The organism is uncultured Campylobacter sp., assembly GCF_938002845.1.
Taxonomy (GTDB): Bacteria; Campylobacterota; Campylobacteria; order Campylobacterales; family Campylobacteraceae; genus Campylobacter_B.
Window position 1 is genome coordinate 1 of the sequence record NZ_CALKZP010000048.1, and the last position, 53,307, is coordinate 53,307.

Annotated in this window: 73 protein-coding genes, 1 tRNA gene and 1 pseudogene (1 of these 75 only partly in view); 43 read left to right on the forward strand and 32 right to left on the reverse strand. The window is 47.5% G+C overall.

Features of this window, described 5'->3' with window-relative positions:
- The coding region (locus Q0224_RS07125; protein WP_297950157.1) for an NTF2 fold immunity protein at positions 1-805 on the forward strand (805 nt) is incomplete at its 5' end.
- A gap of 123 nt (positions 806-928) precedes the next feature.
- Complete coding sequence (locus tag Q0224_RS07130; RefSeq protein WP_297950158.1) at positions 929-1,189, forward strand: hypothetical protein; 261 nt, start codon at positions 929-931, stop codon at positions 1,187-1,189.
- 187 nt (positions 1,190-1,376) lie between these two features.
- Here the strand turns inward: Q0224_RS07130 and Q0224_RS07135 are convergent, their stop codons facing one another.
- On the reverse strand, positions 1,377-2,075 hold the full coding sequence (locus tag Q0224_RS07135; RefSeq protein ID WP_297950159.1) for an AraC family transcriptional regulator: 699 nt from the start codon (positions 2,073-2,075) through the stop codon (positions 1,377-1,379).
- A gap of 34 nt (positions 2,076-2,109) precedes the next feature.
- Positions 2,110-2,253, reverse strand: a complete 144-nt coding sequence (locus Q0224_RS07140) for a hypothetical protein (protein ID WP_297950161.1) — start codon at positions 2,251-2,253, stop codon at positions 2,110-2,112.
- 128 nt (positions 2,254-2,381) lie between these two features.
- On the opposite strand from Q0224_RS07140, the gene Q0224_RS07145 reads away from it, so the two are divergent.
- The 10 genes from Q0224_RS07145 to Q0224_RS07185 all read left to right on the forward strand — a co-directional run bounded on the left by Q0224_RS07145 (position 2,382) and on the right by Q0224_RS07185 (position 8,869).
- Positions 2,382-3,527: an iron-containing alcohol dehydrogenase gene (locus Q0224_RS07145; protein ID WP_297950163.1), complete on the forward strand. Its 1,146-nt coding sequence runs from the start codon at positions 2,382-2,384 to the stop codon at positions 3,525-3,527.
- A gap of 227 nt (positions 3,528-3,754) precedes the next feature.
- Positions 3,755-4,729: an AraC family transcriptional regulator gene (locus Q0224_RS07150; protein WP_297950165.1), complete on the forward strand. Its 975-nt coding sequence runs from the start codon at positions 3,755-3,757 to the stop codon at positions 4,727-4,729.
- A 120-nt stretch (positions 4,730-4,849) separates the two neighbouring features.
- Positions 4,850-5,719, forward strand: a complete 870-nt coding sequence (locus Q0224_RS07155; protein ID WP_297950167.1) for an aldo/keto reductase — start codon at positions 4,850-4,852, stop codon at positions 5,717-5,719.
- Positions 5,720-5,853: 134 nt separating this feature from the next.
- The gene (locus tag Q0224_RS07160; RefSeq protein WP_297950169.1) at positions 5,854-6,156 is read left to right on the forward strand and encodes an SDR family NAD(P)-dependent oxidoreductase; all 303 of its coding nucleotides are present in this window, start codon (positions 5,854-5,856) and stop codon (positions 6,154-6,156) included.
- Complete coding sequence (locus Q0224_RS07165; RefSeq protein ID WP_297950171.1) at positions 6,119-6,766, forward strand: SDR family NAD(P)-dependent oxidoreductase; 648 nt, start codon at positions 6,119-6,121, stop codon at positions 6,764-6,766. The genes Q0224_RS07160 and Q0224_RS07165 overlap by 38 nt, the downstream gene beginning before the upstream one ends.
- Before the next feature lie 175 nt (positions 6,767-6,941).
- The gene (locus tag Q0224_RS07170; protein ID WP_297950173.1) at positions 6,942-7,094 is read left to right on the forward strand and encodes a hypothetical protein; all 153 of its coding nucleotides are present in this window, start codon (positions 6,942-6,944) and stop codon (positions 7,092-7,094) included.
- A 1-nt stretch (position 7,095) separates the two neighbouring features.
- Positions 7,096-7,446 carry a hypothetical protein gene (locus Q0224_RS07175; protein WP_297950175.1) on the forward strand — a complete coding sequence of 117 codons (351 nt, stop codon included), beginning with the start codon at positions 7,096-7,098 and terminating at the stop codon, positions 7,444-7,446.
- Between the two features lie 11 nt (positions 7,447-7,457).
- Positions 7,458-7,598, forward strand: coding sequence for a carboxymuconolactone decarboxylase family protein (locus Q0224_RS10995; protein WP_366939507.1), 141 nt, complete (start codon positions 7,458-7,460; stop codon positions 7,596-7,598).
- 102 nt (positions 7,599-7,700) lie between these two features.
- Positions 7,701-8,270 carry a flavodoxin gene (locus Q0224_RS07180; RefSeq protein ID WP_297950177.1) on the forward strand — a complete coding sequence of 190 codons (570 nt, stop codon included), beginning with the start codon at positions 7,701-7,703 and terminating at the stop codon, positions 8,268-8,270.
- A 152-nt stretch (positions 8,271-8,422) separates the two neighbouring features.
- Positions 8,423-8,869, forward strand: a complete 447-nt coding sequence (locus tag Q0224_RS07185; protein WP_297950179.1) for a cupin domain-containing protein — start codon at positions 8,423-8,425, stop codon at positions 8,867-8,869.
- Positions 8,870-9,070: 201 nt separating this feature from the next.
- Here the strand turns inward: Q0224_RS07185 and Q0224_RS07190 are convergent, their stop codons facing one another.
- Together Q0224_RS07190 and purM are read right to left on the reverse strand one after the other, a co-directional pair.
- Positions 9,071-9,292, reverse strand: coding sequence for an Imm10 family immunity protein (locus Q0224_RS07190; protein ID WP_297902341.1), 222 nt, complete (start codon positions 9,290-9,292; stop codon positions 9,071-9,073).
- A 44-nt stretch (positions 9,293-9,336) separates the two neighbouring features.
- On the reverse strand, positions 9,337-10,320 hold the full coding sequence (gene purM / locus Q0224_RS07195; RefSeq protein WP_297950181.1) for a phosphoribosylformylglycinamidine cyclo-ligase: 984 nt from the start codon (positions 10,318-10,320) through the stop codon (positions 9,337-9,339).
- 73 nt (positions 10,321-10,393) lie between these two features.
- Here purM and coaE point away from each other — a divergent pair, with 73 nt between their 5' ends.
- The 3 genes from coaE (at position 10,394) to dapF (ending at position 13,113) form a co-directional block, all read left to right on the forward strand.
- Positions 10,394-11,068, forward strand: a complete 675-nt coding sequence (gene coaE / locus Q0224_RS07200) for a dephospho-CoA kinase (protein WP_297950183.1) — start codon at positions 10,394-10,396, stop codon at positions 11,066-11,068.
- Between the two features lie 68 nt (positions 11,069-11,136).
- Positions 11,137-12,057 (forward strand): tetratricopeptide repeat protein, encoded by a 921-nt coding sequence (locus tag Q0224_RS07205; RefSeq protein WP_297950185.1) that lies wholly within the window; start codon positions 11,137-11,139, stop codon positions 12,055-12,057.
- 177 nt (positions 12,058-12,234) lie between these two features.
- Positions 12,235-13,113 (forward strand): diaminopimelate epimerase, encoded by an 879-nt coding sequence (dapF, locus tag Q0224_RS07210; RefSeq protein ID WP_297950187.1) that lies wholly within the window; start codon positions 12,235-12,237, stop codon positions 13,111-13,113.
- Between the two features lie 1,097 nt (positions 13,114-14,210).
- Here dapF and Q0224_RS07215 read toward each other — a convergent pair.
- Complete coding sequence (locus tag Q0224_RS07215) at positions 14,211-14,546, reverse strand: hypothetical protein (protein WP_297950189.1); 336 nt, start codon at positions 14,544-14,546, stop codon at positions 14,211-14,213.
- A gap of 83 nt (positions 14,547-14,629) precedes the next feature.
- A complete protein-coding gene (locus Q0224_RS07220) occupies positions 14,630-15,961 on the reverse strand; it encodes a hypothetical protein (RefSeq protein WP_297950191.1) in 1,332 nt (443 codons plus the stop codon).
- Positions 15,962-16,241: 280 nt separating this feature from the next.
- Here Q0224_RS07220 and rpsJ point away from each other — a divergent pair, with 280 nt between their 5' ends.
- The 23 genes and pseudogenes from rpsJ (at position 16,242) to Q0224_RS07335 (ending at position 29,194) form a co-directional block, all read left to right on the forward strand.
- Complete coding sequence (rpsJ, locus tag Q0224_RS07225; RefSeq protein ID WP_005869011.1) at positions 16,242-16,553, forward strand: 30S ribosomal protein S10; 312 nt, start codon at positions 16,242-16,244, stop codon at positions 16,551-16,553.
- 11 nt (positions 16,554-16,564) lie between these two features.
- Entirely contained in the window at positions 16,565-17,155 is a 591-nt protein-coding gene (rplC, locus tag Q0224_RS07230; RefSeq protein WP_297950193.1) for a 50S ribosomal protein L3, read from the forward strand.
- Positions 17,152-17,766: a 50S ribosomal protein L4 gene (rplD, locus tag Q0224_RS07235; protein ID WP_297950195.1), complete on the forward strand. Its 615-nt coding sequence runs from the start codon at positions 17,152-17,154 to the stop codon at positions 17,764-17,766. The genes rplC and rplD overlap by 4 nt, the downstream gene beginning before the upstream one ends.
- A gap of 1 nt (position 17,767) precedes the next feature.
- The gene (locus tag Q0224_RS07240) at positions 17,768-18,049 is read left to right on the forward strand and encodes a 50S ribosomal protein L23 (RefSeq protein WP_291938598.1); all 282 of its coding nucleotides are present in this window, start codon (positions 17,768-17,770) and stop codon (positions 18,047-18,049) included.
- Position 18,050: 1 nt separating this feature from the next.
- Positions 18,051-18,881, forward strand: a complete 831-nt coding sequence (gene rplB / locus Q0224_RS07245) for a 50S ribosomal protein L2 (protein ID WP_297950197.1) — start codon at positions 18,051-18,053, stop codon at positions 18,879-18,881.
- Positions 18,882-18,883: 2 nt separating this feature from the next.
- A complete protein-coding gene (gene rpsS / locus Q0224_RS07250) occupies positions 18,884-19,165 on the forward strand; it encodes a 30S ribosomal protein S19 (protein ID WP_297923276.1) in 282 nt (93 codons plus the stop codon).
- A 9-nt stretch (positions 19,166-19,174) separates the two neighbouring features.
- Positions 19,175-19,486 (forward strand): annotated as a pseudogene (gene rplV / locus Q0224_RS07255) (50S ribosomal protein L22); the annotation flags it as partial.
- Between the two features lie 21 nt (positions 19,487-19,507).
- Positions 19,508-20,203, forward strand: coding sequence for a 30S ribosomal protein S3 (rpsC, locus tag Q0224_RS07260; RefSeq protein WP_005868997.1), 696 nt, complete (start codon positions 19,508-19,510; stop codon positions 20,201-20,203).
- 2 nt (positions 20,204-20,205) lie between these two features.
- On the forward strand, positions 20,206-20,631 hold the full coding sequence (rplP, locus tag Q0224_RS07265) for a 50S ribosomal protein L16 (RefSeq protein WP_005868996.1): 426 nt from the start codon (positions 20,206-20,208) through the stop codon (positions 20,629-20,631).
- Positions 20,618-20,800 carry a 50S ribosomal protein L29 gene (rpmC, locus tag Q0224_RS07270; RefSeq protein ID WP_005868995.1) on the forward strand — a complete coding sequence of 61 codons (183 nt, stop codon included), beginning with the start codon at positions 20,618-20,620 and terminating at the stop codon, positions 20,798-20,800. The genes rplP and rpmC overlap by 14 nt, the downstream gene beginning before the upstream one ends.
- Before the next feature lie 9 nt (positions 20,801-20,809).
- On the forward strand, positions 20,810-21,061 hold the full coding sequence (gene rpsQ / locus Q0224_RS07275; protein WP_005868994.1) for a 30S ribosomal protein S17: 252 nt from the start codon (positions 20,810-20,812) through the stop codon (positions 21,059-21,061).
- Positions 21,061-21,429, forward strand: coding sequence for a 50S ribosomal protein L14 (gene rplN / locus Q0224_RS07280; protein ID WP_005868993.1), 369 nt, complete (start codon positions 21,061-21,063; stop codon positions 21,427-21,429). The genes rpsQ and rplN overlap by 1 nt, the downstream gene beginning before the upstream one ends.
- Positions 21,429-21,662 carry a 50S ribosomal protein L24 gene (gene rplX / locus Q0224_RS07285; protein WP_005868992.1) on the forward strand — a complete coding sequence of 78 codons (234 nt, stop codon included), beginning with the start codon at positions 21,429-21,431 and terminating at the stop codon, positions 21,660-21,662. The genes rplN and rplX overlap by 1 nt, the downstream gene beginning before the upstream one ends.
- Positions 21,663-21,664: 2 nt before the next feature.
- Entirely contained in the window at positions 21,665-22,210 is a 546-nt protein-coding gene (gene rplE / locus Q0224_RS07290; RefSeq protein WP_297950199.1) for a 50S ribosomal protein L5, read from the forward strand.
- Between the two features lies 1 nt (position 22,211).
- Positions 22,212-22,397, forward strand: coding sequence for a type Z 30S ribosomal protein S14 (locus tag Q0224_RS07295; protein WP_005868990.1), 186 nt, complete (start codon positions 22,212-22,214; stop codon positions 22,395-22,397).
- A gap of 9 nt (positions 22,398-22,406) precedes the next feature.
- A complete protein-coding gene (gene rpsH, locus Q0224_RS07300) occupies positions 22,407-22,802 on the forward strand; it encodes a 30S ribosomal protein S8 (RefSeq protein WP_005868989.1) in 396 nt (131 codons plus the stop codon).
- Positions 22,803-22,879: 77 nt separating this feature from the next.
- The gene (gene rplF, locus Q0224_RS07305) at positions 22,880-23,416 is read left to right on the forward strand and encodes a 50S ribosomal protein L6 (protein ID WP_297897658.1); all 537 of its coding nucleotides are present in this window, start codon (positions 22,880-22,882) and stop codon (positions 23,414-23,416) included.
- 10 nt (positions 23,417-23,426) lie between these two features.
- Positions 23,427-23,783: a 50S ribosomal protein L18 gene (gene rplR / locus Q0224_RS07310; RefSeq protein ID WP_005868987.1), complete on the forward strand. Its 357-nt coding sequence runs from the start codon at positions 23,427-23,429 to the stop codon at positions 23,781-23,783.
- 15 nt (positions 23,784-23,798) lie between these two features.
- A complete protein-coding gene (rpsE, locus tag Q0224_RS07315) occupies positions 23,799-24,242 on the forward strand; it encodes a 30S ribosomal protein S5 (protein ID WP_005868986.1) in 444 nt (147 codons plus the stop codon).
- A 12-nt stretch (positions 24,243-24,254) separates the two neighbouring features.
- Positions 24,255-24,656, forward strand: coding sequence for a 50S ribosomal protein L15 (gene rplO / locus Q0224_RS07320; RefSeq protein WP_005868985.1), 402 nt, complete (start codon positions 24,255-24,257; stop codon positions 24,654-24,656).
- A complete protein-coding gene (secY, locus tag Q0224_RS07325; protein WP_295150643.1) occupies positions 24,656-25,921 on the forward strand; it encodes a preprotein translocase subunit SecY in 1,266 nt (421 codons plus the stop codon). Before rplO ends, secY begins: the two co-directional genes overlap by 1 nt.
- A complete protein-coding gene (gene map, locus Q0224_RS07330; RefSeq protein WP_297950201.1) occupies positions 25,922-26,680 on the forward strand; it encodes a type I methionyl aminopeptidase in 759 nt (252 codons plus the stop codon).
- Positions 26,681-27,154: 474 nt separating this feature from the next.
- Positions 27,155-29,194 carry a sulfatase-like hydrolase/transferase gene (locus Q0224_RS07335; RefSeq protein ID WP_297950204.1) on the forward strand — a complete coding sequence of 680 codons (2,040 nt, stop codon included), beginning with the start codon at positions 27,155-27,157 and terminating at the stop codon, positions 29,192-29,194.
- A gap of 170 nt (positions 29,195-29,364) precedes the next feature.
- Here Q0224_RS07335 and Q0224_RS07340 read toward each other — a convergent pair whose 3' ends face one another.
- Positions 29,365-30,081, reverse strand: coding sequence for a PAS domain-containing protein (locus Q0224_RS07340; protein WP_297950206.1), 717 nt, complete (start codon positions 30,079-30,081; stop codon positions 29,365-29,367).
- A 143-nt stretch (positions 30,082-30,224) separates the two neighbouring features.
- On the opposite strand from Q0224_RS07340, the gene Q0224_RS07345 reads away from it, so the two are divergent.
- Positions 30,225-30,611 (forward strand): RidA family protein, encoded by a 387-nt coding sequence (locus tag Q0224_RS07345; protein WP_297904251.1) that lies wholly within the window; start codon positions 30,225-30,227, stop codon positions 30,609-30,611.
- Between the two features lie 8 nt (positions 30,612-30,619).
- A complete protein-coding gene (locus tag Q0224_RS07350) occupies positions 30,620-31,705 on the forward strand; it encodes a threonine synthase (protein WP_297950207.1) in 1,086 nt (361 codons plus the stop codon).
- Positions 31,706-32,116: 411 nt separating this feature from the next.
- On the opposite strand, the gene Q0224_RS07355 is transcribed toward Q0224_RS07350, so the two are convergent.
- The 18 genes from Q0224_RS07355 to infA form a co-directional block, all read right to left on the reverse strand.
- Complete coding sequence (locus tag Q0224_RS07355; RefSeq protein WP_297950209.1) at positions 32,117-32,665, reverse strand: GrpB family protein; 549 nt, start codon at positions 32,663-32,665, stop codon at positions 32,117-32,119.
- Between the two features lie 35 nt (positions 32,666-32,700).
- Positions 32,701-32,788 (reverse strand) — tRNA-Ser (locus Q0224_RS07360).
- 295 nt (positions 32,789-33,083) lie between these two features.
- Complete coding sequence (locus tag Q0224_RS07365; RefSeq protein ID WP_297950279.1) at positions 33,084-33,494, reverse strand: GyrI-like domain-containing protein; 411 nt, start codon at positions 33,492-33,494, stop codon at positions 33,084-33,086.
- 27 nt (positions 33,495-33,521) lie between these two features.
- Positions 33,522-35,450 carry a transketolase gene (tkt, locus tag Q0224_RS07370; RefSeq protein WP_297950212.1) on the reverse strand — a complete coding sequence of 643 codons (1,929 nt, stop codon included), beginning with the start codon at positions 35,448-35,450 and terminating at the stop codon, positions 33,522-33,524.
- Positions 35,451-35,453: 3 nt separating this feature from the next.
- On the reverse strand, positions 35,454-36,305 hold the full coding sequence (locus tag Q0224_RS07375) for a polyprenyl synthetase family protein (RefSeq protein WP_297950216.1): 852 nt from the start codon (positions 36,303-36,305) through the stop codon (positions 35,454-35,456).
- Between the two features lie 594 nt (positions 36,306-36,899).
- A complete protein-coding gene (locus Q0224_RS07380; protein ID WP_297950218.1) occupies positions 36,900-37,229 on the reverse strand; it encodes a YbaB/EbfC family nucleoid-associated protein in 330 nt (109 codons plus the stop codon).
- A 2-nt stretch (positions 37,230-37,231) separates the two neighbouring features.
- Positions 37,232-37,579: an aspartate 1-decarboxylase gene (gene panD, locus Q0224_RS07385; RefSeq protein WP_297950220.1), complete on the reverse strand. Its 348-nt coding sequence runs from the start codon at positions 37,577-37,579 to the stop codon at positions 37,232-37,234.
- A 16-nt stretch (positions 37,580-37,595) separates the two neighbouring features.
- The gene (locus Q0224_RS07390; protein ID WP_297950224.1) at positions 37,596-38,906 is read right to left on the reverse strand and encodes a UDP-N-acetylmuramoyl-L-alanyl-D-glutamate--2,6-diaminopimelate ligase; all 1,311 of its coding nucleotides are present in this window, start codon (positions 38,904-38,906) and stop codon (positions 37,596-37,598) included.
- Entirely contained in the window at positions 38,884-39,432 is a 549-nt protein-coding gene (locus tag Q0224_RS07395) for a histidine kinase (protein ID WP_297950225.1), read from the reverse strand. The genes Q0224_RS07390 and Q0224_RS07395 overlap by 23 nt, the downstream gene beginning before the upstream one ends.
- A complete protein-coding gene (locus tag Q0224_RS07400; RefSeq protein WP_297904275.1) occupies positions 39,422-39,688 on the reverse strand; it encodes a NifU family protein in 267 nt (88 codons plus the stop codon). Before Q0224_RS07400 ends, Q0224_RS07395 begins: the two co-directional genes overlap by 11 nt.
- Before the next feature lie 509 nt (positions 39,689-40,197).
- On the reverse strand, positions 40,198-40,758 hold the full coding sequence (locus Q0224_RS07405; RefSeq protein WP_297950226.1) for a L,D-transpeptidase family protein: 561 nt from the start codon (positions 40,756-40,758) through the stop codon (positions 40,198-40,200).
- A gap of 30 nt (positions 40,759-40,788) precedes the next feature.
- Complete coding sequence (rplQ, locus tag Q0224_RS07410; RefSeq protein WP_297950227.1) at positions 40,789-41,145, reverse strand: 50S ribosomal protein L17; 357 nt, start codon at positions 41,143-41,145, stop codon at positions 40,789-40,791.
- Complete coding sequence (locus tag Q0224_RS07415) at positions 41,146-42,171, reverse strand: DNA-directed RNA polymerase subunit alpha (protein WP_177387178.1); 1,026 nt, start codon at positions 42,169-42,171, stop codon at positions 41,146-41,148.
- Positions 42,172-42,182: 11 nt separating this feature from the next.
- Positions 42,183-42,809, reverse strand: a complete 627-nt coding sequence (gene rpsD, locus Q0224_RS07420) for a 30S ribosomal protein S4 (RefSeq protein ID WP_005869858.1) — start codon at positions 42,807-42,809, stop codon at positions 42,183-42,185.
- An 18-nt stretch (positions 42,810-42,827) separates the two neighbouring features.
- Positions 42,828-43,220: a 30S ribosomal protein S11 gene (gene rpsK / locus Q0224_RS07425; RefSeq protein WP_177387174.1), complete on the reverse strand. Its 393-nt coding sequence runs from the start codon at positions 43,218-43,220 to the stop codon at positions 42,828-42,830.
- A gap of 10 nt (positions 43,221-43,230) precedes the next feature.
- Complete coding sequence (gene rpsM / locus Q0224_RS07430; RefSeq protein WP_005869856.1) at positions 43,231-43,599, reverse strand: 30S ribosomal protein S13; 369 nt, start codon at positions 43,597-43,599, stop codon at positions 43,231-43,233.
- 3 nt (positions 43,600-43,602) lie between these two features.
- The gene (rpmJ, locus tag Q0224_RS07435) at positions 43,603-43,716 is read right to left on the reverse strand and encodes a 50S ribosomal protein L36 (protein WP_005869855.1); all 114 of its coding nucleotides are present in this window, start codon (positions 43,714-43,716) and stop codon (positions 43,603-43,605) included.
- Positions 43,717-43,888: 172 nt separating this feature from the next.
- Positions 43,889-44,107, reverse strand: a complete 219-nt coding sequence (gene infA / locus Q0224_RS07440; RefSeq protein ID WP_005869854.1) for a translation initiation factor IF-1 — start codon at positions 44,105-44,107, stop codon at positions 43,889-43,891.
- 188 nt (positions 44,108-44,295) lie between these two features.
- Here infA and Q0224_RS07445 point away from each other — a divergent pair, with 188 nt between their 5' ends.
- Complete coding sequence (locus Q0224_RS07445; protein ID WP_297950228.1) at positions 44,296-45,168, forward strand: neutral zinc metallopeptidase; 873 nt, start codon at positions 44,296-44,298, stop codon at positions 45,166-45,168.
- 215 nt (positions 45,169-45,383) lie between these two features.
- Positions 45,384-45,812, forward strand: a complete 429-nt coding sequence (locus Q0224_RS07450) for a VOC family protein (protein ID WP_297950229.1) — start codon at positions 45,384-45,386, stop codon at positions 45,810-45,812.
- Positions 45,813-46,524: 712 nt separating this feature from the next.
- On the opposite strand, the gene bcp is transcribed toward Q0224_RS07450, so the two are convergent.
- Positions 46,525-47,052 carry a thioredoxin-dependent thiol peroxidase gene (gene bcp / locus Q0224_RS07455; protein ID WP_297950230.1) on the reverse strand — a complete coding sequence of 176 codons (528 nt, stop codon included), beginning with the start codon at positions 47,050-47,052 and terminating at the stop codon, positions 46,525-46,527.
- A gap of 365 nt (positions 47,053-47,417) precedes the next feature.
- Here bcp and Q0224_RS07460 point away from each other — a divergent pair, with 365 nt between their 5' ends.
- The gene (locus Q0224_RS07460) at positions 47,418-47,966 is read left to right on the forward strand and encodes an NAD(P)H-dependent oxidoreductase (protein WP_297950231.1); all 549 of its coding nucleotides are present in this window, start codon (positions 47,418-47,420) and stop codon (positions 47,964-47,966) included.
- 882 nt (positions 47,967-48,848) lie between these two features.
- Here Q0224_RS07460 and Q0224_RS07465 read toward each other — a convergent pair.
- The 6 genes from Q0224_RS07465 to Q0224_RS07490 all read right to left on the reverse strand — a co-directional run.
- On the reverse strand, positions 48,849-49,274 hold the full coding sequence (locus tag Q0224_RS07465; RefSeq protein WP_297950233.1) for a TOBE domain-containing protein: 426 nt from the start codon (positions 49,272-49,274) through the stop codon (positions 48,849-48,851).
- A 474-nt stretch (positions 49,275-49,748) separates the two neighbouring features.
- Positions 49,749-50,105 (reverse strand): DUF488 domain-containing protein, encoded by a 357-nt coding sequence (locus Q0224_RS07470; protein WP_297950234.1) that lies wholly within the window; start codon positions 50,103-50,105, stop codon positions 49,749-49,751.
- A gap of 20 nt (positions 50,106-50,125) precedes the next feature.
- Complete coding sequence (gene purF / locus Q0224_RS07475) at positions 50,126-51,472, reverse strand: amidophosphoribosyltransferase (protein ID WP_297950237.1); 1,347 nt, start codon at positions 51,470-51,472, stop codon at positions 50,126-50,128.
- Positions 51,473-51,545: 73 nt separating this feature from the next.
- The gene (locus Q0224_RS07480; RefSeq protein WP_297950239.1) at positions 51,546-51,716 is read right to left on the reverse strand and encodes a nucleotidyltransferase domain-containing protein; all 171 of its coding nucleotides are present in this window, start codon (positions 51,714-51,716) and stop codon (positions 51,546-51,548) included.
- A gap of 29 nt (positions 51,717-51,745) precedes the next feature.
- Positions 51,746-52,507, reverse strand: coding sequence for a 4-hydroxy-tetrahydrodipicolinate reductase (dapB, locus tag Q0224_RS07485; RefSeq protein ID WP_297950240.1), 762 nt, complete (start codon positions 52,505-52,507; stop codon positions 51,746-51,748).
- 50 nt (positions 52,508-52,557) lie between these two features.
- Positions 52,558-53,307 carry the end of a DUF748 domain-containing protein gene (locus Q0224_RS07490; RefSeq protein ID WP_297950243.1) on the reverse strand. The gene runs 2,613 nt beyond the window's last position, so 750 of the gene's 3,363 nt are visible here — the last part of the coding sequence; its start codon lies off the right edge, out of view; its stop codon occupies positions 52,558-52,560.

Here is a 53,307-nt window from a genome sequence, read left to right on the forward strand (position 1 = left end):
CGATGAGATGGTGCGCCGCATCTGCGAGGTAAAAAGCCTCGTAAATATGGGCTTTATAGCTACGGCGATTACGGACGCGGCGCTGCAGCATCTAGCCACGCTACCGAAGCTTGCGTATCTGTTTTTGCAAGATAGCGATAAGATAAGCGGCGAGGGGTTTAGATATTTTGCGGGGGACGCCAAGCTCGAACACATCGGTATCGAAAACGTTAGCATCACGGACGAGGGTCTAAAGGCGATCGTGCAAATCCCGAAGCTAAAATCGCTGCGCCTGGTCAATTCGCACGTGAGCTTTGCGGGGCTGCTAGCCGCGGCGGATACGAAAATCCAGTTTTATCTTGGCGGCGGGCGCTTCAGCAAGGAGCAGATCGCGGAATTCGAACAGGCGCAAAGAGACGCCGCAAAGAACAAAAAGAAGCTTGATCCGCGGGACGCTGCGGCAGCGCAGAGTGCGCTTTTAGAATTTTTCGCGGCGATGAGCGAGTGGGAGAAATTTGCCACATCGCGAATCGATGACGCAGACGACAGCGAGGTGCAGCGTAGGTGCGACGAGCTCTTTGCGCGCTACTGCACGCCCGTTAGACGCAGCGGCTTCCGCCCCGAGGGCATTTCGTTTTCGATGATGGAGGGCGGCACCTACGGCGGGTACGAGCTAACGGACGCCGAATGCGAGAGTAAAAATAAAATTTACATCTACGCCAAGGACGAACATGGCTTTGCGCGCCGCTTTCTGCTCGTGCGTAAGGACGGGCGCTGGCTCGTAGACAGATGCCAAGGCATGGACGGCAAAAACCGCGGGCTGTAAAATTTGAGTGCGAAACGGAGCTCAAATTTCATCTGTGGCGCGATCACAGGATGAAATTTTTCCTGCCGCGGGCACTGTGATAAAATTTCATCGGCGCTGCGAAAACAAATATAAAGGGGGCAAATGGACGGTAAAATTTCTGCGTACGACGCGCACGGCGATCAAAGAAAGGCGCGAATGAAAAGGCGAATTTTCTCCGAGCTGGGCGGCTTCGTGTTATACGAGCCTGCACTACTAGCGCGCTATCTGGATGAGCATGGACTTGTAGGCGACGACGTTCTTGCCTATTTTACGCAGACCGAGCACGGGGGCGCGGTCACAGAAGAGGGTATCGCCGTGCCGATATTGGGCGTTCGCAGCTTTAAAATTTCACAGCACTTATAATCCATAATATATAATGACGCTGGAATTTAGCGGCACTAATGTATTTTTTTAGAAGCCAATGTTTAATCAAAATTTTATAATTTTAGATGTGGAATTTGCGTTTAAATCAATTAAATTTAAGCTGCAAAGGCGGTTTAAATTTCACAAAACCCATCCAAACCGATGATCGCCTGATTTCGTCCGCTTTTTAGTCTCGAAGCGTCTGCGCGTGAGCTTTAGGCAGCATGCCGAACATCCTCGCGTACTCCCTGCTGAATTGCGACGGACTTTGGTATCCGACGTCAAAGACCGCTTGAGAAGCCGTGCCACCTTTGTTTTGCAAGATATATCTAGCTTCCTGCAGTCTAATGCGCTTTTGAAAATCAAGCGGGCTTAGCGCGGTAATTTTTTTGAAATTATGATAAAACGACGACGGACTAATGCCGAGCTCGGCCGCCAACTCGCGCATGTTGATCGGCTCTTTAAAGCGGCTTTTAATCTCTCTCATTGCGCGCGCGATGGAGTTTTCCGCCGTGCCCTGCATGACGAAGCGGCTGAGAAATCCCCCAACGCCGCTTAAGATCAGCGTATATAAAATTTCTTTTATCGCCAAACGCCCGAGGTGCTTTAGGCTCGCAGGCTCTCGCCGTAGCAAAGATATGAGCCTAGAAACGGCGTCCGCGATCTCGTAGCTCATATCGCCGAAGTATAGGCTGCTTTCAAGTCTGCCCGCGCGGCTCTGCCTCTCTATCACCTTTAGCGCTTCAAGAATGTCCTCGCTTTGAAATTTAATGCTTACCGATAGAAACGGGTAGTGCTCTACTCGCCCCAAAATCGGCAAGTCGCTTGCGCAAAGTAGGAATTTTTGCGTATCGTAGCGATGCTGTTTGCCGCTAAATTCCACCATTTTGCCGCCGCGCAGGCATAAGTACGCGCTGGGCTTATAGATCGTCGCGTGAAGTCCGAGGGTTAGTTTGGCGATAGAGGCTAAACGCTTGTATGGGCGTCTGAACGTATCTATGGGCGAGATACAGCTCGCCGGTGATCTTTGCGGCATCTTTTAAAATTTTATCTGCTTCGTTCATCTAAGCTCCTTTAAATTTACGCGGGTTATACTTAAATTTGCACGATTAGGCAATGAATTTGGAGTATCGTGCTACCGCAAAATTTTAAAAAAGGCTATAATTTAGCAACTTTATTTAAAGGAGAAAAGATGACAAATTTTAGTTTTTGCAACCCCGTGAGGATAGAATTTGGCAAGGGTAAAGAGGAGCATATCGGGCAGTATATGAAGGAAGCGGGCGCGAAAAAAGCTCTCGTACTATACGGCAGCGAGCGCGTACGAAAGAGCGGTCTGATGGGCGTCGTGGAGAGCAGCTTAAAGGCAAGCGGTATAGAATTTACGCAGCTTGGCGGCATAAAATCAAATCCCGTGTTAAGTAAAGTAAATGAAGCGATCAAGCTCGCTAAAGAATTCGGCGCCGATAGCGTGCTTGCTGTGGGCGGCGGAAGCGTGCTGGACTCGGCGAAAGCCGTAGCCGCGGGCGCTTGCTACGAGGGCGACGTGTGGGATTTTTTCACCGGCAAAAGCCCGAGCGTCGCGCTTAAAATTTTTGATATCATCACCCTTGCCGCGACGGGCTCGGAGATGAACTGCGGCGGAGTGGTGACTAAGGAGCAGACCAAGCAAAAATACCCGATCAGCGCGCCGTGTCTATACCCGAAGGTCTCGGTCATAAACCCGCAGCTGCAAGCAACCGTCAGCCGCGAGTATCTCGTATATAGCGCGAGCGACATCATCGCGCACAGCATCGAGGGGTATTTTACCGCTAGCGTCCACCCGGACATCGTTCGAGCCTATATCGAAGCTAACATCAAAACCGTCATCCGCACGACTGAAATCCTGCTCGCAGATCCGAGCGATTACGATGCGCGCGCCGAGTTTGCGTGGGCTGCGACGATGGCGCTAAACGGGTTAACCTACGTGGGCGTGGGCGGCTTCGGCTATCCGAACCATATGATAGAGCATGCGATGAGCGCGGTCGTGGACTGCGCGCACGGAGCCGGTCTTAGCGTGGTAATGCCTGCGTGGATGAAGTGGTATAAGGATAGGAATTTAAGCGCGTTTGAGCGTTTCGCGCGTGAAATTTTCGGTCTTAAAAGCGCAGATGAGGGTGCCCTGGCGCTTAAGGCGTGGTTTGATAAGATCGGCACGCCGACTAGTCTCGCGCAGCTCGGTATCGAAGGCAAGATCCTGGACGAGGTTATAGACGTAGCCGCGACAAACGCTAAAGCGTGGAATATGGCGGAGCTCTACAGCCGCGAAAATATCGCTAAAATTCTTGAGCTGGCAAGATAAATTTAAATGGAGTAAATTGGTTTATGGCTTTAGCCTCTTGCTTTGACTTTTGATTTTCGGACGGTCGTTAAACCGTCCGAATTTATCATTTTGGATTGAGTTCTTTTAAATATTTGGCTAGCCGACTTTGCCTATTTGCTTGCTAAATTTGAGAAAGCGGGCCGGTGGATATTCGCAGCTTGCTATTTTATAAATTTTGCTAAAATTCAAAAAATCAAGGAGGCACAATGAGCAAGATAGATGAAATTTGCAAGTATTTGGACGCTAAATTTAGCTCAGACGGCAAGATACAAAGCGATATAAAGGAGCTATTTGTCTACCGAGCAAGCGTGCCGACCGAGTTTTTAAGCGGCGTTTACGAGCCGGCGCTTTGTATGGTTTTTAAAGGCTCGAAGCTAGCCAAAGTAGGCAATGCTTTTTACGAGTACGACGAGCAGCGCTATCTGCTAACCGCTACGCACATCCCCGCCGTTGCAAAGATCAAGGGTTGTCCGTATCTAGCTATAAAGATCAACTTCGAGTTAGAAGATATCTTAAGCGTGATCGATGGTATAGGCGGTGCCGAGAGCAAAAAGGGCGAGTTTGCCGGGTTGGCTATCGGAGCGGTAGACGATGAACTACTTGAAGCCGTATTTAAATTCATCCGTTTGCTAGACCGTCCTAACGATGCTAAATTTTTAGCCAATCTCGCGATAAAGGAAATTTTATACATACTCTTAAAGGGCAAAAACGGCGATTTCTTGCGTCAATACGCAATGCTAGAAACCATAGAAAACCGCATCGCGCGCGCCGCTAAAGAGATAAAATTAAACTACGCCGAAGCGATAAATATCGAAAATTTAGCTAGAAAGCTCGGCATTAGCGCATCGTCGCTCTATCATAACTTTAAGCGTATCACGGCGCTTAGTCCGCTTCAATTTCAAAAAAAGATCCGTCTCGAAGAAGCAAAAAAACTATTATTAAATCAAAATTTAGATGCCGCAGAGGCTGCATTTGCCGTCGGTTATGCGAGTCCGTCGCAGTTTAATAGAAGAGTACTCCAGGATGTTTGGACTACCGCCCAAAGCGCACGTTTTAGCCATAACGGGCGCTTAAATTTAGTGCGAGCAGACCTTCTGTTTCTTTCGTTGATTTTATCTTCCAAGCCTCTTTTATCTAAAATTTACATTTTTGACCCACCACAACTACAAATTTTGATCTAAATTTTGTATTTTTATGAAATTTGCAGAAATAGGCAATGATTTTGCAGGATCGTTCTACCTCATTTTTTTAAAACCGTTATAATCATTTCAGTTTAAAAATTAAAATTATAAGGAGCAAAAATGGAATTTGTAAGCTTAAACGACGGCAATAAGATGCCGATTTTAGGATTTGGCGTATTTCAGGTAGATCCGAAAGAGACGCAAAGATGCGTTGAGGATGCGATCTCGGTCGGTTACCGCAGCATTGATACGGCAAAGGCGTATTTTAATGAAGAAAGCGTTGGCGCAGCAATTAAGACGGCTCTTGCAGGCGGGCTAAAGCGCGAGGAGCTGTTTATCACTACTAAGCTTTGGATCGGCGACGCAGGTGAGGAGCGCGCGCTAAAAGCCTTTGATGCGTCGATGAAAAAGCTAGGGCTTGACTATCTTGATCTTTATCTCATTCATCAGCCATATGGCGATATTTATGGCTCGTGGCGAGCGATGAAACGTTTGCGCGATGAGGGCCTTGTTCGCTCTATCGGCGTTAGCAACTTCTACGCTGATCGAATCGTCGATCTGTGCGAAAACAGCGGCGTCATCCCTGCGGTAAATCAGCTTGAGTGTCATCCATTTTTTCAGCGTGAAGCGCTAAAGTGCGTGCTTGATGGCTACGGCATAGCGTTTGAGTCGTGGGCTAGCTTCGCCGAGGGTAAAAACAATATATTTAAAAACGCCGTACTAAGCGGTATCGGTGAAAAATACGGCAAAAGCTCGGCTCAAGTTATTTTGCGCTGGTTAATTCAGCGCGGCATCGTCGTCATTCCAAAAAGCGTTAAAATCGAGCGAATGAGGCAAAATTTCGACATTTTTGATTTTACGCTTGCGCCTGATGATATGGCTGCTATCGCTGCACTTGATACCGATAAGACGCTATTTTTCGACCACAGAGACGACGACAGGGTAAAGTGGCTCGTAAACTGGATGAAGGATAATACCCCAAAACAATAAAAACAAGCCTATTTTTCGATTACGGCGATCCGTAATTGGCCAAAAGACGGCAATTAAGAGACGAGAATTTATAAAACGCGATATTAGCTAGCGTAAATTTAAACGCGAAAGAAAATTTAATAAAGGAGAAAAACATGGAAAATCAAATCTGGCTTATCACAGCCGCTACGGGCGGCTTTGGAGAGAGTCTGGCAAAATACGCTCTAAGTAGAGGCGATAAGGTCGTCGCCACGTCAAGAACGATGAAAAAACTAAATGAGAAATTCGGCGGCGAGAGCGAGAATTCTTTGCCGTTCGAGTTAAAATTCGAAGGCGATCTGCAAGTTAAATTTAAGGCGCTGGTGGAGGCGACGCAGAAAAAATTCGGTCGCATCGATAACCTCGTGAATAACGCCGGATATGGGCTTTTGCATAGTCGAGGAGACAAGCGAGGCTGATTTAAGGACGCAGTTTGAGGTAAACGTCTTTGCGCCGTTTTTACTAACGCAGGCCGCGCTTAAACTAATGCGTCCGCAAGCGATAAAAGACGGCGGTAGCGTAGACAAAGTTGTCGCTCGTATCTTTAATCTAAGCTCGATCGGCGGCTTTCGCACGAGCGGGGCTAGCACGCCTTATTGTATGAGTAAATTTGCCGTTTCCGCGCTTAGCGAGGGGCTAAATTTGGAGTTAAATCAGTTCGGTATCCGCGCGATAAACGTCATGCCGACGGGCTTTAGGACGGAATTTTTAGGCGATAGCCTTAAAACCGGTGCGAATGCGATCAGAGATTACGATGAGTTTAGAAGCGCTACTATCGAGAAATTTAAGGCTTACAACGGCAAACAGCCGGGTGATCCGACGACCTTTGGGCCCGTGATGTTTGAGATCTCGCGCCAGGCTATGCCTGCACAGTATCTTTTTATGGGCTCGAGCGCCTTTAAAAACGCCGAGCAAAAAATGGCGCTCGTGATGGCGGATATGAAGGACACAAGAAGCATCGCAGGAGAGGCGATGGACTTTAAGGACGCGACGGCGTCGGCGTTTGATAAGCCCATGAGAAATAAATAGTTTTACGTTTCGTTAAGCGACCTACTTTGCGAGTGCCTTTGAGTGACTTTTACTTTTTGGCGCTCGTCTGCAAGTTGCAAGACAAGCCTTGCCAAAAAAGGAGCAAAGATGAAATTTTTGGATTATTCCAGTAGTTCACGCCGCTTTAAATTTAAACACGGCAAAGGAGCAAACGATGGTGAATTTTAACGAGCTTCCGCACGCGGCAAAGCTTAGCGGGGCACTAAGTGATAAGCAGCTAGCGCTAGTTAGCGTGGCTGCTTATGCGGCAGCGGCAGATGCGGACAAACTAAAAGGCGCGCTGCAACGCTCTAAAAGCAGAGCTTAGCGTGAGCGAGATCAGAGAGGCGCTGTCGCATCAAAGCGCCTATATCGGCTTTCCGATGGGATTAAACGGGCTCATACTTTTTAACGACCTCGTAAAAGAGCGCGAGGCGGCGGGCATAAAGGACGTTGCCGGCAAAGACGCGAGCCCGGTTACTGTGGACAGCGATTTTTACGTGCTTGGAGAGCAGACGCAAAAATACATCTTCGGGAGCGATTATTCTGGTACGGTACTTTTTGACGCGCCTGCGGTCGATCACGGACTGAAGACCTATCTTTTCGGCTATCTTTTTAGCAGGGATAATTTAGGCTTTTTAGACGTGAGATTATCACCGTCTCAACACTGGCGGCGCTAAATAACGTCAATATGCAGCTAAAATCGCACCTGGGTGGAGCTAGAAATTTAGGCGTCACAGACGAGCAATTCGAGAGAATTTTTAAAATTTTAGGTGAATGCGTAGGCGAAGCAAAGGCGCAAAACGCAAGGGAAGTCCTAAAAAGCATTTAGCGACCTCTTTTATGCGGCGTTTTATCTTATGACACTTCGCCTCGAAATTTAGCGGTCAAATTTTGGCAAGAACAGATGAGATGAAAGAGAAAGGAAAGCAAAATGAAAGAACTAAGCAAAATAATGGCTGGAGCGCTTGCTATGTGCTCCTTTGCGGCTGGTCAAAGCGCGGCGGGAAATATAAAATTTGAGCCGCAAAAGACGCTCGTAGTCTATTTCTCCGCAGGCGGCAATACGGCCAGAGTGGCAAATTTAATAGCACAAAATTTAGGTGCCGAGATAGTCGAGCTAAAGCCCGTGCAGCCCTACACGAACGCGGATCTAAACTACAACGATCCAAAAAGTCGCGTTAGCCGCGAGCATGATGATACGTCGCTTAGGAAAGTGTCTTTAGCTAACGCCAAAATCGAAGGCTGGGAGAACTACGATGTCGTTTTCGTAGGTTATCCGATCTGGTGGTATGATGCGGCGTGGCCGATCTTTGAGTTTATAAAGAACAACGATTTTAGCGGTAAAAAGGTGATCCCGTTTTGTACCGTCTATAGCTCGGGGCTCGGAAATAGCGATAAAAATTTAGCCCAAATGGCCGGAAGCGGCGAGTGGCTAGCGGGGAAGTGCTTCGGCGAGAGAGCAAGCGAAAAAGAGATAAAAGAGTGGCTTACGAAATTTTAGGCGACTTTTGCACTTTGGCTTTAAATTTGTGATTAAATTTAAAGCCAACATAATGAAGATTTCTTAAAATTTTAAGTACGGTAGCGATACTGCGTGCATTAAATTTAAACACACGGGAAAACATCGCGAAAAGTATAAACAAAGGAGAAAGGATGCAGGAAAAGCAAGTTTTAGTTAAAAAGGAAAATCTCGCCGTCTATGACAAGGTTAGCGATAAAATTTTTGCAGGCGGGCTGCCGAAAGTCACGCTGCTTTTCGGCGCAACGCCTTATGCAAACGCAGGAGCAGCGCTGGTGCATTTTCCACGCGGAGTACGCACGGCGTGGCACACGCATCCCGCGGGGCAAAATTTAATCGTAACGCAGGGTAAAATTTACACCGGTACGGCGGACGGCGTCGTACAAATCGCTCGTGCTGGCGACGTAGTGCTCTGTCCGCCTGGCGTCAAACACTGGCACGGAGCCGGACTGCAAGAAGACGGCGAGCATATCGCGGTAACCTTTGAAAAGGAGGATAAAAGCGTAATGTGGCTGGAGCATCTAAGCGAAGACGAGTATAAAAGTCTCATCGAAAAAGCGGACGCAAAGGGCGCGGAGTAGTATCCTCCAGATAGAATTTACGGCAGTTGCAGGTAAATTTTTACGTGCCGCTGCGTATTTAAATTTACCCCTCGATGCTAAGCAGATCGCCGAAAATTTCTTTGCAATACTGAATGAAGCGCTTGGGAATTTTGACGCCGCAGATATCCACGGTGATGACGCTGTCTTAGATCTCAAAAACGATAAGCTCGCTAGTGATTTTCACCGCCTTGCAGCCGTTATAGCATACGTCGCCATTGCCTCTGCGTATAAGCCGTTGTGCGGCACGTCTGCGTCCTCGTACCGCCCGAGCTTGATCGGTCTTTGGAAAAGCAGATAGTTCTTATAGTCGTACTTGTCGTCCGCAAGGCCTATCATATAATAATTCTCGGCGCTGTTTTTGGAAGCTGTCGCAATACCTGCTTTAAAATTTAGTCTAAACATAAATTCTGCTTTGGCAAAAAACGGCAAATTTTACCGCTTAAAATTTACACGAGCTGCGCGCCCCTGCCTTTTACGATCTCGCCGATGACGTAGCCGTCGGTGTTAGCGAGCACAAAGTCCGCGTTTTGCTTCGGGGCTACGACGATCATACCTACGCCCATGTTAAACGTCCTCATCATCTCTGCAGGCTCGACCTTTTGCGCGATGATTTTAAAGATCTCAGGCGTGCGGATCGCGGCATGCTCGATCTTCGCGCCCAGCCCCTGTGGAAATACGCGCGGCAGATTTTCCACGATACCCCCGCCCGTGATGTGCGCGAGTGCGTGGATCTTGTCTTTTAAATTTAAAAAGTCGCCGACGTAAATCCTGGTCGGTTCCAAAAGCACGTCGATGAGCGCGCGACCGCCGATTTTCTCGTCAAATTTCAGCCCTAGCTCGGCAACTACTTTTCGTGCAAGCGAGAAGCCGTTTGAGTGCAGGCCGCTGCTAGGAAGCGCGATGAGCACGTCGCTCTCACGTACGAATTTTGAGCGGTCGATCTCATCTTCCTCGGCGATGCCCACGGCAAAGCCTGCAAGGTCGAAGTCACCTTTCTCATACATCGAGGGCATCTCCGCCGTCTCGCCGCCGATCAGCGCGCAGCGGGCGAGCTTGCAGCCCTCGGCGATGCTTTTTACGACCTCTTTTGCATCGCTGATCTCGAGCTTTGCCGTCGCGTAATAGTCGAGAAAAAACAGCGGCTCGGCGAAGTTGCAGATGAGGTCGTTTACGCACATCGCGACAAGGTCTTGGCCGACGCCGTCAAATTTGCGCGCATCGATCGCGAGTCGCAGCTTTGTGCCCACGCCGTCGGTGGCGCCTAGGATCGCAGGTTTTTTGTAGCCTGCAGGCAGCCTCACCGCGCCGCTAAACGAGCCGATGCCGCCTAAAACGTGCGGAGTTTGCGTCACTTTGACGAATGGTTTTATCGCCTCTACGAAGTCATTTCCCGCGTCTATATCGACGCCAGCGTCTTTGTAGCTTATCAAATTTTATCCTCCAAGATGGTATAATTTCGCAGATTTTAGCTAAAATCGAATAAAAACGCTATAAAGGCTCACCTTGAAATTTAGACACGCCGTCGTCATCACTGGCAGTATCGGAAGCGGCAAGAGCGCGGTTTGCGAGCTACTTGCCGAGCGCGGATTTGAGATCATCGATGCCGATCAAATTTCGCATCGCGTTTTAGATCGCTGCGCTGCGCAGGTGGCTGAAATTTTCGGCGCGCAATATGTCGTGCAAAAGGACGCGCAGGCTAGAAATTTGAGTTCGCATGTGGAATTTGACGCTAGCGGCGATGAGGAAAATTTGACCAATTCGTGCGCCTCGGTAGATCGCAAAAAGCTAGGAGAGCTGGTGTTTAAAAGCCCCGCAGAGCTTGCAAAGCTCGAAGCGTTGCTGCATCCAAAGATAACGGCTGAAATTTTATTGCAGGCGCAGGCTTTGGAGGCGAAAGGAAAGCTCTATTTCGTCGATATTCCGCTTTTTTTCGAGGGCAAGAGGTATGAGTTTTTTGATAAAGTAGCGGTCGTTTATGCGCCTAAAGATACGCTGATCGCGCGCGTGATGAAGCGAAACAGACTGGATCGCGCCGCCGCAAAACACCGCGTGGAACTGCAAACGGATATCGAGCAAAAGCGCGCTATGGCGGATTTTGTGATAGATAATGGAGGCGATCTTATCGCGCTTGAGGCCGCGGTGGAGAGATTTTTAAAAGAGCTAAAAGATAAAATTTAGCCCTTTGCGCAAGAGCTCGTAAAATTTCTACGCGAATTAAGATGAATTTTAAAATAAAGGATAAAACAATGAGAATCAGCAGTCGCGCCCAAAGCGGCGCTAAATTTCAAAAATTTAAAAGCGCACCGCTTAAAGAGCGGTTGAAATTTGCGGCGCGAGCGGTTTTGCTCTCCGCGCTGTTTGCGACGGGCGCTGCGGCGGAGATCGACGATCTAAGGAAGGGCTGCGCCGCGGGGAGCGAGATGGATTGTAAAAAACTAAACCGCGTGATAAATGAGCTACAGCGCAACTGCGACACCGGCGGCGAGGAAAACGCGCTAGACTGCGCAAATTTGGGCTATGCATACGACTCAAATAGAAGCTTCAGGCAGGCCGCACGCTATTACGACAGGGCGTGCAAGCTCGGCGAGCAGAAGGGCTGCGTCTATTTGGGACTACTATACAACGACGGGCAGGGGGTGGCGCAGGATCGCAAAAGAGCGAATGAGCTTTTTAGCGATGCTTGCAAGAAAAACAGCAGCGAGGGGTGCGCGAGCCTTGCATACAACTATAAAAAGGGGCTCGGCGTCTATCCAGACACGAAAAAGGCGATCGAGCTTTTGATCAAGGCTTGCAAGATGGGGCAGGTCGAGGCGTGCCATAACCTAGGGCTTAGCTACGCTCTCGGCGAAGGCGTTAAAAAGGACGCGGACAGGGCTAGGACATTTTTTACGAGGGCTTGCGAGCAAGGACACGCGGATTCGTGCGTAAATTTGGGCGTTACGTATTTTAAGGGCGACGGCGGGCAAAAGGATCACGCGCTTGCTGCGAAGTATTTTAGCGAGGCGTGCGAAAAAAGCGACGAACCGCTAGCCTGCTCAAATTTAGCATATCAATACGAAAAGGGCTGGGGCGTAGCGAAAGATAAAAAGAAGGCGCGCGAGTTTTATGAAAAGGCTTGTAAGCTCGGAAGATTTGATGCTTGCGAGCATTTAAAAACTATGAGGTAGGTTCTAACATCCATTGCGAAAGGCGCGTAACAAAATGGGCTTACGAAAGAAGACACGTTAGTAAATTGAGCCTTAGTAAAGCCTAGGAATAAGCGATACGCTTAAATTTAGATATAAGTAAAATTTTAATAAAGCGTTAGTGAACGTTAGTAATTTTAAAAATTTGCGAGGTAGATGATGAAAATTTCAAAATATAATGCGAGCGGAAATGATTTTGTAATATTTACGGATTCAGTTAAGGCGGATAGATCCAAGCTAGCGCGCGAGCTATGCGACAGGCGCGATGGAGTAGGCGCCGACGGGCTCATCGTCGTGTTGCCGAAATTTAACGGTATCGAGGGGATAAACTTTGAGTGGGAATTTTACAATAGCGACGGCAGTAGCGCCGATATGTGCGGCAACGGCTCGCGAGCGGTATGCATGTATGCGTATGAGAATTTTTTGGCCGCGCAGAGTATGAAATTCCTAAGCGGCGCAGGTGTAATTAGCGGCGAAATTTTCGGTATTTTCGGCGGAAATTTGAGCGAGAGTATGCGCGGCGAGCTACGCAATGTAAGCTTCGGTGAGATTTTCAATCTGCGTCCTAACGCTCACGCGTTAGTAGCTAACGTCGAGGTAATGTTAACTCGTCCTAAACGCCTTGGCGAGAGCTTTGAAGAAGCAGGGTTAACGTGGTATTTTTATAACACAGGAGTGCCGCATTTGGTAACTTTTGTTAGAGATTTAAATGAGTTCGACGCCGCACTAGCCCGCGATCTGCGCGAAAAGTATAACGCTAACGTTAATTATGCGTTAGTTCAAAGTCGCCTCGCAAGCAAAATTTTAAAAGTGCGCACCTTTGAGCGCGGCGTAGAGGCAGAAACTCTCGCATGCGGTACAGGGATGGCGGCATGCTTCATCGCAGGCGTCGAAAATATGGGGCTAGCTCCCGACATCCGCGTGATACCTGCAAGCGGCGAAACGCTAAATTTGCGCTTAGGAGATGGAGGTAAAATTTACTTTCGCGGCGACGTTAGGCATACTTTCGATGGCGAATTTATCGGATACGTGGAGTAGACAAGGCGGAATTTCGAGCCGGTTTGCGCGAGAATCCGTAAAATTTTTGAGTGTAATTTATACAAAATTTCGCTTTTCGCTCCGTTTTATAAAATAATAAATTCACAATATGGCATTGGAATTTTAAAATTTTATGATGATGAAATTTTAGAATTTTCGGGGATGGTTTGCGTGATAATTTTAATTTTGAGGTAAAATTTGTCGCTTCACTGCAAAATTTAATTCCTAAATCTCGGAATTTTATGAAATAAAATTTTAAGATTTCAGCGTGCGGAATTTTGCTACTAAATTTAAAATTTTTGCTTGAATTTCACATTTGTATCGCATTAATTTGGGCTTCTGCGGAATTTAGCGTTATAAAATTTACGCTCTAACCCGCTCATTTGGTTTATAATTTTTGCTGCCACCGCAAAAAATCCGCCGTGTTAGCACGAGCGAAATCCGCCACTGATAGCAGAAAGCGCGACGTCAAGCGCAAATCATCGCCGCGGGTAAAATCTGTCATTGACGATAAAAGCTAGATTTATCGATACGGTAATTCTTGAAGCGTGGTAGAATTCGCTAACGACGATAAAAGCATAGTGTGGTTACGGCAAAATTTAAAATTTGCGCCCGCCGAATTTCGCCGCGCCGTCATTTTGTCGTTTAAATTTTAAATTCCATCCGCGTCGGTTTCGTCGAAACTAGGTATAAAGCCTGATGATTAACTCTCTGGCGAGCGCTAAAATCACGACGAAGATTGTAAATTTTAATAAAGATTTTTGTCGTATCGCGACAAGCATGACGATGCCAAATAAAACGAGCGCAATATCTAAAAATGTATCTTTCATACGCTTAATTGAAATTTAATCAAAATACTAAGTATGATAAGAAGTATTATAAAGCGCAAGATTGAGCGCATGGAGGATAGATCACCAAATTCTTTGTCATATTCCTTTTTTACTTCCCACTCAGCTTTCCATGCGAACATTTTTACTATAAAATCCAGCATTTTCATCTCCTTTTTTAAGGCGAGTCGCATAAAAAATGAAATTCTGTCGCTCTACGTGAAATTAAAGAATTCTATCTAATTGGCGCTTAAAATTTTTAATTTTGAACTATTTGTCGGCGTTTTGAACGAGCGTTTTTTCGTATTTTTCAATAAAGCTTCGCCCTGCCTCGCATAGGCGGTAGATGAAAATCTTCGACGCCTTGCCCGCATCAAGCCCCGTGTCCTTAATGCTTTCGCGCTGCAGATAGCCCCAGTTTTTATGAATTATATCAAGAGTCGATTTGACCGAGGTGTAGTTGCGCCCACTCGCAGCTGCGAATTCGTTTACGGGACTCATAAACTCCGCATCGCTTTGCTTATTGCGACATAAAAGTCCCCCTTTACCTTGTGATTCGACCAGTTTTAGCGTTTCATAAATGAGTTTGTCTTTTAATTTGATCATCGGCTTTTCCTTGCGTAATTGATATGGGTTTGCCAAAATTATATCATAAAATTTATATTTTTATGATATGAGATGTCAATAAATCAGAAGCTAAGCGCGAATTCGTGAAAGGGTATGACGTCGCAGCGGATGCCCTCAATCTCGAGCCTGCCGGAGTTTGCCATAGAAACGACTTTTAGGCTCGTGATACCGAGCTTCTTGAGCACGCCTAAAATTTTGCGGAATTTTAAAAAGATAATGTCCGCGTCGCTGAATGGGATGACGAGAACCCCCATCTTTAGAGCAGGCAGGTAAAAATCCAGCTCTTTTGTGTAAAAAATCGGCGTATTTAACCCCAAAAGCTCGCAGAAAAGGACGTTGGCAAATTTTTTCGAGAAGTCCTTTTTACTCGTTAAAATTTCGCGCATATTAAAATGCGAAAAATATAGCTTTTTTGCGCGCGCAGGCTCGCCCGCCTTGCTTAAAAATCTGATGAAATTTTCTCGCTCAAGCTTGGCGATAGTGCCGTATACGGCGTCTTTAGAGATCTTAATGCGCGGCTTTAGCGCGGTGTAAATTTTATTTGCGCTAAATGCGGCGTGTACGAAGCTTAAGCACTCTTTGAGGATTAAAATTTCCGTGCGGCTAAAGTTTGCCGCAAGCAGTATCTGCTCGAATTCTAAAATTTCGGCAGGCGCTATGAAGGGATTTTTTGCGCTACCGCCTTGAGCCAAAAATGCCGAAATCATCGAGTTTATCTCGTTGTGGCGCTTATCGAAGGCGATAAATTCCTCAAACGAAAGCGGCAAAAGCTCAAGCCGTTCAAAGCCCGGCAGTATCAACTCTCTATCGCGAGTAGAGATGATGAAGCGCTTTAAATTTAGCCCCTCGGCGAAGCTTTGGAGCGATGAAATTTCAAAATCGGCGCTACTAAAATTATCTAAAAAAAGCGATGAAATTTGCTCGTTGACCGCCAAAAACTTCTTGATCTCGCGAAAGAAATTCTCGCTCCTGTTTTTTATGCCGCCCGACTCCGCATTTTTTGCGTTGTTTAAGCCGTTTGCGCTTTCATTTTTTGTATCTGTATTTTTTATGGCGGCGCAGTAAAATTCGCCCGTATCCGAAATTTCCGCGTCTAACGTAGCTTCTCTACTTATTTCATATTCATTTGCTGCGCTAGCCTTTGTATTGCCCGCACTATTTCTAGCCACAAAAATTCCATCATTCGCTACTGCCCCCTCAAGGCGTAGATCGGCTAAATTTAGGTACAAAATTTCATCTTTTTTAAGTTCCGAAATTTCATTTTTCAGCACGGCGCTTTTGCCGGAATTTAGCACTCCGTAGATTATGGTTTTGGCAGAGCCGATACCTCTTTTGCGCGGGATAAAGCCCGCAAATTCCGGCGGATTTTCGTAAAAAAATTTTAGATCATTCATGGCGAGTATTTTAAAATTTTCCTTATTAAAAGGAAATAAATCTGAAAAATCCTATGAAATTTTTATATCTATTTCAAATTTATCTAAAATTTTTGTATTGAAAATTTCCGACACTCTAAAAAATTTTCGAAATTCTATATATTTTTCCTTATTAAAAGGAAATATTTCCATAAAATTTGGCTATTTTCTTGACAAAACCGGAGCGCTTTTATATAATGTGCGTCTTTTGTTTGAAACAAAGGGTCGCGCGTTGCGACAAGTTCTTTATTAAGGAAAAGTGATGCAAAAAATTAGGTTAAAACTCAAGGCTTATGACCATCGAGTTTTAGATCGCACAGTTTCGGCTATCGTTGAAGCCGTAAAAAGAACAGGTGCGGACGTCAGAGGTCCCGTGCCGATGCCTACGAAGATTAAACGCTACACCGTTTTAAGATCTCCGCACGTAAATAAAGACTCCAGAGAGCAGTTTGAGATGAAAATTCACGCTCGTATGCTAGATATCGTAGCGGCTACGCCAGATACGGTTGATTCGCTAACTAAGCTTGATTTGGCTCCGGAAGTCAACGTCGAAGTTCATGCGATGGGCAAATAAGGGGTAAAACAATGGAATATATCGTAGAAAAAATAGGTATGAGTATGACGATCGACACGAGCAGCACGCCCGTGACGCTTCTGCGACTTATCAATACCAAAATTTGCGAAGTTTGCGATGAGAAATGCGATGAGAAAAAAGCTATCGTAGCCTACGCAGACGGCAAGGCATATAACAAAGCTATCGCCGGCATTCAAAAGAAATATAGTCTAAGCAAGGAATTTAATAAATTTGCGACTCTAAGCTTAAAAAATGCCGAGCTTGGCGATCAAAATTTAGATGTTTTGAGCGAAGCCAAGATCGTCAAAGTAAGCTTCAGATCAAAGGGAAAAGGCTATCAAGGAGTTATTAAGCGCCATGGCTTTGCGGGCGGTCCTGCAGCGCACGGTAGCCGCTTTCACCGAAGACCAGGCTCGATCGGCAACTGCGAGTGGCCCGGTCGCGTTCAGCCTGGTATGAGGATGGCGGGACACACTGGAAACGAAACGATCACTGCCAAAAACGAAGTCGTGAGCTTCGACGCCGAGAACAAAATTTTAGTGCTTAAAGGCTCGGTTCCTGGATTTAACGGCGCAATGGGCAGAATAAGGATAGTAAAATGAGTAAAGTAAGCGTGCTTAACGAAAAACTAGAAAAAGCAAGCGAAATTGAAATTCCTGCGAAATTTTCGGAGGTCAATTCGCACAATCTATATTTGTACGTCAAATCTTACCTTGCTTCGCTTCGTGCAAATACGGCTAACGCTAAAACTCGCGCCGAGGTTAGCGGCGGCGGCAAAAAACCATGGCGACAAAAGGGTCGCGGCGGCGCACGTGCGGGCTCAACCAGAACTAACGTCTGGGTAGGCGGCGCGGTCGCATTCGGTCCGACTAACGAGCGAAATTACGAGCAGAAGGTCAATAAAAAGCAAAAACGCCTTGCGCTGGAATTTGCTATCAATGAGAAAGCAAACGAGAGTAAAATTTTTATCTTCGATGATTTGGAGCTAAAAAGCGGCAAAACTAAAGACGCGGCAAATTTTATTAAGAAATTAGGCGTTAGAGATGCGCTAATCGTTAAAAACGAGCTGGACGCGCAAACTCTTTTGGCCTATAGAAATCTTAAGAATTGCTATGTCATAGATGTAAGCGAGGTCAATGCTTACCTAATCGCAGTTTACGGCTCAGTCGTATTCGAAAAAGCGGCATTTGAATCAATAGTGAAAGAGGACTAAAATGGCAGATATAACAGATATCAAAACGATCCTTTATACGGAAAAATCTCTCGGTCTTCAAGAAAATGGCGTGGTCGTTATCCAAACTAGCCCGTCGGTTACGAAAAACGGACTAAAGAGCGTTTTGAAGAACTATTTCGGGATTACTCCGCTAAAGATAAATTCTTTAAGACAGGACGGCAAATTAAAAAGATTTAAAGGCAGAACTGGCGTTAGAAACGATGTGAAAAAATTCTACGTCAAACTACCTGAGGGCGCAAGCTTAGAAAGCGTGGAGGCGTAAAATGGCGATTAAAACTTATAAACCGTATACTCCAAGTAGAAGATTTATGACCGGTCTTAGTAGCGAGGATATCACTGCAAAAGCTAGCGTTAGAGGCTTGCTCGTTAAAATTCCTGCCGCAGCCGGAAGAAACAATAATGGTCGCATTACCAGCCGCCATAAACAAGCAGGAGCTGCTAAACTTTATAGAATTATCGATTTTAAGCGAAATAAATTCGGCGTTGCTGGCAAGGTCGAGGCGATCGAATACGATCCGAATCGCAACTGCCGTATCGCATTGATCTCATACGCAGACGGTGAGAAGCGCTACATCATCAAGCCTAACGATCTTAAAGTGGGCGACATAGTAGCCGCTGCCGAGGGCGGATTAGATATTAAACCTGGTAACGCGATGAAGATGAAAAATATCCCTGTGGGAACTATCTTGCATAATATCGAGTTAAAACCGGGCAAAGGCGCTCAAATGGCGCGTAGCGCCGGAGGCTATGCTCAGCTTATGGGTAAAGAGGAAAAATACGTCATTTTACGTCTGCCTAGCGGCGAGATGAGAAGAGTGCTCGCAGAGTGCATGGCTAGTATCGGCGTAGTAGGTAACGAAGAGTGGGCAAACGTCGTCATCGGTAAAGCCGGACGTAATCGCCACAGAGGTATCCGTCCTCAAACCAGAGGTTCTGCGATGAATCCAGTCGATCACCCACACGGCGGTGGCGAGGGTAAGAAAAACTCTGGCCGCCATCCGGTAACTCCGTGGGGTAAACCGACGAAGGGCTATAAAACTCGCCATAAAAAAGCGAGCGATAAGCTTATAATTTCAAGAAGGAAAGGAAAATAAAAATGGCTAGATCGCTAAAAAAAGGTCCTTTCGTAGATGATCACGTAATGAAAAAAGTCGTTGCGGCAAAGAAAGCCAGCGATAACAAACCGATCAAGACTTGGTCGAGACGAAGCACGATCGTGCCTGAGATGATCGGACTTACGTTTAACGTTCATAACGGAAAGAATTTTATCCCGGTTTACGTCACCGAGCATCATATCGGTTATAAATTAGGCGAGTTCGCTCCTACGCGCACTTTCAAGGGCCACAAAGGCTCCGTGCAGAAAAAGATCGGCAAGTAAGGATAGAATATGAGTAAATCAACTATTAAATTTGTTCGCCTTTCGCCGACAAAAGCAAGACTTATCGCAAAACAAATTCAAGGCATGAATGCGGAATTTGCCCTTGCTACCTTGGAATTTACGCCTAATCGCGGCGCGAAATATATCGCTACGGCGATTTCAAGTGCGGTCGCAAACGGCGGCTTTGAGCCTGAAGAGGTCGTAGTTACGAGCTGCCGAGTGGATGCGGGTCCTGTGCTTAAAAGATTTCGTCCGCGCGCCAGAGGTACGGCTAGCCGTATCCGCAAGCCTACTTCGCACATCATCGTCGAAGTAGCAAAACCAAGTAAGAAGGAAGCGTAAATGGGACAGAAAGTAAATCCGATCGGTTTAAGATTAGGAATTAATCGAAATTGGGAGTCTAGATGGTTTCCTTCCAAAGCGACGCTCTCCGAGAGTATCGGCGAGGATTACAAGATCCGCAAATTTTTAAAAGCTAAGCTTTATTATGCGGGAATTAGTCAAATTTTGATCGAAAGAACGGCTAAGAAAATTCGCGTAACGATCGTAGCCGCAAGACCGGGCATCATCATCGGCAAAAAAGGCGGCGAGGTTGAAAATTTAAGAAGCGAAGTCGTTAAGCTAGTCAATAAAGACATAGCCATCAATATCAAAGAGGAGCGCAAAGTAGGCTCGAACGCGCTTTTGGCTGCGGAAAACGTAGCTATGCAGTTAGAGCGCCGCGTTGCATTCCGCCGCGCTATGAAAAAGGTCATCCAAGGCGCTCAAAAAGCAGGTGCAAAGGGAATTAAAATTTGCGTCGCAGGTCGCTTAGGCGGCGCCGAGATGGCTAGAACCGAATGGTATTTGGAGGGACGCGTTCCGCTTCATACTCTAAGGGCTAGGATCGATTACGGCTTTGCCGAAGCGCATACGACTTACGGTAATATCGGCATTAAGGTTTGGATCTTTAAGGGTGAAATTTTACAAAAAGGCATCCAGGCTGAAAAGACCGATGATGCGCCTAAAAAAACACGCAGACCAAGAAGAGGTAAATAGTTATGTTGATGCCAAAAAGAACAAAATACCGCAAGATGATGAAAGGTCGCAATCGCGGCTATGCGACGAGAGGAAATTCCTTGACGTTCGGCGATTTCGGTATCAAAGCGGTAGAGGCGGGTAGGGTAAATTCTCGCCAGATCGAAGCGGCTCGTGTCGCGATGACGCGCTTCGTGAATCGTCAAGCTAAAATTTGGATTAAGGTATTCCCAGATAAACCGCTTACCAAAAAGCCTCTACAAACTCGTATGGGTAAAGGTAAGAGCGGCGTAGAAGAGTGGGTAATGAATATAAAACCGGGCAGGATCATTTTCGAGATGACCGGCGTTAGCGAAGAGGTTGCTAAAGAGGCGCTTATGCTTTCGATTCATAAACTACCTTTTAAAACGAAAATCGTAAGTAGGGAAAGCGAAAATGAAATATACTGATTTGAAAGATAAAGATTTAGCTGAGCTAAATTCTATGTTGAAACAAAGTAAGTTGCTTTTATTTACGGCTAGACAAAAGCTAAAAACTATGCAGCTAAGCAATCCTAACGAGATTCGCGCTATCAAAAAAGATATCGCTAGAATCAACACCGCTATTAAAGCTAAATAAGGATAGGTTATGGCATTTAAAAGAGAAATTCAAGGCGTAGTCGTAAAGAAGGCGGGCGATAAAACAGCTACCGTTTTGGTAGAGCGAAGGGTTATGCACCCTAGATATAGAAAGATCGTAAAAAGATTTAAAAAATATCTGATCCACGATGAGAACAACGTCGTAAAGATCGGCGATACCATATCTGCGATCGAGTGCAGACCGCTAAGCGCTAGAAAATCGTTTCGCTTAAAAGCGGTTTTGAAAACAGGAGTTGAATAATGATACAGAGTTTTACCAGACTTGCGGTAGCTGATAATAGCGGCGCAAAAGAACTTATGTGTATTAAAGTTTTGGGCGGCAGCAAAAGAAGATACGCCACAATCGGCGATATTATCGTTTGCTCTGTAAAAAAAGCGCTCCCTAACGGCAAGATTAAGCGCGGTCAAGTAGTAAAAGCCGTAGTCGTTCGTACGACTAAAGAGTTGCACAGAGGCAACGGCTCGCTAATTAGATTCGATGAGAACGCAGCCGTTATTTTGGATTCAAAAAAAGAGCCGATCGGCACTCGTATTTTCGGTCCTATCGGTAGAGAGGTCAGATACGGCGGTTTTATGAAGATCGTTTCGCTGGCTCCGGAGGTTTTATAATGGCAGTAAAATTTAAGATTAAAAAAGGCGATCAAGTAAAGATCATCGCAGGTGACGATAAGGGCAAAACAGGCACCGTCAAGGCAGTGTTTCCTAAAAAGGCTCAAGTTATCGTCGAGGGTTGTAAAATGGCTAAAAAGGCTATCAAACCAACCGAGCAAAATCCGCAAGGCGGCTTTACGAGCAAAGAGATGCCTATGGATATTTCAAACGTTGCGTTGGTAGAGGGTTGATTATGAGCAGACTAAAAGATAAATATGTAAATTCCATCAGAGCTGCTTTGCAGAAAGAATTTGATATAAAAAATCCTATGCTTATCCCGGCGCTTGAAAAGATCGTTATCAGCGTAGGAACTGGCGAATCGAGCAAAGATCAAAAGGTGCTTCAAAATATGGCCGATACTATCTCGCTGATCGCAGGCCAAAAAGCGCTTATCGTTAATGCAAAAAAATCGGTCGCCGGCTTTAAAGTACGCGAAGGTTTTCCAGTAGGCATAATGGTTACGTTACGAAAAGAGCAGATGTTTGCCTTCCTAGACAAACTGATCTCTATCGCGCTTCCTAGGGTTAAGGATTTCCGAGGACTACCTAGAGCGGGCTTTGACGGACGCGGCAATTACAACTTCGGCTTGCAAGAGCAGCTGATGTTCCCTGAGGTCGAATACGATCAAATTTTAAGAACTCACGGTATGAATATAACCGTCGTAACGACTACAAATAACGATAAAGAGGCATTTAAATTGCTAGAGTTATTCGGCATGCCTTTTGCAAAAGGAAAATGATATGGCAAAAAAATCAATGGTAGCCAAGGCGAAACGCCCCGCTAAATTTAGCACTCGCGCATATACCAGATGTCAAATTTGCGGTCGTCCGCACTCCGTTTATAAGGATTTTGGAATTTGTCGCGTTTGCCTTCGCAAGATGGCAAATGAGGGCTTGATCCCGGGTCTAAAAAAAGCAAGCTGGTAAGGAGAAGAGATGATTAACGATCTTATTTCAGATGGACTAACTCGCATCAGAAATGCTGCGATGCGAAGGCTAGATACGACTAAGCTTTTTCACTCAAACGTAGTCGAGGCTATGCTTAAAATTTTAGCCGAGAAGGGCTATATCGAGAGCTACAACGTAGTAGAGGAAAACAATAAAAAGATCATCAACGTGGTGCTTAAATACGACGAAAAGGGTAGGAGCGTGATAAACGAAGTTAAAAGAATTTCAACTCCGGGTCGCCGCGTATATCAGGGCAAAGACGAGATCAAGCGCTTCAAGAACGGCTATGGAACCGTCGTCGTTAGCACAAGCAAAGGCGTTATGAGCGGTATCGACGCGCACAAAGCGGGCGTCGGCGGCGAAGTGCTTTGCACGATCTGGTAAGAAGTTTCTACTTTTTATGGCATTGTGGTATCCATTCGTAAAAGTAGACATACCCTAGACAAATAAAAAGGAAAATTATGTCAAGAATTGGTAAAAAACCGATCTCTATTCCAAACGGCTTAGAGGTCAAAATCGACGGCTCGTCGTTAAAATTTAAAAAATCAAATAACGAAAAAGAGCTTGATTTAAAAGGTCATGTCGATGTAAAAATCGAAGACGGAAAGATAGAATTCTCACCTAAGGGCGAGGATAGACAGAGCAGGGCGTATTGGGGAACATACCGCGCTTTAGCTAACAATATCGTTCTCGGTCTTACAGAGGGCTTTTCAAAGCAGCTTGAAATCAACGGCGTCGGCTATAGAGCTGCGATGAAGGGCAAGGTGCTTGAGCTAAATTTAGGTTTTTCGCATCCGATAAATTTTGAATCTCCAAAGGGGATTGAAATTTCCGTAGATAAAAACGTCGTAACCATCAAAGGCGACGACAAGCAGCAAGTAGGTCAAGTAGCAGCCGAGATCAGAGGATTCAGACCGCCTGAGCCGTATAAGGGTAAAGGCATCAAGTATCTTGAAGAGCATATCATCCGCAAAGCCGGAAAAACAGCTAAGAAATAAGGGTTGAGAAATGACACAGAACGTATTAAAAAGAAAGATCTCTTTACGAATCAAGAGAAAAAGAAGAATTCGCGCTAAAATTTCAGGCGTCGCATCTTGCCCTAGAATTTCTATTTTCAAATCCAATAGGACAGTTTACGCTCAGGCTATCGACGACGCGGCGAGCGCGACTTTGTGTGCCAGCAGCGGTAAGGTTTTAAATTTAAAGGCAAACAAAGAGGGTGCGGCTAGCTTAGCTAAAGATTTAGCCTCCAAGCTAAAAGATAAAGGCATTTCTGAAGCGATTTTCGATCGCAATGGCTATTTGTATCACGGCGTAATCGCAAGCTTTGCCGAGTCGCTACGCCAAAACGGCATCAAACTATAACCCAAAGGAATGATTGTGGAAAAGTATAATAGAGAAGAATTCGAAGAGGTAATCGTCAATATCGGTAGGGTTACGAAGGTCGTTAAAGGCGGTAGAAGGTTTAGGTTTACGGCTCTTATCGTAGTAGGCAATAGAAATGGCTTGGTAGGCTTTGGCTTTGGTAAGTCCAAAGAGGTTCCCGATGCGATTAAAAAAGCGGTAGACGATGCGTTTAAAAATATTATCAAGGTAAATTTAAATGGTTCTACCATCACTCACGATATTGAAGTTAAATACAATGCGAGCAAAATTTTACTTAAGCCAGCGAGCGAAGGTACTGGCGTTATCGCAGGCGGTTCAGTCCGCCCGGTTTTAGAGCTTGCGGGTGTTAAAGATATCCTCACCAAATCGCTAGGTTCAAACAACTCCTCAAATGTCGTAAGAGCTACGATGAAAGCTCTTAGTATGTTAAAACACTAACAAGGATAAAAGATGGGATTAGAAAATCTTAAAAAAGCCCCAGGCTCGACTCACGCTACTAAGCGCTTGGGTCGTGGTCAAGGAAGTGGCCTAGGTAAAACTGCGGGTCGCGGCGGTAAGGGCCAGACTGCGCGTACCGGCTCTCATGAAAAAAGAGGCTTCGAGGGCGGTCAGCAGCCGATTCAACGAAGGCTTCCGAAGGTAGGTTTTACTTCTAAATTTGAAAAGCCTTACGTGATCAATGTCGATAAAATCGAAGCTATCAAAGATCTTAGTGAGATTACGATCGAAAGCATCAAATCCGTTCATAAAATTTCAAATTCCGTTAAAAAGATCAAGCTGATCGGCGTAGGCGCAAAAGCGCTCGCTAGCAAGATCAAAGACGAGAATGTAAAGTCTAGCGGACAAAAATAATGAATAAATCGCTACGCAACAAAATTCTCATTACTTTGGGCTTTCTTTTTGCCTATAGGTTGCTAGCTTACGTGCCGGTTCCGGGAGTGGACGTTGAGGTTATAAAGCAATTTTTTCAAAACAATAGCAACAACGCTTTTGGAATGTTTAATATGTTTAGCGGTAACGCGGCGGAGCGATTCAGCGTTATCTCGCTAGGCATTATGCCTTATATTACCGCTTCGATCATTATGGAGCTGCTTGCCGCAACCTTTCCAAATTTAGGCAAACTCAAAAAAGAGCGCGACGGTATGCAGAAATATATGCAGATCATCCGATATGCTACAATCGCAATCGCTATGGTTCAATCCATCGGCGTTAGCATTGGCTTACAGGGCATCCACGGACAGACCGGAGCGCCTGCGATAATGGCCGAAAATACCAACGAGTTTGTTTTTATCTCGTGCATTTCGATGCTAGCAGGCACCATGCTTTTGATGTGGATCGGCGAGCAGATTACGCAACGCGGCGTTGGTAACGGCACCAGCCTTATTATCTTTGCGGGTATCGTAAGCGCCATCCCTAGAGCGATCGGAAGTACCGTAAATTTAGTAAATACCGGCGAAATGAACGTTTTAAAGCTAATTGCGATCGTGCTAATTATCCTGGCTACTATCGGAGCAATTTTATATGTGGAGCTAGGTGAACGTAGAATTCCGGTATCGTTTTCGCGCAAGGTATTGATGGCGAATCAAAACAAGCGCATTATGAATTACGTGCCGATCAAGCTAAATTTAAGTGGCGTCATTCCGCCTATTTTTGCAAGCGCGATTTTGATGTTTCCGACTACAATTTTACAGGCAAGCACCAATCCGATCATCCAAAAGATCCACGATTTCCTAAGCCCTAGCAATTACTTCTTTAACTTTTTGACCTTTGTGTTGGTTATATTTTTTGCGTATTTTTATGCGTCAATTGCTTTTAATTCCAAGGATATTAGCGAAAATCTAAAGAAGCAGGGCGGATTTATCCCGGGCATTCGTCCGGGCGAGGGAACGGCGAGCTTTTTAAACGAAGTTGCTAGCCGTCTTACATTTTGGGGCTCGATCTATCTCGGGCTAGTAACCGTCATCCCGTGGCTGCTCGTTAAATTTATGGGTGTGCCGTTTTATTTCGGCGGTACCAGCGTGCTGATCGTCGTCTCCGTCGCTCTTGATACGATGAGGCGCATCGAAGCGCAGATCTATATGAACAAATATCAGACCCTAAGTGCGGTCGGGCTATAAATGGCGATTTTGCTTAAAACAAAAAAAGATTTAGAGGGGCTTCGCGCGGCGAACAGGATCGTCGCGCAAGCCCTTGATTACGCAGCTTCATTCATAAAGCCGGGTCTTAGTTTGCTCGAAGTCGATAAAAAGATCGACGATTTCATCACTTCAAAGGGCGCGTATCCCGCTTTTAAAGGGTTATACGGCTTTCCAAACGCCGCCTGCCTCTCGCTAAACGAGGTCATCATCCACGGCATCCCAGACGAAACGATCCTGCAAGAGGGCGATATCTTAGGCGTCGATCTGGGCTCGAAACTAAATGGATATTTCGGCGACAGCGCACGCACTCTGCCCGTCGGTAAAATTTCAAAAGCCGACGAGGAACTTATCGCATGCAGTAAGGATACGCTGGAGTTTGCCATCAAAACGATCAGGGTAGGGATGCACTTCAAAGAGCTAAGCTTCGAGATCGAGAAATTTATCCGTGCGCGCGGCTTCGTGCCGCTATACGGCTTCTGCGGTCACGGCATCGGCAAGCACCCACACGAAGAGCCTGAGATCCCAAACTATCTGGAGGGCAACAATCCAAAATCAGGCCCCAAAATCAAAAACGGCATGGTCTTTTGCATCGAGCCGATGATCTGCCAAAAGGACGGCACGCCGGTTATCGCCGAGGATAAGTGGAGTACGAGAAGCAAGGATGGGCTCCGCACTAGCCACTATGAGCACTGCATGGCTGTTTTCGACGACAAGGTAGAAGTCCTAAGCATCGCATAGATTTTCGCACAAAAGGCGACTTGAGCTAGTTAAAATTTTTCACTTTGTCGGTGCGAAATTCCGCCTGCGCTTAGCTTTCGACAATTTTACATCGCTCGCGTCTTGGAATTTTACCTCAGCCGCTTCATGCATAAATTTTTATCCAAAAGCCTTTTGAAACCTATCGCACTAGAAATTTTAAAAGCCGAGATTTTAGCTCATGCTTTCTGTTTTTAAAGCCTCGTTTTGTAGTTTCGCTCATAGATTCGCTTTCAATTAAAATTTAGCCTTAAAATTCCGTCGCCCAATTCTACTACCCCCCCCTCCCCCGTATCTTTAAAATTTAGCTGTAAAATTTGAAGCGTAAAGGCGCGCAAGTAAGCAAGCTCAAAGCTTTAAGCGGCTAAGATTGCGCCTTGATTTTAAAGCGAAAACATGTCGCGCTACGCAGAGTGCGCGCCGTCGCATCTCTTCGTACAAGGCAGGAAATATAAAATGAGAGAAAAATTTTATGTAGCGCTAGCAAATATAGGCGGACTTATGGAGAGGACGAAAGCGGGTAGGCTTATAGTGCGCTTGCTTATGAAAATCGACCGCGGCTTTTTTGCCGCGCTGCGAGAGCGTCCCGTATGGAGGGTGTTTTGGCTTAGCACGGCGCTATGCTTGCTTGCGTGCTGGGCTAAGATACATTATCAGATCAATGGGTATCATTTTTCGCATGTATTTAAAGGCTTTTCTGCGGTGCTCATCATAAATTTGCTCATCTTTCACCTCTGCTATCTGCTTGGCGGCCGGTTTTTTAAGTTCGTTTCGTTCGTGTTACTAGCGCTAATTGCGCTAATTGCGAGCGTGGCTTTATTTTTGATCGTAAATTTCGACTCAAGCTTCAACGTCGTGGCGATCGACGCGCTTGTGCATACCGATGCAGCCGAGACGCGCGAGTTCGTTTTGCAGTTTCTTAACCCCGCAACGATTTTATATTTAGCAGTGCTGCTTGGCTGCATCTTTGCGGCGCTAAGAGCAGGGCGGAGAAAGAGGGAGCAAACGCATAGCCGCCTAGGATTGCTGTTAGCGGCGATTTATCTCATTTACGGAACGATCTTTTGCGCGGATATCGCCGTTAAAGCTTCCCAGGGCAAGCAAGGCTATATAACCAAGCTATCGCAATACGTCCCGCTGGAGTTTGCCTTTACGATAAAAGACTACCTGAGCGATAAAAATTTCATCACCGATATGCGCGAAGTGCAGCTCGGATATGACGAGGCCAAGCGCGCGAACGAAAGCGTTTTAAAAGGCAGCGCAAATTCAGATCCGCAAGGCGTCGCCTCGGGCTCCGCGTCTGAAAATTCCACGCCCGCATCAAGCGCACAGGCGCAAAATTACGGCGCAAATTTAAATTCTACGCTCGCCCCAGGCGCTGAGCCGCAGAGTTGGAGCAAGACTTTAAATTCTGCGCCGCAAAGCCCCAGCGTGATTTCAAATTCTAAAAACCCTGAGGCCGCTACAAACCCCGCCTTGCAAAAGTCTCGCGTCAAAAATATCATCCTAATAATCGGTGAGAGCTTGCAGCGCGGGCATATGTCGCTCTACGGCTACGGCATTAAAAATACACCGCTTTTGGAGGGTCTCGAGGCGAGCGGCAATCTGATAAAATTTGGCGATACAATCTCGCCTTACGGCACGACTAATCAGGTGCTGATGCGGCTTTTAAATTTCAGCGATTACGAAAGCGAGCGCAAAAGGGCGTGGTTTCGCAACCTTAGCATCATTGATATGTTTAAGCTAAGTGGCTACCGCACCTTTTGGATTAGCAATCAAGAGGCTTTCGGCGCACATGCGTTAAGTGCTAAAAGCGCTGCCGATCGCGCGGACGCGGAATCCTTCCTCTCAAAGAGCAATCTTTACGAAACCGTCCGCATCAAGCCTGATGGAGTGCTGCTTCCACTCATAAATCAGGCGAAAGCGGGGCAGAGCGAGCGAAATTTCTACGTGATCCATCTCATCGGTAGCCATATGGATTACAGCCTGCGCTATCCCGAGGGATTTGGCAAGTTTAGCGCGGCGGATGTAAAGGCAAAACTTACTTCCAAGCAGAAAGATGTCGTCGCATATTATGATAACAGCGTGCTTTACAACGATTTTGTCATAAATGAAATTTTTAAAATTTTTTCGGGTGATGACAGTCTCATCGTCTATCTTAGCGATCACGGAGAGAATTTATACGAAAACGGACGCCTTGGGCACGGCATGGAGAGCCGCTTTACTTACGAAATCCCGCTGATTTTCATAGCTTCGCGCGAGTTTTTGAGCGATCACGCTAAACTATGGCAGAGGCTAGCTGTGGCGAAAGATAAGCCTTTTATGAGCGATGATTTGGCACATCTGCTAGCAGATATCATCGGTGTCGCGCCACTTGAGTTTGACGAGCGCAAAAGCCCGATACGAGCGGATTTTAATGCTTCACGCAAGCGAATTGCTAACGGAGTCGATTATGACGAGAAATTAAAGAATACGAAGGGCTACGAGTTCGAGTAATAGATGAGTTTTGCTTTTATTGCACTACAAGCCGCATGAACTAGGAATTGGCACATCCCACTTTTGATCGATTCATCAAATTCAGATTAAATTTGCGTCACTCCAATGGCTACGCTGATAATAAGGCGCGCAACGCTTATTAAATTTGAGATCAAATTTATGCACCGCGGCTAGCTCTCCTTCTTTACCTCATCCATATACGAGTAAATCGTGACTTTCTGCGTCTTGAGAGCCTTTGCGACGAGCTCTACCGCACCTTTTACCTCAAAAATTCCTTTTTGCGCGAGGAATTTTACGATACGCTTTCGATCCTCTTTCTTCATCCCCTCTACATCCAGATCGTGCGTAGCCGATGCGATCAGGTCTTGGACGATGTCAAGGATATTTTGCTGCAAATCGTTAGAGCTTTGCGTTTCTAAATTTACGCCGTCATTTAAGCTCACTTCATCTAATGCCGCGCTATTGCAGCTTCCGTCGATAAAATTTGCGCCTTGCAGCTGCTTGCTATCGAGCTTTGCGTTCGGCAGAAGATTTTTTATTGCTTTGTATGCGGCCATGGCGCTTGAGGTATCGATATTTACGCATAGCGCGCCTACTACTTTGCCGTCTGCGCCGCGGATCAGCGAAGTCGAGGAGCGTATGAGCTTGCCGTTTTGCGCGGTGAAGTAGTAGTTTGCGGTGCAGTCGTTTTCAAAATTTTTACTTAGCAACACGTCCTTTACCAGATGATCGAAGCTTTGACCGATCCTCCTGCCCGTTACGTCGCCAAGGACAAAAACGACAGAGTTTTGCGGCGTGCTCATATCGTGGATAACCACCTCGCAATCGCCGATCGTATTTTTAATAAGGTGCGCAGTCGGCATAAAGGTCTGTAAAAGTTGGTTCAATTCGGGCTCCTGAAATTTCATATAAAAAAATCTATAAATTTAGATTAAATTTTAAAATTTCTGCAAATTTATAGAAATATTTATATATTTTTAATAAATCTTAGAGTAAAATTATATAGAATTTTATATACAAAGGAGCTTAAATGAAAGAGATTTATCCAAGCGGTTTTGCGCCGAAAAAGGCGCATTATGCGCCGGGCATCTTAGACGACGACGGCACGCTCTACGTCTCGGGGCAGCTAAGCGTGGATCCGCGCACGGGAGCCGCTCCAGAGGGTCTTGCTGCGCAGACCGCACAGGCTCTAAGCAACGTCGCGGCAGTGCTGGCCGCCGCGGGCGCAGATAAAAACGACGTGCGGATGTGCCGCGTTTATACGCCTGACGTCGCGAACTGGGACGTGATCGACGAGCAATACGCGCTGTTTTTCGGCGCGCACAAACCCGCTCGCGTCGTGGTGCCGACTACGGCTCTACATTTCGGCTGCCTCGTAGAGATCGAGGCCGTCGCAAAAATAAAAGAGAAAAAATAGGAGCGAAAATGAGCGATTTCATCTGCACGGGCTGCGGCAAGCACGCGCCCATCGATACTTTGAGCTATAAATGCGACTGCGGCGGGCTGTATAAGCTAAACTCCGATGCGCCTAAATTTAACCCCGCGCTCGTAGATCAAAGCGAGTTTAACATCTTTAGATACCGCCGGTTTATGGGTATCGACACGGCTAAATTTAGAGAAATTTCGATGGGCGAGGGGCTCACGGCGAGCGTGAAATTCGGCGAAGAACTTTACCTCAAGCTCGATTACGCGATGCCTACGCTTTCGTTCAAAGACCGCGGCGCGGCGGTTTTGGTGCTGCACGCCAAAAATATCGGCGTAAAAAAGGTACTGCAAGACTCCAGCGGCAACGCAGGCAATGCCGTGGCGGCGTATTGCGCTCGCGCGGGCATCGAGTGCGAAATTTATGTCCCTAAAGGCACGTCGCCTAAAAAGATCGATATGATCAAAAGCCACGGCGCGCACGTCACGGTGTTTGACGGTAGCCGCGACGAGACGGCAGATGCGTGCCGCAAAAAGGCCGCGCAGGAACAGATCTATTACGCCAATCACGTTTATAATCCGATCTTTTATGAGGGCACGAAGAGCTACATTTATGAGATCTACGAGCAGCTGGGCAGGGTGCCGCGCAATATCTTCATCCCCGTGGGCAACGGCACGCTACTGCTGGGCGCTCAAGCGGCGCTGGGCGAGCTATATGAGGGCGGCTTTATCGAAGCGCTGCCAAAAATTTTCATCGTTCAGGGCGAGCGTTGCGCTCCGCTTTTTGACGCCAAAGGTGCGGCGCGCGAGATAGAGCCACAGCCGACGCTAGCGGAGGGTATCGCGATCGCAAGACCGATGCGCGCGGGCGAAATTCTTGGCTCTAGCTACGCTGGCGAGCGCGAGGTGATCTTGGCGAGCGAGGGCGACATATTGCCTGCCAGAGCGGCGCTTGCGCGCGGCGGATTTTACGTCGAGCACACGACCGCAGCTACCTACGCGGCATATCTGCGCTACAAAGAAAGTCGCGATCTGCAAGGAGATAGCATCATTCCGCTTTGCGGCGCGGGGCTGAAGAGTGATCATTAAATTTAAGCGCTCGTCGTGGAATTCGCGCGACTAGCTGGCGTCGAGGAATTTTAAAATTTTTGTAGCTTTAAATTTAGCGGATTTATGAGCCCGTGTTTCAGCGGGATGTTTAAAATTTACGGTGCATAAGTTTTAAATTTAAACCCGTAGCGAAGCGCGGGGATGCCTTTGCTTGAATATGATGTGGGTGATACGGTTCGTTTTATGAGCGACTTTGCTGCTGGCTGGATTTGTAAAATTTTATCTGTCGATAGCCGGGCGGTCGCCTTTTAAATTTGAAATTACGGTTAAAATTTTATGAAAACTAATCTGCAATGTGCGGCACTATCTATCAGTTTTTGTTTATAAAATTTAGCCATTTTTTATCGCTTTTAACGAGCGAGCTTCTACGCAGAGGATAAATTTACGCGGCTATTTCGAATTTTCTTTAGCGATGCGCGTAAGCTTAAGCACAAATTCGCTTTTTGCCGCAGTATAGCCGTCGCGGTTAAACTTAAAGCGCTTGCAAAGCTCTAATTTAAGCGCCTCGTACCGCTCGGCGATATCCGCATTCGCCCGCAAAAAATCTCTAAAAAATATCTCATCCGTATCGCCGAAATTTCGCAAATGCATGTGAAAAACGCGCTCGGCAAATCCCGCTTCAGTGTAGCCCTTATTTAGGCTGCAGCGGCTCTCGTTTTCGCTCATTAGCAGATAGCCCGCGTCTATCAGGCGCTGTTTGGCGGCGGCTATATCCGAGCACTCGATCAAAATATCTACGATCGGCTTCGCCCAGATCCCGCTTACCGCGGTGCTGCCGATATGGTGGATCTTGATCTTGCCATGATCTTGCAGCAGGCCGCTCAGAATTTCGCGCTCCTGCCTAAAGTATTCGCCCCAGCGCGGATCGTGCGGCACGAGATGTATCGGAAAGAGCCGCCACAGTTCCTGCAGGCTCATCGAAAGGAGTTTATTGCTCATCTCAACTCCAAAGTATTGGGTGAAATTTGAATGGATGGCGGGTAGATAGGGATTCGAACCCTAGAAGGCTGACGCCTTACGCGCTTTCGAGGCGCGCTCCTTCGACCGCTCGGACATCTACCCGAATGAAAATGTAATTTAAGCCAAAAATGGCTTAATAACAGATTTAAAAATGAAATTCCGCGTGAAATTTTGCCTGATTTTGCGGGCGGGGGTTGAAATTTAACGGCGCAAATTTAGATTTCGATTTAAATCTACGGCTTAAGGTACGGCCCGGTGCGGCTTTTGGTATAAAATTTATTTCGTGCGCGTAGTTTTGGGCACGGAATTTTACCGATTTATGGATGAAATTTTACGCAAAAGCTCATCGTCGCGGCGGCGAAAAATCACTCGCCGTTTATAAATTTCATGCGCCGCCCTACAAAACCGAGATAAAAATTTTGATCTCGTCTCCGCCGTAAAACTCAAAATCCGTTTCAAACGCTCTTTTTAGTTCGCCGGACTCAAAAAAGCTCCAAATTTTGCTCCAAAACTTTGCTACGTTTTGCGGCTCATTCGGGAAGCTAAAAACCGCGTATTTGCCGCTTTTGATCTCCAAGGCTTCGTCGCTGCGGGGCGCTTTGGTGCCGATAAAGATATCGTAAAGCCCGTCGGCGCCGTCCTCGTAATCGTAATAGACGCCGTAAATCTCGCTCTGCCCGTCATAACACTCTTTCATAAATTTCGCCCACAGCGCGGGAATTTTGCCGCTTCCGCCTAGCTCGTCCGCGTTTTTCGTGCGGGCTTTTAATCCGTAAATTTTAAATCTGTCTAAATATGAAATTTTGATTTTTCCGCTCAAATTTCGCCTTTGCTGTTATTGCTCTAAAAGCTCTCTCGCCTGCTTTGCGATCGCGACGTCGGTGAAGCCGAAAAGCTTAAATAGCTCGCTCGCATTGCCGCTTTCGCCGAAGCTTTGCATGCCGTGTACCGCGTCTGCAAATTTATACCACTCAAGCGCGCTTGCGGCTTCGACGGCCAAAATTTTAGTTTGCGGCTCTAGAATTTGCGCCAGATAGTCTGCGTCCTGCTCGCACAGAAGCTCGAAGCACGGCGCGCTTACAACGTTTGCGCCGATGCCTTGCTCTTGCAGGATCGCCGCCGCTTTTAAGCAGAGCGAGACCTCGCTGCCGCTTGCGATGAGCGTTATTTGCGCCTCTTTGCTCTGCCTTAGCAGATACGCGCCGTTTTGCACGTCGCCCAAGACTGCCTTAGGCAGCGGCTCAAGCCCTTGGCGCGAGCAGACGAATGCCGCGGGGGCATTCAGAGCAAGCGCCGCGCGCCAGCATTTTACGTTTTCGTTGCCGTCTGCGGGGCGGAAGGTGTAGAAGCCGGGCATTGCGCGGAAGGTGCTAAGCTGCTCGATAGGCTCGTGCGTCGGCCCATCCTCGCCCACGCCGATACTGTCGTGCGTAAAGACGAAATAGTGGCGCAAGCCCATCAGTGCCGCAAGTCTAGCGCCCGTTTTGAGATAGTCGCTGAAGATAAAAAACGTCGCGCTGAACGGGATGAAAAGCCCGTATCTCGCAAAGGCGTTGCCGATCGCCGCCATCGCGTGCTCGCGGATGCCGAAGTGTAAATTTTTGCCGCACGGAAAGTCGCCGCCGCCTTTTAGCTCGGTCTTGTTCGATGCTGCCAAATCCGCGCTTCCGCCCAAAAAGCCGGGCACCGCGTTTGCGATGGCGTTTAAAATTTTACCGTTGCTATCGCGCGTGGCGACCTTAAGCCCGCTAAAATCGGGAAATTCTATTTTGCTAAAATCGGGATTTAAAAGCTCATTTAAAAGCGCTCTTTTTTCATCGCTTAGCTTCGCGAGCTTCTCCTTCCAAAGCCGCTCTTCCAAATCACCCTTTTCGACTGCGGCGCGCGTTTCAAAAAGCACGTCCTCGCTTACTACGAAGCTTTGGGCGGGATCAAAGCCCAGGCTTTGCTTAGCGCGCGCAAGCAGCTCCTCTCCAAGCGGCGCGCCGTGCGTCTTGGCCGTGCCTTCAAGCTCGAGCGCGCCCTTGCCGATCGTGGTGTTTGCGATGATGAGGTAGGGTTTGGTTTTGTTTTTAACCTCGTCAAGGACGAATTCTATCTGATCGAAATTATGCCCGTCGATGCGCGCGACCTCAAAGCCTTGCGCTTCAAATCGTACCTTTACGTCCTCAAACCACGCGATATCGGTGCTGCCGTCGATCGTGATGCCGTTAGAATCATAAATTATCGTAAGATTGTCGAGGTTGTGTCTGCCCGCAAGCGCGCACGCTTCGTAGCTGATGCCCTCCTGTAGATCGCCGTCGCCGCAGAAGCAATAGACGCGGTGATCGATGATCTCGTTGCCCTCCTCGTTGAGCAGATATGCGGCGTATTTTGCGGCCATCGCAAATCCGACTGCGTTTGCGACGCCCTGTCCGAGCGGTCCGGTAGCGATCTCGACGCCCGGGGTAGTGATCTCCGGATGGCCGGGGGTTTTGGATTGCAGGCGCCTGAAGCTTTTCAGATCGTCCATGCTCAAATCATATCCGCTAAGATAGAGGTAGTTATACACGAGCGCGCTTGCGTGCCCGCCCGAAAATACGACGCGGTCGCGGTTCAGCCACGCGGGATTTTTGGGGTTGTGGCGGACCTTGTTCATAAAGACGCTCATTACGTCGCTTAGCCCCATCGGCGTACCGGGATGGCCCGAGTTGGCGCTTTGGATCATATCCGCGCTTAGAAATTTTATCGTGTTTGAAATTTTACTTAGCTGCTCGCTCGACATTTTTCATCCTTTCAGGTATTTTTCTATCAAATTTAAAACCAAATCGCGTAGGCTCGCATCATAGCCGTTCATCGCGCCGCTTACTTCGTCTATCAGGCGCTGCTTGTAGCTTCTAGCGCCCGCAAGACCTAGTAAATTTACAAAGGAATTTTTCGCGCCGTCCGCTCCTACCGGTTTGCCTGCGCTTGCCTCGTCGCCCGTGGCATCAATGATATCATCCTCGATCTGAAATATAAGCCCTAGCTTCAGCCCGATCTTATAAAGCTCATGCGCGAGCTCATCCTTTAGCCCGCCGATTATGGCGCCTAGCTCAAACGCCGCGGCGATGAGCGCGCCCGTTTTGTGCAGATGCAAAAACTCAAGCTCGCTTTGCTTTAGAGGGATGTTTTCAAAACGGCAATCGATCGCCTGACCGAGCACCATGCCGCTGCTGCCTGCATTTCGCGCTAGAGTTTTAATGCATTTTATCTTAATCTCGTCGCTTAGGCTTGCGCTCGCGGCGATCAAAAATGCGTCTGTATTTAGCGCATCGCCCACCAAAATCGCTGTGACCTCGTCGTATTTTTTATGCAGGCTCGGCCGTCCTCGGCGCAGATCCGCATCGTCCATCGCGGGCAGATCGTCGTGTATGAGCGAGTAGGTGTGGATCATCTCAAGCGCCATCGCGATCGCCAGCGCGCCTTCAAAGCGCCGCTCATCCACCGCCGAAACGACGCCTAGTAGCAGCTGCGCGCGAAAATGCTTGCCGCCCGCTTGCAGCATGTAATTGAGCGCCTCCTCAAAGTACGGATGAAAGCTAGACGCCTTCAGCTCGTTGCGCTTCAAGTAATCTTTAAATTTTTCTAAAATATCCATCGATCCTGCCTTACGGTTTTGATTTGCTCTGCTTGGGCGCGCCCTTGACGAATGCAAATTCGCGCCCTTCGAATGCCTTTTCGTCGCGCAGCTTAGACTTTGCTGTCGCGAGCCGTTTGTACGTCGCGTAGAAGTAATCATGCCGCTTAAAATTTTAAATTTTAATTTCCCTAGCTTTACGCAGTGCGCGAGGCGAAGGATGCTCCGCTTTTTTGAGCCGCATCTTACGCTCGATTTGCTCGCGGATGTCGCGCAATGGCTCGCCCGCTTCGCATTTAAGCTGCGCTAGCTAAATTTTACTTTGCGCCGCAGCGTAGCAGCTCGCCGAAATTTTAGAATTTGCCCTCACGCCACCCGTTAAATTTGACCGATTTGCTAAGGTTAAAATTTAATAACCTAGCGTCAAATCAAACAAGTTTCACTTTATGTAAGCTACACCGCCACAAAAATCTAAATTTAACTTGTCGCCTTATAAAATAGGGCTTCATTTAGTTCGCTACAGAAGCCGCTTGCTTCGTAAAATCCAAACCGCTCGCCAGGCGGGAAGTAGTCACCCTCTCTAAAAAGCCTATTTTCACCATTTTTGAACTACGCTTAGCCCTTATTGCCAAGCAGATCACCCAATCCGCCGAGCCCTCCTAGCATGGATGCTGCAGCGCCTTTCTTTTCATTTTCGACGAGTTTTATCGCGTCATTGATCGCCGAGATCAGTAGGATCTGCAAGCTTTCCTTGTCGCTAAAAAGGCTATCGTCGATACTTAGATCGAGCACCTCGCCCGCGCCGTTTAGCCTGATGGCGACCATGCCCGCGCCCGATTTTACAGTAAATTCCTTGCGCGCATTCTCCTCCTCGATCTGCTTAGCCTTGGCCTGCATCTGATCGAGCATTTGCCCCATTTTCGAAAAATCCATTCCTTCAAACATCTTTACTCCGTTATTTCGTTTTTTTCGTTTACCTGCACGATTTTAGGCTTGAAGCTTCTTGCTTTTTTGGCGCTCATCTGTGCGTAGGCCACGATGATGACGACGTCGCCGACACAGACTTTGCGCGCGGCCGCGCCGTTTAGGCAGATCTCGCCCTTTTTATCGCCGCGGATCACGTATGTAGCGAACCGCTCGCCGTTATTGACGTTTAGGATCTCGACTTTTTGGTATTCGCAAAGCCCCGCAGCCTCGATGAGCTCGGGCCCGATCGTGATCGAGCCCACGTAGTTTAGGTTGGCGTCCGTCACGCGCGCGCGGTGGATTTTGCTTGATAAAATTTCGATTTTCATCGACCGTCCTTTAAATTTAGTCTAGATTTGACTCGCCTCGCGCCGCGACGAGCTCGCTCACGACCTGCTTGTCGCTGAAGGGGTGCTTCACGCCCTTGATCTCCTGGTAGGTCTCGTCGCCCTTGCCCAAAATAGCGATTATCTCGCCGTTTTTGGCAAGATCTAGCGCGCGCGCGATCGCCTCTTTGCGATCCGCGATCTTTAAAATTTTATCCTTTCGGCGCATACCGGCGCAAATCTGCTCGATGATTTCGCTCGGCTCTTCGCTGCGTGGATTATCGCTCGTGACGATGCAAATTTTGGCAAAGTGCTCGGCGATAGCGCCCATTTTCGGACGCTTGCCGTGGTCGCGATCGCCTCCCGCGCCAAAAACCGCGATGATCTCGCCGCTTGCGCGCAGCGCGTTTAGCACCTTTTCAATACCGTCTGGGGTATGGGCGAAATCGACGATCACAAGCGGGTTTTTATTTACGATCTGCACGCGACCCTCGACGCCGCCGAAGTTTGCCAGGGCTTTTGCGATCTTTTCGTTCGGCAGCTTGGTCAGAATTTTAACCGCCGCAAACGCTGCGGTAAGGTTGTAGAGATTAAACTCGCCGATGAGATCGCTTTGCAGCTGCGCATTATCGCCGTTTGGAGTGCGCACGAGCGCGTCGATGCCGCCCTTTAGCCCATATCCGCTCACGCCGAAGCTCGCGGGGTTTTTTATGCCGTAGGTAAGGGCGTTTGCGGGGTTAAATTTAATATGTCCGTCATCGGCGTTTATGAGCTTTGGCGCGTCGTCTGCGAAAAACGAGCTCTTGACTGCCGCGTATTCTTGCATGCTACCGTGATAATCGAGATGATCTTGACTTAAATTCGTAAAAATTTTAAGCGCAAATTCTAATCCTTCGATACGATTTTGCGCTATCGCATGCGAGCTAACCTCCATAACGAAGTATTCGCAGCCCTGCTTGCTAGCTTCGTAAAGATAGCTCATCGTCTTAAAAACCGAGCTCGTCGTAAGTCCCTTTTCGTCGATCCTGCGCTCATTTATAAAGGCGCCGCGCGTGCCGCTTAGACCGCAGCTAAAGCCTAGATCCAGCAGCGTCGAGTAGATCGCCGCCGCAGTCGTCGTTTTACCGTTCGTACCGGTGATGCCTACGATTTTGATGCGCGGATCGATCTTTAAAAGTTCCTTTGCTTGCGCGATAGAGATGATCTGCGCGCCTTTTTGCGCCGCTTCAGGTTCAAATTTAGCGTTCGCGCTCGTGCGCATAAAAAAGCAGCCCGCCTCGCACTCGGCGGAGTTATCGGTGATAAAGCTATTTTCGAGTCGTATTTTCATGATTTTTGATTTTTTGCATTAGCGCCTCGAAGCGCTGGTCTCCTGCATATGCTGCGGCCGAACTCTCGACGTAATTAAGCCCCATTTCGTAGTAGCCGTTTTCTATCAAATTTTCTAAAAATTCTATCATCTCGGTTTTGTCCGAAATGGCGATTTTGGATGAAAAAATGATCGATTCGAAGGCGTCTTTAAAGCCTCTTTGGCCTACCGCGCGCATAAAATCGGCATAAGCTATAACAGCGATCTCGTCCTCGGCGCCAGGTTCGGAGGCTGCTTCGTTCGCGATCTTTTCGTTGATGGAGTTTAAAATTTTAAAAAGCTCCGCGGTTTGAGTTTTGGGGCTGAGGTTGTAAAAATCAAAGAGCATAAGCGCCTCTTCGCGGTCTGCCAGCGCGGTCTGGCAAAGCTCGAGCAAAAATAGAATTTCCTCCTCGCCGCTTTTTTCGTAGGCGAGTGAAAAATACAGCTTCGCAAGTTCGAATTCTCCGCGCGAAAAGGCCTTTAGCCCCAGTTTTTTATAGTTCAAACTCTTCGCCTTCGGGGATGTTTACGACGCTAAGCTCGGGGTGAATATCCATGCGAAGCTGGCGCTCGACGCCGTATTTTAGGGTCTGCGCACTTGCGGCGCAGCCGTGGCAATGCCCGGTAAGGCGGACATAGACGATGCCGTCTTTTATGCCTAAAAGTTTCATATCGCCGCCGTCGTTTTGCAGCATCGGTCGGATTAGCTCCAAGCTATCCTGTACCGGGGCTAGAAGCTCTTCGTCTGTAAATGGTATCATTAAAATTCCTTGTTTTTATTTTGGCGCATTATATCCAAAAGCGATAAAAAAAGGCTTATCGGGGATGAAATTTAATCTGAAATTTTGCGCTAGGGCGCGGATTTTGCGTAATGGCTCGCAAAGAATTTTATACGGCGCGGGCGCCGGAACTATGATTTTAAAATTTTATCGATTCGGTAAGGATGAAGCCTGCGAATTATCGGGCCTGCATATATTTAAATTTAGACTATTTGCGTTATAAATTTGGGATGAAATTTCAGCCCGGTCGGGGGCTAAATTTGGGATGAAATTTTGCTTGAGCGGGAGAGAATTTCGAAGGCGATTTTGTCTAAATTTATTGAGATAAAGGCCGATACGATTAAATTTTTAGAAAAACAATTCTGCTTTTAATCGCAAATTTTGCGACTACAAAAGTCTGGACGAGGAATATTATTTTAAAGCTCGTAGATGGAATTTACGCTATGTTTATATCGATCGCGACTGTGAAATTTTAGCGCGGGCGTGTGCAATCACGGCAAAATTTCTATCGGCGTGCCGATTTTTACGTGCTCGAAAAGCTCGTCCATATCGTCGTTGACGAGCGCTATGCAGCCCTCCGTCCAGTCGCCGAACGCCGCTATACTCTGCCCTAGGTAGCTAAATTTATTCGGTAGCCCGTGGATTTTGATATCGCCGCCTGCGCTCTTACCGAGGGATTTTGCGTGCGCTACGTCGGCTTTGTTCGGATAGGAGATGCCTAAATTTAGATGATACGCCGAGTTTGGATTTTTGCCGTTTATGGTGTAGTTGCCCTCCGGGGTTTTGCCGTCGCCTTGAACCTCTTTATGTCCTTCAGGCTCGCGTCCGAGGGCGATTTTGTAGCTTTTCGCGATGCCTTTTGAGGTCAAAATTTCAAGAATTCGTTTGGATTTATAGACGCGAATTTTAGAGATTTGCTCGCCGTCCAATGCCTGCTTTAGCGGAATTTCGGAGTTGATCGTTTCGATATTTTTATAGCTAAGATAATTGTCCAATGCCCACGCTAGGCCCGCAGCGACGATAACAAGCGGAAGTAAAATTTTAAATTTCATAGAAGAAATTTCGGGAGTTATCCCGAAATTTTATTTGCTGATTAGCTCGATATAAGCCATCTCTGCGGCATCGCCCTTGCGAAGGCGGGTTTTGATGATGCGAGTGTAGCCGCCGTTTACGCCTACGTATTTTGAAGCGATCTCGGTGACTAGTTTATTTGTCGCAGCCTTATCCTGAAGCGCCGCGAAAACAAATCTATGCGCCTCGCTGTCGCCTTTTCGCGCGCGAGTGATCAGCTTCTCGGCATAGCTTCTTAGCTCTTTTGCCTTAGGAAGTGTGGTTTCGATCTTGCCGCTAGTAACTAAAGCGATGGTTAAATTTTTAAGCAGGGCGGCACGGTGAGACGAAGTACGCCCTAGCTTTCTATATCCGTGATTATGTCTCATTTATTGTCCTTCATTCTTTTGTCTTTGAGCCTTCAGCTCGTCAAGCTTGCGTTTTAGCTGCTCTTTTTTATCGCCGAGCTCTTGGTTGCCGATAGGATAACCGATCTCCTCCATAACGGCCTTGATCTCCTCGAGCGATTTTTTGCCTAAATTCTTAAGGTCTTTAAGCTCACTCTCTTCCATAATCGCTAGCTCGCCGATAAATCTAATATCGGCGCGATCCAGGCAGTTAAAGCTTCGCGCGCTTAAGCTTAGATTGCTAACGCTCTCAAAAAGCTTTGCAAACTCGGAATTTGCAGGGATCGCTCTACCGAAAGTATCTGCTGCGCTGATGTTTACGATGCCTTTGAAAACCGCCAGCTGCTGATACATCGCTTCAAGCGCATTTTTAAACGCATCTATCGCGCTGATCTGACCGTCGGTAGTGATCGTAAAGACTACCTTTTCGTAGTCGGGATTATCCTCTACGAATACGTTTTCGATATCGTAAACGGCCTTGGTTACCGGGGTAAAAAACGCATCCAACGCGATAAAATCAGCGTCTAAATTTTCTCTGATCTCTTCGCTTGGGACGTAGCCGATACCCTTTTCGATGATGAGCGTAAATTTAAGATCGGCATCCTCGTTTATCGTAGCTAGATAAGCGCTTGGATTTACGATCTCTACGGCGTCGTTGTTTAGGTCGCTGCCGTAAATTTCTTTAGGTCCTTTGAAGCTGTATTCTACGACCTCGCGTAGGGAATCGCCCTTGATTTTAAACCTTAAGCCCTTTAAATTTATGATAAAAGCCGCCATATCCTCGAGCATGCCGCGCATGCTGTCGAATTCGTGGCTTACGCCTTCGATTTTAACCGCAGTCGGCGCGAAACCGACCGTGCTCGTATAAAGTAACCTTCGTAAAGGATGAGCTAGAGTGACGGCATATCCCGTTTCAAAGGGATATGCTATGATTTTAGCAACATTTTCGCTGACATTCTCAACCTTTATTTCAGTTGGCATATGAGCTGATGTTGTGATTTTTCTCATATTAGCACCTACTATTTCGAGTAAAGCTCTACGATAAATCTTTCCTCTACAGGAATAACAACTTCTTCTCTCTCCGGAACTCTAGAAAAAATTCCGTATCTTTTCTCTTTTTCTACGTCGACCCACGCTACGATGCCGGTCTGTGCAGTAAGATCCAGCGCTCTTGAAATTTGCGGGTTATTTTTGCTCTTCTCGATCACTTCGATCTTTTGTCCTGCGCGAACGCTGTATGAAGGGATATCGACGCGCTTGCCGTCTACCAAGATATGTCCGTGCGTAACGAGCTGGCGCGCAAATCGTCTAGTCGTAGCAAAGCCCATGCGGTAAACGACATTATCTAGCCTCTGCTCTAAAAGCTGAACCAAAATCGCTCCGGTGTTACCCTCTCTGCGAGCCGCTTCGGCAAATAGCCTGCGGAACTGCTTCTCGCTTACGCCGTACATAAATTTAGCCTTTTGTTTCTCGCGAAGCTGTGAGCCGTATTCGCTTAGTTTGGCGCGTCTTTGTCCGTGCTGACCCGGAGCATAAGGGCGTTTTAAAAGCGCGCTCTTGCCCGCAAGCCTTCTTTCGCCTTTCATAAATAGATCGACGCCGAGTCTTCTTTCTAATTTTTCAACCGGTCCTGTATATCTAGCCATAAATTTCTCCTTTTATAATTACACGCGACGTCGTTTAGGCGGTCTGCAACCGTTGTGCGCAAGAGGAGTGATATCTTTGAAATACGTAACTTTAATCCCTTCTACGCTACCTACGCTTTTAACGGCGGTCTCGCGTCCGCTTCCCGGACCCTGAACCTTGACGCCTACCTCTTTGATGCCGTGCTCTTTGGCTTTGTTTAGCGCGTCCTCGACGGCTTGCTGCGCCGCATAAGGGGTGGATTTTTTGCTGCCTTTAAAATTTAAAGCGCCCGCACTGCTCCACGCGATCGCGTTGCCCATCTCATCCGTTACGGTTATCATAGTGTTGTTAAACGTAGCGGAGATGTAAACTATGCCTTTGGCGATATTTTTTCTGACGGTTTTTTTCTTAACTACTTTTTTTTGTGCCATATCTCAATCCTTATTTAGCTGCCGCGCCGACGGTTTTGCGTTTGCCTTTTCTGGTTCTAGCGTTCGTTTTTGTTTTTTGACCGCGAACAGGAAGGCCCTTTCTGTGTCTTAAGCCGCGATAGCCGCCCAAGTCCATAAGCGCTTTTATATCCATAGCCACTTGTTTGCGAAGATCGCCTTCGACCATATAGTGCTCTTGGATCTCTTTTCTGATAGCGGCGGCTTCATCTTCGCTCAGATCGGCGACTCTTTTATCGTAAGAAATTCCTGCCGCATCGAGAATTTTTCTCGACGTAAATAAACCTATACCGTAGATATAAGTTAGTCCGTATTCAATCCTTTTTTTCTTTGGTAGATCTACACCTGCGATACGAGCCATAACTTATCCTTGTCTTTGTTTATGTTTTGGATTTTCACAAATAACGTGAACAACACCTTTGCGCTTGACAATTTTGCATTTGTCGCACATTTTCTTGACGGATGGACGAACTTTCATTCCACTCTCCTAAAATTTTCTCCACTTTAAATGCAAACTGCACCTAGGTTTAATGAAATTTCAAAAGCGAAAGTATCAAACCAACTGTTTTCAAAATAGTGGGGATTTTGAAAACACTTCTTCCTACAGTTTAGTCGCAAAATCGCGAGTATATCTAAATTTAACTTTATCCTTACTTATAGCGGTAGGTGATCCTGCCTTTATCGAGGCTGTAAGGGGTCAGCTCGACTTTTACGCGATCGCCGGGCATTATCTTGATGTAGTGCATCCGCATCTTGCCAGCGATATGACATAAAATCACGTGTTTGTTATCGAGCTCGACCTTAAAAGTCGCGTTCGGCAGCGCTTCTATGACGTTGCCGTCGATCTCTATTACGTCGTCTTTTGCCACAAATTCTCCTTTCTTTTAAATTTAAAAAGGGCGATTATATAGAATTTAAAATTTTAAACAGCTTAAAAGAAATTTAAAATAAGCAAAATTTCAGATTTATTTCGCTACGCGCGAAGTATTTTACAAAAGCAAGGCGGCGCTCTTTTTAAAATTTTAGTATAATGGCTCAAAAATTTTAAAGGAAAAACATGAAATGGCAAGATGGCAGGCGAAGCTCAAACGTGGAGGATGACCGCGCAAGCAGCATGCGCACGAGCTCCAGCTCGCTTGGGATGCTGATCCCGATCATCAGGTTTTTGCTCGGCTCAAAGATCGGGCGCATAGTGCTTGTAATCGGCGTGGTGGCGTATTTTATGGGTTACAACCCTTTGGCGCTTTTAGACGGGGGCGCTAGCACGCAGAGAGAGCCGACGGACAGCCCGCAGGAGCAAGAAAAGCTCGCCTTCGTCTCGGCGGTGCTAGCCCAAACCGAGGACGTTTGGGGCGAGATATTTAAAAGCGTGGGCGCGCACTACGAGGAGCCCGGACTTCGGCTCTTCCGCGATCAGATCGCAAGCGGCTGCGGCTTTGCAAGCGCGCAGACGGGACCTTTTTATTGTCCGAGAGACCATAAAATTTATCTCGATCTCGGCTTTTTTGACGAGCTTGCAAACAAATACAAAGCGGGCGGAGACTTCGCGCAGGCCTATGTCATCGCGCACGAAGTGGGGCATCACGTTCAAAATTTAATCGGCACGCTAGAGCAGATCAATGCTCTTAAAAGGCGTGCTCGCAGCGAAGCTGAGCAAAACGCGCTTCAGGTCAAAGTCGAGCTGCAAGCGGACTGCTATGCTGGGGTCTGGGCGCATTATCTCGCAAAAACAGGGCGCGTGCTGGAGGCGGGCGACATCGACGAGGCGCTAAATGCCGCCAGCGCGATCGGCGACGATACGCTGCAGCGCAAATTTAGCGGTCGCGTCGTGCCCGATTCCTTCACGCACGGCACCTCGGCGCAGCGCAAAGAGTGGTTTAAAAAGGGCTTAGCAGGCGGAAACCTAAAGGCTTGCTCGTTTGAGCCGTAAAGCGCGGACTTTGAGCTAGCTTGCGGGCTAGATAAAGGCGGCTTAAATTTTAAAATTTAACGCCGAGCTTGGAAGCGAAATTTTAAAATTTTAATGGTCGGCGATTAAAAAGTTCGGACGGCGCGCTCGGCTAGCGCGACGACGGCTTGTTTGAGCGCAGGCTTGGCTATGGCATAAGAAACCAAAATAGATACGTTAAATTTATGGAGGCAAAAATGAACAAAATAACCTGCATCTGCCTAGACGTGCGAAGCATGCAAAGGGCGCTGAAATTTTATCGCGACGGCCTAGGTTACGAGACGGATTGCAAAGAGGACAACCCGCCCGTGTGTTTTTTCAATACGCCGGGGAGCAAATTTGAGCTCTACCCGCTAGACGCGCTGGCGCGAGATACCAGCGAAAACGATCCGCCGAAGGGTAGCGGATTTGGCGGCATCACGCTAGCCTACAACGTAAAAAACAAAGAGGACGTAGCTAGCGTCATAGAGCTAGTAAAAAAAGCGGGCGGAACCATCGTCAAGGAGCCTCAAGATACGTTTTGGGGCGTATACCACGCGTATTTTGCCGATCCGGACGGATACTACTGGGAGGTGACTTGGGGGCCCGGTTTTAAATTTGACGAGGACGGGTTGCTCAAATTTTAGATCAAAATTTTTGCGGATGAGGCTTGTTCGGAGGGCCGAAGCCTTTGGCCTAAGCGTGTAAAATTTTAAACTTAAAATTTTATTGCAAATCATCGGGCGGAGCTTTTGTAGCTCGTATAATTTGCGGCGCCGTTTTTTTCGCGCTTTTCTCTAAACATCAAGCGAAATTTTACTCTCCGATATTATCCGCGGCGTAGATTTTGTGTGAGGCTAAAATTTGTGTCCTGCACCGCGTACCTCGCTGCACTGCTTTACCTCCGCTCAGCAGCCTTATCAGCATCGCATGCCGCTACACAAAGCAAGAAAGCGGATATTTCGCGGCGCTTTTGTCCGTGAGCGCGGCGAGGAAAAAGCGATAAGCTCCTAGAAGCTTTGCGCGGCGGTCTCTTTCAAAAACCGTTTGTTTATGACCGAATTCTTAATGTCGGAGTGAGCTAGAATGATTAAATTTTTCATATTTTTCCTTTAAAATTTTATTTTTGGGCGATAAATTTCGCCGCTAAAATCGCAGATAGAGCTCCGCTTTGAAATTTTATTTTCAAATTAGCGGCGGAATTCTAAGGCAAAATTTTAAGACCGAATTTTAATGCCGAAGCTTCGGCGCTTAAATTTGACGCCGAATTCCATAGCGAATTTCAGTGCATAAATTTTATAATTAAAGCTTAGCGCCCAAATACGCCGGAGCTCTATTTCAAAACACTAGTTTGGCGCTTTATTTCCCCACAGCTAGCAGATCCGCGAGTACCTTTGCGGCGTGATCCTTTGCCTTGACGCTTTTATAGACCTTTAAAATTTTGCCGTCCGCGCCGATCAGAAAGGTCGAGCGCACGATGCCCAGATACTCGCGCCCGTAGTTTTTGCGCACCTGCCACGCGCCGTATAGCTTGGCTACCTCGTGCTGCAGATCGCTCAGCAGGATGTGCTTTAGGCTTTGCTTGGCGATGAAGCCCGCGTGGGATTTGGCGCTGTCGGGGCTGATGCCTACGATCACGCAGTCTGCGGCGATGAAATCATCGTACGCGGCGCTAAATTCGCACGCTTCGGTCGTGCAGCCGGGGGTGTTATCCTTGGGGTAAAAATACAGCGCGACCCTCTTGCCCGCGAAGTCCTTTAGCGCGACGCTCGCTCCGTCGGCGTTTTGCAGCGTAAAAGCGGGCGCTACGTCTCCAGCTTGCAGCGTGATTTTGCGCTCGCGATCCTCTGCGCTAAACTCGTCTTCGATCTGTGTTTTTCTCTGCATATCGTGTCCTTTTTTTGAAATTTTCGGGCTCGTAGCCCAAATCGCGGCTAAATTTTAATCTTTTTTCATAAATTTATCCTTGCTTGGACGAAATTTTGTCCTGCACCGCAGCTGCACGCGATCGGGTGGATCGCAAGCGAGATCGTTCCAGACAAGAGCGGGCTAGGGGCTTGCTTTGCGGCACGCGTAAAAACATTTTGTTGCACATGCCTTGAGGTAGTATGGTACGAGAGCGCCTCGTATCTATCGTGCCACGCAAATCCAGGTTCCTCACAAGCAAAATAACGCTCGTTTTCACAACCCTTCTTAATCTACTTTTAGCTTTTTAACGATATGATTCTACAAATTTTAACAAAGGATACAACATGAAAACGCTCGTGATCTTATCGCATCCCAATTTCGCCGCCTCGCGCGTGAACAAAGCCCTATCGCAGGTCGCAAAGGGCGCTGCCGGCGTAGAGGTGCGCCATTTGGAAGGGCTTTACGGCACCGATACTGCGCGCATTGACGCCCGCGCAGAGCAAGACGCGCTATTGGGCGCTGAGCGCATCGTATTTTTGTACCCGATGTACTGGCTAAACGTGCCGCCTATGCTAAAAGCCTATATCGACATCGTCTTTTCGCACGAGCTGGTGGGCTCCGGCGCGCTTAAGGGCAAGGTCCTGCAGCTTGCGCTAAGTGCTAGTACGCCGCTTAGCGAGTACTCCAAACAGGGCGCGATCGGCTTTAGCATGGACGAAATTTTAACGCCGCTTAAGATCGCGGCAAACTACTGCGGGATGGACTTTGCCGTGCCGTTTATCAGTAGTGGGTTTGAGCCCGGCGAGTTTGGCGGCGATGCCGTAGATGCCGCAGCCGCACGCTTTGGCAAACTTTTACGAGGCGAACTAAGCTCCGACGAGTATCAAATTTAGCAAAGCAAATGCCCGCTACCCGCGGCGATGAGCTGAAATTTTACAAGAGTGATTTTATTCGCGGAATCTACGCCTTTTAACGAGCCGATCGACAAAAGCTTAAAGTGAATCAAAACACGCTATGGACTGTTGCGACTAACTAATACGTGTATGCACTCGTTGTAGCCAGTGTTGATTGCTTAACAAGGTATAAGCGTATTTAAACACGCGCATCGGCTAGCTAATGTTGTCATCTATGGAGGCACGAATGGCGTTCGGCTCGAAGCCATCGGCGTAAAACTCATCGTGTCTTATTTGCGCAATAGTGGTTAAATTTCGTAGCAAGCGGCAAAGTAGGGGGGTGACGTGATCTTTGGATCAGGTCTGGGTTTTGCGAAGCAGTCTATGTCGCGCTTGGAGAGTTTAAATTTTAAAATTTACCGCATCGCGTAGTATTTTGCAAAACATCGCACCGCCACCGCGAAAAGATATGCTGAGCCTGCCGCTGTAAAAGTGTGGTGATCGGTCATTACCGAGCAAAGTAGCGTAGCGAGTGCGCAAATAAAGTCGTTATAACCTAGCGAGGTAGGGCAAGGGCGGGTCTGCATTTCATAAATATATCGCGCGTGGGCTTACCTGCTGCATAGATGCAAAGCCTGCGCAAAATTCGCACTGCGGTAAAATAGGGTAAGACCGCTCTTGGTGTGATTGGGGCTGGATGTCGCGCGGGGTGCATCTGCGCGCATGAGAGAAAAGAGCACTTATAGCGCGATTTGAGTTGCTACGAAATTTGATTTATCAAAAGAGATTTTTGAAGAAGGAGCAGAATTTATAAAATTTTGCTCCTTGATTTTGTGATGTTTAAAACGCGCGCATCGCTATCGCACGCACCGTTATGCCTGATTATTTCACGCCGACGATGATTTGAGTAGCTTTGATGATTGCGGTTACTTCATCATCTTTTTTAAGAGCTAAATTTTTAACCGATTCGTTTGTGACGGTTGCGCTTAAATTCTCGCCGCCTGCGCTTCTGACGCTGATTTCGGAATTTACCGCGCCCTCTTTAACGGCGGTGATTTTGCCCTTTATTTGGTTGGTCGCGCTTAAGCGTAGATCGTTCTCGCCTTTGGAGATGATGACGCTTGGGGCTTTGAATAAAAATACCGCCTCTTTTCCTGCTTTTAAATCCAAAGTTTTTTCAGAATCAACCGTCACGGTCGCTTTTAGCACGTCGCCGCCTCTGGTTTTAGCTGTGATTAGCGAATTTACCGCACCTGTTTTTACATCGCTTATCACGACATGAAGCTGATTTCTAGCACTGATTGCCATTGTTTCTCCTTGTGAAAAATTACGAGCAATGTTAGCGGTAAATCCTTAAATGAAATTTAAAAGTGCTGCGTGTAAGAAATTAATTTGATTTGTTGCGAATTTATATTAAGCCCACTTTTTAAATTCCTAGCTTGCATTATTAAAAGTAGCGTTAAAAAATAGATGAAATTCTAAATTTGCATATATTAAATCGAGTTATTTTCCTTGAAATTTTATTCGCTTTTTATAAAATTATGCGTTTTTTAAAGCTCTGACGCAAAATTTAGCGTTTGTTTTGCACATCTGCGAAGTGTACATCCGGATAGAAAATTTATCTCAAATCGCGCCCGATAAGGCTTTAAGAGCGCTCCGCTCACGCCTATTCGCTGAATTTTGCGCCTTACACATCGGTTTTTACGAGTGGATTTTGGGCGATCGAGGCGGTTTTACATTTGCTTTAAAATATGGCGAGCAATGCGCTTTGAGCGCAAAATTTTAGTGCACCTTGCTTTGCAAGAAATCGCGCAAAATCATCGCGTGGTTGCACTGCTCGTCCTTTGCGGCGTATAGTAGAGTAACTAGCGGCTCATCTTTGACCGCTTTCAAAAACTCCTCCACGGCGGGATTTTGCGAAAGCTCGGCTAGATAAAGCTCCTTAAAATGGGCGAAATTCTCAGGCTTATGTGCGAAAAGCTTACGTATTTCGGTACTAGGCGTTATATCTTTTGCCCACATATCAAGCTCGAGCGCATCTTTTTTTACGCCGCGCGGCCATAGCCTATCGCAAAGCACGCGAAATCCATCCTCTTTCTCTGCGCTCTCATAGACGCGCTTAATCTTAAATTTTGTCATAGTTTACTCCTTTAAATTCGCTAATCTTTGATAAAATAATCGCCGTCGAAGCTTACGAGCGAGTACTTGCGCTCGCCCCCAAGCGCCTCTACGAGCTCAGGCACGCTAAGAAACGTGAGGCTATCGGCGCCTATAAATTTGCAAATTTCATCCGTGCTCATATTTGCGGCGATCAGCTCGCGCACGCTCGGCGTATCGATGCCGTAGCGCTCGGGATACTTTAGCTCGGGGCTTGCGATGCACATATGCACGCGCGCTGCGCCCGCATGGCGCAGAAGCTCGACAATCTTTTTGCTCGTGGTGCCGCGCACGATGCTGTCATCGATCACCGCGACGCTCTTACCGTGCAGTGCCGCGCCTATCGGATTTAGCTTGAGTTTGACCTTTAAATTTCGCACCTCTTGCGTCGGCTCAATGAAGGTGCGGCCGATGTAGTGGTTGCGCACGATCGCCATCTCAAAAGGGATTTTGCTCTCTTGCGCGAAACCCAGCGCCGCCGGCACGCCGCTATCGGGCACGGGCACGACGAAATCAGCTTTTAAACTCCCGCATTTTCGCGCGAGCGCAGCGCCCAGTTTTTTTCTGACCTCATATACGTTTTTGCCCTCTACGACGCTGTCGGGGCGCGCGAAGTAGATGTATTCAAACGCGCAAATTCTAGCCTCCGCAGCTTTTAAAATTTGAACCGAGCTAAACTCATCCTTGCCCTCTTCGAAGATCACCATCTCGCCGGGTTTTACGTCGCGGACGAACTCGGCTCCTACGAGATCAAACGCGCAAGTCTCGCTCGCGACGATGTAGCCGCCGTCTTTAAGCCTGCCGATGCTGAGCGGACGCACGCCGTAGCGATCGCGCACGGCAAACATCTTCGAGCGGCTCAGGATCAGAAGCGAATACGCGCCCACGCACTGATTCAGAGCTTCGACGATGCGGTCTTTTAGATGCTCCTGCTTGCTACGGGCGATGAGGTGCAGTATATTTTCGGTGTCCATACCGGACTGAAAGATCGCACCCTCGCTTACGAGCTTACGGCGAATTTCGTCTTTGTTGATCAAATTTCCGTTATGAACGATAGAGATCTCCCCAAGAGCGTAATTGCCCGCAACGGGCTGCGCGTCCTTTAGGCTATCTGCACCCGCGGTGCCGTAGCGGTTGTGACCGATCGCGATGTTGCCCTTTAAAATTTCAAAGCTTGCGGGGCTAAAAACCTCCGTCACGAGCCCTGTGGCTTTGATAGTTTTGATATGATGGTTGAAGCTCGAGCTGATACCGCTTGCCTCCTGGCCGCGGTGCTGCATGGCAAAAAGCCCGTAATACGCGGTTTTAGCCGCACCTTCGGAATTTATGACTCCCACGATTGCGCACATTTTCTAACCTCTTAAATTTTATTTTTTAGAAATTTATCTATATTTTGTTTTATCATTGACGGCTTGCCGTCCGTCATGTTGCCGGCGCCTCATCAAATAGATCGGCTGAAATTTTAAACCTCTCGGCGATATTCGCTCCGCCTTTGGCGTAGCTACCAAATAGTCCGACTTTGTAAATTCCAAAGCTTTCAAGCTCGGGCTTTAGCTCGCGCAAAAAATTTAAAATTTCATCTTTGGTTGGCATTTTTTCCTCTTAAATTTAGCCGCAAAGGTCTAGATTCCTAAGCAGTCGTCTATGCCGTAAAGCCCGCTATTTTGGGGCGCTAGCCAAACTGCGGCCCTTATCGCGCCTCTGGCAAAGGTCGCGCGCGAAGTTGCCGTATGATTTAGCTCGATGAACTCGCCCTCGCCGTAAAATCCCACCGTGTGGCGCCCGACTATATCGCCTCCGCGCAGCGACATCACGGCGATCTCGTCCTTGCCGCGCTCGCCGATGAGCCCGTCGCGACCACTTACGCGCACGTCTTTTAAGCTTAGCTCGCGCTCGCTCGCGGCGCTTTCCGCAAGGCTCATCGCCGTGCCGCTCGGGGCGTCTTTTTTGTGGCGGTGGTGCATCTCTAAAATTTCGCAGTCAAAATCGCGCAGGCTCCTACTAGCAAGCGCTACGAGTTTGTTTAGCACCGCAACGCCCAGGCTCATATTCGTAGCGTGTAGTACGGGCATTTTTGCGCTGCATTCGCGCAGTAGCCGCTCGCCCTCATCGCCCAGAGCCGTTGTGCCGATGCAAAGCGGCTTTGGATGCGAAAGCGCAAATTCCATTAAATTTATTGCGCCGTCTCGGATCGTGAAGTCTATCACGACGTCGCAGCCGCTAAAAAGCTCGTCGTAGCTGCTCGTTACGGCGCAGCTGGGCGTATAATCAAGCGGCGCAATCGTGTAGATTACGCTTGCTCGCGCCTGATCGAAATTTTTCAGGCATTCGTAGATCATCGTGCCCATTCTGCCGCTTCCGCCGTGAATTCCTATATTTATCATCGCCGTTCCTTTAAATTTAGTCCGCTTAGTATAGCCAAATTTTGCTTACACTACCTCTCTACGCCGAGATTTAGCGGGATGAAGCTGTTTTGTTTGAGCTCGGCTTCGCTTGGTTTTTTGATCTCTATGCGAGAGGCGCTTACGCCGCGCTGCACGAGTGCCGCTTGCACGGCAGTCGCCCTGGCAAGGGCTAACTCATCAAGACGCGAACGGGTAAATTTCTGCGCTGCTATCAGCTCCTCCATCGCCTCATCGCCGCTAGCTTTGATGCCGTATTTGACCTTAAGCGCCGCTATGGCTTCATCCGTGGAGAGACCTTGTTTATTAGACATCAGCGTGAGGGTATTTTGCAGCGAGCGCCTTTTAAACTCGTGAGTATCGAGCTTTTCGTTATACGCAGAGTTTAGAATGATCTTGAGTTCAGGCTTGGCTTTTGCGACCTTGGCCAAATCATCGATTTTAGAGTTTTCGCTTATTAAAATTTCACTACTTGCCGCCTCAAAATCGATACTTTCGAGCTTTTTCGTATCTACGCCCGCGATCTTTCCCATAAATCTAAACGGACTTAACACGATATCCGAGAGCAGCTTTTTGACCGCACCCCAAACCAGCGCGCCGTAGCTAAATTTCGGATCGCTCAGCGTGCCGCTTAGAGGCAGGCTAATATCGATCTGATCGTCGCTGTCCTTTAGAATCGATACCACTAGACCGATCGGAAGGCTCAGCGCATCCTTGCTCTGCACCTCTTTGCCGAGCTCGAAGCGGTCTAAATTTAGATCATTGCTTGCGTTTAGCTTGCC

Bases quoted from the DNA above. Each gene is read 5' to 3' on its own strand.
- Q0224_RS07130 (WP_297950158.1), top strand. From the start codon at position 929: ATGGACGGTAAAATTTCTGCGTACGACGCGCACGGCGATCAAAGAAAG.
- Q0224_RS07135 (WP_297950159.1), bottom strand. From the start codon at position 2,075: ATGGTGGAATTTAGCGGCAAACAGCATCGCTACGATACGCAAAAATTC.
- Q0224_RS07140 (WP_297950161.1), bottom strand. From the start codon at position 2,253: ATGAACGAAGCAGATAAAATTTTAAAAGATGCCGCAAAGATCACCGGC.
- Q0224_RS07145 (WP_297950163.1), top strand. From the start codon at position 2,382: ATGACAAATTTTAGTTTTTGCAACCCCGTGAGGATAGAATTTGGCAAG.
- Q0224_RS07150 (WP_297950165.1), top strand. From the start codon at position 3,755: ATGAGCAAGATAGATGAAATTTGCAAGTATTTGGACGCTAAATTTAGC.
- Q0224_RS07155 (WP_297950167.1), top strand. From the start codon at position 4,850: ATGGAATTTGTAAGCTTAAACGACGGCAATAAGATGCCGATTTTAGGA.
- Q0224_RS07160 (WP_297950169.1), top strand. From the start codon at position 5,854: ATGGAAAATCAAATCTGGCTTATCACAGCCGCTACGGGCGGCTTTGGA.
- Q0224_RS07165 (WP_297950171.1), top strand. From the start codon at position 6,119: ATGGGCTTTTGCATAGTCGAGGAGACAAGCGAGGCTGATTTAAGGACG.
- Q0224_RS07170 (WP_297950173.1), top strand. From the start codon at position 6,942: ATGGTGAATTTTAACGAGCTTCCGCACGCGGCAAAGCTTAGCGGGGCA.
- Q0224_RS10995 (WP_366939507.1), top strand. From the start codon at position 7,458: ATGCAGCTAAAATCGCACCTGGGTGGAGCTAGAAATTTAGGCGTCACA.
- Q0224_RS07180 (WP_297950177.1), top strand. From the start codon at position 7,701: ATGAAAGAACTAAGCAAAATAATGGCTGGAGCGCTTGCTATGTGCTCC.
- Q0224_RS07185 (WP_297950179.1), top strand. From the start codon at position 8,423: ATGCAGGAAAAGCAAGTTTTAGTTAAAAAGGAAAATCTCGCCGTCTAT.
- Q0224_RS07190 (WP_297902341.1), bottom strand. From the start codon at position 9,292: ATGTTTAGACTAAATTTTAAAGCAGGTATTGCGACAGCTTCCAAAAAC.
- Q0224_RS07205 (WP_297950185.1), top strand. From the start codon at position 11,137: ATGAGAATCAGCAGTCGCGCCCAAAGCGGCGCTAAATTTCAAAAATTT.
- dapF (WP_297950187.1), top strand. From the start codon at position 12,235: ATGAAAATTTCAAAATATAATGCGAGCGGAAATGATTTTGTAATATTT.
- Q0224_RS07215 (WP_297950189.1), bottom strand. From the start codon at position 14,546: ATGATCAAATTAAAAGACAAACTCATTTATGAAACGCTAAAACTGGTC.
- Q0224_RS07220 (WP_297950191.1), bottom strand. From the start codon at position 15,961: ATGAATGATCTAAAATTTTTTTACGAAAATCCGCCGGAATTTGCGGGC.
- rpsJ (WP_005869011.1), top strand. From the start codon at position 16,242: ATGCAAAAAATTAGGTTAAAACTCAAGGCTTATGACCATCGAGTTTTA.
- rplC (WP_297950193.1), top strand. From the start codon at position 16,565: ATGGAATATATCGTAGAAAAAATAGGTATGAGTATGACGATCGACACG.
- rplD (WP_297950195.1), top strand. From the start codon at position 17,152: ATGAGTAAAGTAAGCGTGCTTAACGAAAAACTAGAAAAAGCAAGCGAA.
- Q0224_RS07240 (WP_291938598.1), top strand. From the start codon at position 17,768: ATGGCAGATATAACAGATATCAAAACGATCCTTTATACGGAAAAATCT.
- rplB (WP_297950197.1), top strand. From the start codon at position 18,051: ATGGCGATTAAAACTTATAAACCGTATACTCCAAGTAGAAGATTTATG.
- rpsS (WP_297923276.1), top strand. From the start codon at position 18,884: ATGGCTAGATCGCTAAAAAAAGGTCCTTTCGTAGATGATCACGTAATG.
- rpsC (WP_005868997.1), top strand. From the start codon at position 19,508: ATGGGACAGAAAGTAAATCCGATCGGTTTAAGATTAGGAATTAATCGA.
- rplP (WP_005868996.1), top strand. From the start codon at position 20,206: ATGTTGATGCCAAAAAGAACAAAATACCGCAAGATGATGAAAGGTCGC.
- rpmC (WP_005868995.1), top strand. From the start codon at position 20,618: ATGAAATATACTGATTTGAAAGATAAAGATTTAGCTGAGCTAAATTCT.
- rpsQ (WP_005868994.1), top strand. From the start codon at position 20,810: ATGGCATTTAAAAGAGAAATTCAAGGCGTAGTCGTAAAGAAGGCGGGC.
- rplN (WP_005868993.1), top strand. From the start codon at position 21,061: ATGATACAGAGTTTTACCAGACTTGCGGTAGCTGATAATAGCGGCGCA.
- rplX (WP_005868992.1), top strand. From the start codon at position 21,429: ATGGCAGTAAAATTTAAGATTAAAAAAGGCGATCAAGTAAAGATCATC.
- rplE (WP_297950199.1), top strand. From the start codon at position 21,665: ATGAGCAGACTAAAAGATAAATATGTAAATTCCATCAGAGCTGCTTTG.
- Q0224_RS07295 (WP_005868990.1), top strand. From the start codon at position 22,212: ATGGCAAAAAAATCAATGGTAGCCAAGGCGAAACGCCCCGCTAAATTT.
- rpsH (WP_005868989.1), top strand. From the start codon at position 22,407: ATGATTAACGATCTTATTTCAGATGGACTAACTCGCATCAGAAATGCT.
- rplF (WP_297897658.1), top strand. From the start codon at position 22,880: ATGTCAAGAATTGGTAAAAAACCGATCTCTATTCCAAACGGCTTAGAG.
- rplR (WP_005868987.1), top strand. From the start codon at position 23,427: ATGACACAGAACGTATTAAAAAGAAAGATCTCTTTACGAATCAAGAGA.
- rplO (WP_005868985.1), top strand. From the start codon at position 24,255: ATGGGATTAGAAAATCTTAAAAAAGCCCCAGGCTCGACTCACGCTACT.
- secY (WP_295150643.1), top strand. From the start codon at position 24,656: ATGAATAAATCGCTACGCAACAAAATTCTCATTACTTTGGGCTTTCTT.
- map (WP_297950201.1), top strand. From the start codon at position 25,922: ATGGCGATTTTGCTTAAAACAAAAAAAGATTTAGAGGGGCTTCGCGCG.
- Q0224_RS07335 (WP_297950204.1), top strand. From the start codon at position 27,155: ATGAGAGAAAAATTTTATGTAGCGCTAGCAAATATAGGCGGACTTATG.
- Q0224_RS07345 (WP_297904251.1), top strand. From the start codon at position 30,225: ATGAAAGAGATTTATCCAAGCGGTTTTGCGCCGAAAAAGGCGCATTAT.
- Q0224_RS07350 (WP_297950207.1), top strand. From the start codon at position 30,620: ATGAGCGATTTCATCTGCACGGGCTGCGGCAAGCACGCGCCCATCGAT.
- Q0224_RS07355 (WP_297950209.1), bottom strand. From the start codon at position 32,665: ATGAGCAATAAACTCCTTTCGATGAGCCTGCAGGAACTGTGGCGGCTC.
- tkt (WP_297950212.1), bottom strand. From the start codon at position 35,450: ATGTCGAGCGAGCAGCTAAGTAAAATTTCAAACACGATAAAATTTCTA.
- Q0224_RS07375 (WP_297950216.1), bottom strand. From the start codon at position 36,305: ATGGATATTTTAGAAAAATTTAAAGATTACTTGAAGCGCAACGAGCTG.
- Q0224_RS07380 (WP_297950218.1), bottom strand. From the start codon at position 37,229: ATGTTTGAAGGAATGGATTTTTCGAAAATGGGGCAAATGCTCGATCAG.
- panD (WP_297950220.1), bottom strand. From the start codon at position 37,579: ATGAAAATCGAAATTTTATCAAGCAAAATCCACCGCGCGCGCGTGACG.
- Q0224_RS07390 (WP_297950224.1), bottom strand. From the start codon at position 38,906: ATGAAAATACGACTCGAAAATAGCTTTATCACCGATAACTCCGCCGAG.
- Q0224_RS07400 (WP_297904275.1), bottom strand. From the start codon at position 39,688: ATGATACCATTTACAGACGAAGAGCTTCTAGCCCCGGTACAGGATAGC.
- Q0224_RS07405 (WP_297950226.1), bottom strand. From the start codon at position 40,758: ATGAAATTTAAAATTTTACTTCCGCTTGTTATCGTCGCTGCGGGCCTA.
- rplQ (WP_297950227.1), bottom strand. From the start codon at position 41,145: ATGAGACATAATCACGGATATAGAAAGCTAGGGCGTACTTCGTCTCAC.
- Q0224_RS07415 (WP_177387178.1), bottom strand. From the start codon at position 42,171: ATGAGAAAAATCACAACATCAGCTCATATGCCAACTGAAATAAAGGTT.
- rpsD (WP_005869858.1), bottom strand. From the start codon at position 42,809: ATGGCTAGATATACAGGACCGGTTGAAAAATTAGAAAGAAGACTCGGC.
- rpsK (WP_177387174.1), bottom strand. From the start codon at position 43,220: ATGGCACAAAAAAAAGTAGTTAAGAAAAAAACCGTCAGAAAAAATATC.
- rpsM (WP_005869856.1), bottom strand. From the start codon at position 43,599: ATGGCTCGTATCGCAGGTGTAGATCTACCAAAGAAAAAAAGGATTGAA.
- rpmJ (WP_005869855.1), bottom strand. From the start codon at position 43,716: ATGAAAGTTCGTCCATCCGTCAAGAAAATGTGCGACAAATGCAAAATT.
- Q0224_RS07445 (WP_297950228.1), top strand. From the start codon at position 44,296: ATGAAATGGCAAGATGGCAGGCGAAGCTCAAACGTGGAGGATGACCGC.
- Q0224_RS07450 (WP_297950229.1), top strand. From the start codon at position 45,384: ATGAACAAAATAACCTGCATCTGCCTAGACGTGCGAAGCATGCAAAGG.
- bcp (WP_297950230.1), bottom strand. From the start codon at position 47,052: ATGCAGAGAAAAACACAGATCGAAGACGAGTTTAGCGCAGAGGATCGC.
- Q0224_RS07460 (WP_297950231.1), top strand. From the start codon at position 47,418: ATGAAAACGCTCGTGATCTTATCGCATCCCAATTTCGCCGCCTCGCGC.
- Q0224_RS07465 (WP_297950233.1), bottom strand. From the start codon at position 49,274: ATGGCAATCAGTGCTAGAAATCAGCTTCATGTCGTGATAAGCGATGTA.
- Q0224_RS07470 (WP_297950234.1), bottom strand. From the start codon at position 50,105: ATGACAAAATTTAAGATTAAGCGCGTCTATGAGAGCGCAGAGAAAGAG.
- purF (WP_297950237.1), bottom strand. From the start codon at position 51,472: ATGTGCGCAATCGTGGGAGTCATAAATTCCGAAGGTGCGGCTAAAACC.
- Q0224_RS07480 (WP_297950239.1), bottom strand. From the start codon at position 51,716: ATGCCAACCAAAGATGAAATTTTAAATTTTTTGCGCGAGCTAAAGCCC.
- dapB (WP_297950240.1), bottom strand. From the start codon at position 52,507: ATGATAAATATAGGAATTCACGGCGGAAGCGGCAGAATGGGCACGATG.